Below are 57671 nucleotides of genomic sequence, written 5' to 3'. Positions count from 1 at the left end.
CTTTGACCAGCGGGCCGCCGCCACCGCCTGGGCCCGCACCCTGGAACTCTTCCGGGCCAAGCTTGGCTGAGTCGCGTACCCCCGCCGAGGTGGTCGCCCGCGCCGCGCGGGCGACCGACCTGGCCGACCTCGACGCGGCGATCGGCGACTGCTTCGCCTGCCCGCGTCTGGTCGACTGGCGGGAGGAGGTCGCCCGGACGAAACGGGCCGCCTTCCGCGACCAGGATTACTGGGGGCGGCCGGTGCCCGGCTTCGGCTCCCCGGACAACCGCACCGGGCGCGGCGGCGCAGGCCCACCGGCCACCGCCCCGGCGCCGACGCGGATCGGGATTCTCGGGTTGGCCCCGGCCGCGCACGGGGGCAACCGGACCGGCCGGGTCTTCACCGGGGACCGCTCCGGCGACGTGCTCTTCGCCGCCCTGCACCGGGCCGGGCTGGCCAACCAGCCGACCAGTGTGGCCGCCGACGACGGGCTCGCCCTCGTCGGCACCCGGATCTTCGCCGCCGTACGCTGCGCGCCGCCGGACAACAAGCCCACCCCGGCCGAGCGGGACACCTGCGCCCCCTGGGTGCACCGGGAGGTGGAGTTGATCCGGCCCACCCTGCGGGTGGTCGTCGCGCTGGGTGGCTTCGCCTGGGCCGCGTGGTGGCCGGTGCTGCGCCAGGTGTACGGCGTCCGGCCGCCCAGCCCGCGACCGGTCTTCGGCCATGGGGCACACTGGTCCGGGTCGGCCGCTCCCGATCTGCTCGGTTGCTACCACGTCAGCCAGCAGAACACCTTCACCGGGCGGTTGACCGCACAGATGCTTGACGATGTGTTCGCCCGGGCGAAACAGCTCGCGGGGGTGGACTGAGCAGCGTGGGACGGTGGCGATGGACCTCGGCGTACTGCGCAGGTGGTGGCCCGTCGCCGTGGTTTCGCTGCTGCTGCTCGCCGCCGCACTCGCCGCCGGCCACTCGTCGATCGGTGCCAGCCGCATCCCACCCGCCGCCGAGAGCCTCCCGTACGTGCCGGAGTATCCGACGGCCGAGCCGGCCCGGTCCATCCCGATCGAACCGCGCACCGACGCCGAGCAGACCCGGGCGAGCGTCCCGCAGTGGATCGCCACGGTGGCGATCGTCCTGCTCGGACTGGCCATCCTGACCGCCCTCGGCTACCTGGCCTTCACCCTGCTGCGCGGCGCGCTGCGGCGGACCAGCCGGGCGATCCCCGCCACCCGGGCCCGGCGTACCGCCGAGGGCACCGCGCGGGAGGTGGTGGCCGCGCTCGACGCCGGCCTGGAGGAGTTGGACGACGCCGACACCGACCCGCGTACCGCAGTCATCGCCTGCTGGGTGCGGCTGGAGGAGGCCGCCACCGAGGCCGGCGTGCCGAGGCGTACCGGGGACACCCCGACCGACCTGGTCAGCCGGCTGCTGCGCGGCGACCCGGCGGCCGGCGTGCCCGCCATCGCCAGCGCCGACGTGCTGGACGGCTTCGCGCACGTCTACCGCGAGGCCCGTTACGCCACCCGCACCGTCGACGCCGGGATGCGCGACCAGGCCCGGGGGGCGCTACGACGACTGCGCGGCGAACTCACCGCGCTCGCCGACGCGCAGGAGCCGGCGTGACCGCCCGTACCGCACCCGGTGAGGTGCCGGGATGAGCGAGTCGACAGGCCTGGACGACCTCTTCCGCTTCGAGGAGGAGGCACCGGCCCGGTCGGGCCGGGCCCGGGGCGGACGTGCCCGCTGGGTCTTCCGGCTGCTCCTGACCGCCGCCGGGGTCACCGCCGTGATCCTGGTCGGCCTGCGCGCGGTCGGCCTGCAACTGTCGATCGGGATCGTGGTGGCCGGGGTGCTGGCGGTGCTCGCCGTCCGCCGGGTCACCGCACTGCTCGCCCCGCCGCCGCCACCCCGCAGCGGTGCCCGGACCCCGGCCGGTGAGGAACCGGGCGCCTACAACTGGGCGGCCCGGGACGCGTTGCGGGCCGCCATCAACGGTTGGGAACGCCCGCTGGACTGGTCCTCGGAGAACCCGGACCGGTTCGCCGAGCGGATCCTGCCCCGCCTCGGCGAGTTGGCCGACGAGCGGCTGCGCCAACGCCACGGGCTGACCCGGGAGTCCGACCCGACCCGGGCCCGCGCCCTGCTCGGGGAGCCGCTCTGGAGCTTCCTCGACACCCCCTCCCGCCGTCCCCCGTCGCCGCGCGACCTTGCGGCGATCGTCGCCGAACTGGAGAAGATCTGATGAACGACGTGGACCGCAGCATTCCCGCCACGGAGGTCGGCCACCTGGCCCGGGCGGTGCTGGACGCGGTCGGCACGGTCGTGGTCGGCAAGCGGGAGTCCCTGGAACTGGTCCTCGCCGGCATCCTGGCCGGCGGGCACGTGCTGCTGGAGGACCTGCCCGGCCTGGGCAAGACGCTCACCGCGCGTTCCTTCGCCCAGGCCCTCGGGCTGGACTTCCGTCGGCTCCAGTTCACCCCCGACCTGCTGCCCGCCGACGTCACCGGCTCGTTCCTCTACGACCAGCGCAGCGGCGACTTCTCCTTCCGGGCCGGCCCACTCTTCACCAACCTGCTGCTGGCCGACGAGATCAACCGGACACCGCCGAAGACCCAGTCGGCGCTGCTGGAGGCGATGCAGGAGAAGCAGGTCTCCGTCGAGGGCGTCACCTACCGGCTGGACGCGCCGTTCCACGTCCTCGCCACCGCCAACCCGATCGAGTACGAGGGGACGTACCCGCTGCCCGAGGCGCAGCTCGACCGGTTCCTGCTGCGGGTGTCGTTCGGGTACCCGCAGCGCGAGGAGGAGTGGGAGGTGCTGCGTCGGCGGATGGACCGTCGCCGCGAGGAGGCCCAGATCGAGCCGGTGGTCGACGCCGGCACCCTGCGGGCCATGCAGGCCGCGTTGGAGGACGTGGTGGTGGAGGACTCCGTCGGCAAGTACATCGTGGACCTCACCGCGGCCACCCGGGAGCACCCGTCGGTGCTGGTCGGCGCGTCCCCGCGGGGATCGCTGGCGCTGCTGCTGCTGGCCCGGGTCCGGGCGGTGTTCGCCGGCCGGGACTACGTGGTTCCGGAGGACGTGAAGGAGGTGGCGGCCCCCGCGCTGGCCCACCGGATCACCCTGCGCCCGGAGATGTGGCTGCGCCGGGTCGACCCCTCCTTCGTGGTCGGCGAGGTGCTGGAGCAGACCCCGGCGCCGGCCAGTGGCGCGCTGCCCAGCTACGCGGCCGGCCAGGCCGGGCGCTGATCGTCGTGCCTGACCGTCAGGAGCCGACGGCGGGCTGGTCGCCCACCTGGGCGCTCGGCCGGGCGGTGTTGCTCACCGGGTTGCTGCTGATCGCCGCCGTGCTGCTCGGCCGGGTCGACCTGGTCGTGCTGGCCACGCCGTTCGCGCTCGGCACCGCGTACGCGCTGCGCCGCCGGCCCGTCGCCGCACCGCAGTTGGAGATCACCGCCTCGGACGCCCAACTGGTCGAGGGCGGCGAGCTGGCCGGTGCCGTAGTGGTGGGCAACCCGGACGTCGTGCCGTACGACGTGGTGGTGGTCCGGACCCGGATCTCACCGTGGCTGCGGGTACGGCGGGCCGGCTTCGGCGGGCTCGGGCTGGACGTCAGCCGCACCGGTGGCGCGGACCGGCCCTTCGTCACCTCGCTGTCCACCGGCACCGCCGTCGACCTGGAGCTGGCCGGTACCGCGCTGCGCTGGGGCCGGCACCCGATCGGCCCGGCCGGTGCCCGCGCCGCCGCCGCCGACGGGCTGCTGGTCTCCCGGGCGGTGCTCACCGAGCCGGTGCGGATGCGGGTCTACCCGAAGACCGAGCCGTTCGAGGCGGTGGAGGCGATGCCCCGGGCCGCCGGGCTGGTCGGCGCGCACCACTCCCGACGACCGGGGGAGGGCGGCGAGCTGGCCGGGGTACGGGTCTTCGGGCCGGGGGACCGGCTGCGCCGGATCGACTGGCGGGTGTCGCTGCGGACCCGGCAGTTGCACGTGGCGTCCACCCTGTCCGACCGGGACGCCGAGGTGGTCGTCCTGCTCGACGTGCTGGCCGAGGCGGGCCGCTCCGGCGGGGTGGCCGGTGCGGCGTCCGTGCTGGACACCACGGTCCGGGCCGCCGCCGCGATCGCCGAGCACTACCTGCACCGGGGTGACCGGGTGGCCCTGCTGGAGTACGGTCCGGCGGCCCGTCGACTGCGTCCGGCCACCGGTCGCCGGCAGTACCTGACCGTGCTGGAATGGCTGCTCGACGTGCACGCCGAGTCCTCCCCGCACGAGCCGTACGACCAGGTCTTCGGCCCGCAGGTGCTCTCCGCCGACGCCCTTGTGGTGGTGCTCACCCCGCTGCTCGACGAGCGGTCCGCGCAGATGCTGGCCCGGCTGGCCCGGGGCGGACGTTTCGTGGTGGCGGTGGACACCCTGCCGACCGACCTCGCCCCGCCCGGCAACCGGGGCTGGGCGCCGGTGGCGTACCGGCTGTGGCGGCTGGACCGGGACACGATGATCGGTCAGCTCCGGGAGCACGGCGTGCCGGTGGTGGGTTGGGCCGGTGCCGGCAGCCTCGACCAGGTGCTGCGGGACGTCGCCCGACTGGCGACCGCTCCCCGGGTCGGTGGCCGGTGAGCGCGGTGGACGCCGTCGGGGAGCGGCTCAGGGTGGTGCGGACGGTCGTCCGCCGGGTGACGCTGTTGCCGCTGCTGGTGCGCGGTGCCGTCTTCCTGGTGGTGCTGGCCGGTCTGCTGCTGGCGTACCCGGTGGAGCTGTTCGACGCCCGGTCGTTGCTCGCGCTGACGGTGGTGGCGGTGTTGCCGGCGGTGGCGCCGCGCCGGTTCTGGCCGACCTTCGCCGCGCTGGTCACGGTGGCCGGTTGGGTGTTCGCCTCGGCCGGTTACGACCGTCCGATCGCGCTGTGGCGGTTGTTGGCGGTGGCGGCCCTGCTCTACCTCGGACACACCCTCTGCGCGCTTTCGGCCGTGCTGCCCTACGACGGGGCGATCGACCCGGACGTGGTGCTGCGCTGGCTCACCCGGGCCGGTGCGGTGGTGCTGGCCTCGGCGGTGATCGGCGTGCTGCTGACCGGGGCGGGGCAGCTCGGCCCGGATGACGGTTCCCAGGCCGTGACGGTGGTCGGTCTGCTGGTGGCGGTGGGTCTGAGCGGGTTGCTGGGCTGGCTGCTGCGGCGCAGATAGCGGGACGTTGCGCAGCTCACAGGTGTTGTGCTCCGTCACAGAAGGGGGTCTCGAGCGGGATTATCGCAGCCGCCCGGGGAAAGATGGACTACGTGAATCCGAAGCGGATCCTTGTCGTGGGTGCCGGGCACGTAGGCCTGTACGCCGCTCTGCGCCTGTCCAAGAAGCTGAGCTCCCGTGAGGCCGAGGTCGTCGTCGTCGACCCGCAGCCGCACATGACGTACCAGCCGTTCCTCCCCGAGGCGGCGGCCGGCAACATCTCGCCCCGGCACTCCGTGGTGCCGCTGCGGCGTGAGTTGCGCAAGTGCAAGGTCGTCGCGGGCGCGGTGACCCGGATCGACCACAGCCGCAGGACCGCGGTGGTGCAGCCGATCTCCGGCCCGACCCGGGAGATCCCGTACGACCACGTGATCGTGGCCCCCGGCTCGGTGTCCCGCACCCTGCCGATCCCGGGCCTGCACGAGCACGGGATCGGGTTCAAGACCATCGGTGAGGCCATCTACCTGCGCAACCACGTGCTGGACCGGCTCGACGTGGCGGCCGCCACGCAGGACGCCGACGTCCGCCGGTCCGCGTTGACGTTCACCTTCGTCGGTGGCGGCTACGCCGGCATCGAGGCGTTGGCCGAGATGGAGGACATGGCCCGGGACGCGCTGCGCTACTACCCGGAGCTGAAGCCGGACGACATGCGCTGGGTGCTGGTCGAGGCGACCCAGCGGGTGCTGCCGGAGGTCGACCGGGACATGGGCGCCTACACGGTGCAGCAGCTGCTCAAGCGGAACATGGACATCCGGCTGGACACCCGGCTGGAATCCTGCGTCGACGGGGTGGTGAAGCTCTCCGACGGGGACAGCTTCCGCTCCGACACCATCGTCTGGACGGCCGGCGTCAAGCCGTCGCCGATGCTGGACCGCACCGACTTCCCCCGCGACGAGCGGCGGCGGGTCACCTGCCTGCCCACCCTCCAGGTCGTCGACGGCGACCGGGTGGTCGAGGGGGCGTGGAGCGCCGGCGACTGTGCCGCCGTACCGGACCTGACCAAGGAGCCGGGCAACTACTGTTCGCCCAGCGCCCAGCACGCGGTACGGCAGGCCGCCCGGATGGCCGACAACATCGCGCTTGTGGTGCGGGGCCGGGAGCCTGTCGACTACAAGCACAAGCACGCCGGCAGCGTGGCCAGCCTCGGCCTGCACAAGGGCGTGGCCCAGGTGTACGGCATCAAGATGAAGGGCTGGCCGGCCTGGTTCATGCACCGGACGTACCACATGAGCCGGATCCCGTCGTTCAACCGCAAGGTCCGGGTCGTGGTCGACTGGTCGCTTGCCTTCTTCCTCAAGCGCGAGGTGGTCGCCCTCGGCCAGCTGCACGACCCGCGTGAGGAGTTCGCGGAGGCGTCGCAGCCGATCCCGATCACCAGCAAGGCGGCCTGACCGCCGGTGCGCCACCGATCGCCCCTTCCCGGTCGCGGGGAGGGGCGGTCGTCGTCCGGCCGGAACGCCACCCCGGGGGTACGCCGGGTCGGCGCGGAACGGTTACCGTGACACTGCACCGTCGCGCGTCGACGCGCTCCCGCCCGGGTGGTGGAACGGCAGACACGGCCGCCTTAAAAGCGGCTGCCGCAAGGCGTGCGGGTTCGAGACCCGCCCCGGGCACCACACTCTCAGCTTTCCCACAGCGTCCCGGTCGTCGCCTGTGGCACCCGGCCGTTTACCCTGGGAGTGCACGTTTGCGTGCGACTGACCCCCTGAGGGAGGCCTGAGACAGTGAAGACCTCGAACCCGGTGCTCGCCCGGCTCGGCCAGGCGGCCGAGCGGGAGCGGTCCGCCGGGTACGCCCAGCCCGGGCCGTACGGTTACGGACAGCCCGGCATTCCCCAGCAGTATCCGGGTCAGCCGGGTTCCCCGGTCGCCCCGACGGTGTCCGGCACGATGACCCTCGACGACGTCGTCGTCAAGACCGTCACCCTCCTGGCCATCCTCGGCGTCTCCGCCGCCGCGGCCTGGATCGTGGTGCCGGATTCGGTGCTCGGCGTCGCCTGGATCGGGGCGGCGATGGTCGGCCTGGTCCTCGGCCTGATCATCTCGTTCTCCCGGGTCGCCAACCCGGCGCTGGTCGTCGCGTACGCGATCGTCGAGGGCGCGTTCGTCGGCCTGGTCAGCAAGGTCTACGAGACGGCCTACCAGGGCATCGTGCTCCAGGCCGTGGTCGCCACCTTCGGCGTCTTCTTCGTGATGACCATGCTCTACAAGGCGCGGGTCATCCGGGCCACCCCCAAGTTCGTCAAGGGCATGATCGCCGTGATGGCGGGCCTCTTCGCCGTCATGCTGATCAACTTCGTGCTGGCCCTGTTCGGGGTCAACACCGGCCTGCGCGACGGCAGCCCGCTGGCCATCGGGTTCAGCCTGGTCTGCATCGTGGTCGCCTCGCTGAGCTTCGTGCTCAGCTTCAAGGAGGTCGAGGACGGCGTCCGGATGGGGCTGCCGGCCCGCTACTCCTGGACGGCCGCGTTCGGCATCGTGGTCAGCCTGGTCTGGCTCTACCTGGAGATGCTCCGCCTGATCAGCTACTTCCAGGGCGACGACTGACGATCTCGCACCCGACGCCCGCCACCGCGATCCCTGCGGCGGCGGGCGTCGTCGTCTGTCCGGACGCCGCCCCGGTGCCCGGGTCGGGGGGCGTCCGGCGTCGGTTCCGCACCGCCTGTCGGCCCGGTGGTGCGTAGACTCGCCGACGATGAGCGCAGCGGAGTTGGACCGGGCGGTGGCGTTGCTGGTCCGTCAGGTGGGCCACTGGCAGCAGCCGCGCTGGGCGGCGGTCGCCGAGGGCGGCAACGTGTCCCGCGCCGACCTGGTGCACCGGCTGGTGCAGGAGATCGCCGACCTGGCCGCCGACGCGGAGGGTGAGCCACGGCGGGACGTACCCCGGCTGGCGCATCCGATGGCGCTGCCCGACCAGCTCCGGGTGGTCGCGGCGGATCTGGTCGCCGCCGGCCCGCCGGCGGCGGTGCTGGCCGGGGCCGCCGCCACGGTGACCGCGACCCGCAGCGTGCTGTAGACACCCGGCGGGAGCGGGCGGTGAACGGGGGCGATCCGCGTGACATCCCACCCCGTGGGCGGGGGCGTCACGGCTCCAGCCAGCGTCGTACCCTGCCGCGTCGGGACCGGTCCCGGGCCTGGTCGAGCCCGTCCAGTTCCCGGTCGGCGGTGGTCGCCTGCCGGGCGTACAGCAGCCCGTAGCTGAAGGTGTTCTCCCCGTCGGCGTACGCCCGCAGCGCCACCCGGCGCAGCGCCTCACGGGTCGGCACCGAGTCCTGGTGCGCGCCGAGCAGGTTCTGCAACCGCTTGAACCGGCGTACCAGGTCGGCCGCCGGATCCCCCACCGTCGGCTCGACCACCTCGACGGCGTACCGGGCCCGCTTGTACGCCTTGCGGGCCTCGTGCAACGCCGGGTCGTCCGCTGTGCCACCCCGGCCGTTCCCCATCGCCCGGTCCAGCCGGTCGTCGGCCCGTCGTACTGCCCGGTGCACCCGGCGGAGGACCCAGCGTCGGCCGGCCCGCCGGACGGGTTGCTCCTCGACCAGTGCGTCGAGCCGGACCAACAGACCGGTCCAGTGTTCCCCGTCGAGGGCGGCGCGTAGCTCGGCCACGGCTGCCGCCTCCTCGGCAGCGAAGTGCGCCGTGATCCGCGCGGCGACCGGGCCGGGCACGAGTTCGGCCGGCTCGGCGTGTACCGCGTCGGTCAGCCGGGCCGCCATCACCTGCACGTCCCGCACCGCCCCGAGCTTCCGGCCCAGCCCGCCCAACTCGGCGCGTACCTGCTCGCTCTCCCGCCGCTCCCAGAGGCCCCGGAAGGTACGCAGGGTCGACCGTAGCCGCCGGATGGCCACCCGCATGTCGTGCACCGCGTCGTAGTCGCCCTCCCGGGCGGCGGGGTGGTGGGCGACGACGGTGTCCCGCTGTGCGGCCAGGTACCCGAGGACGGCGGTCCCGCCGGCACCGGCCCCCCGGCGGTCGCGCCGTCGTCGCGGCCCGGCGTCCCCCGTACCGGGGGCGGCTGCGGTCCGGGCGGCGGCGAGGCGGGCGGCCAGGGCCCGGTGCGACTTGGACCCGGGCACCGGACGGGCCCCCGCCCGGCGGAGCCGTCGCGCGACCGCGTCGAGCAGGGCGTCGTCACCGTCGACCAGTTCCACCTCGATCTCCTGCCAGCGCTGCCGTTCCCCGGTGACCAGATCCCGCGCCTCGACGGTGTCCTCGGCGACCTCGGCGAGCACCCGCCCAGCGGCGTCGAGTAGCCGGCGCTCGTGTCGGACGGTGCTGACCCGCGCGGCCGGCGCTACCGGCCGACCCCGGGCCGCAGCCCGGTACCGGGCCACCAGTTCGGCCGGCGGCCCGTCGTCCGGCGTGCCGGCCGGCACCTGGTATTCGGTGCGGTCACCGCCGGCCGCGCCGACCTTCAGGTGCCAGCCCGCGTCGTGCCCCCCGGAACGCCGGCGCAGCGCGAAGCCGCTACGCGCCAACCGCAGGTCGTCGGTGTCGAGGTAGGTCGCGTCCAGTTCGAGGACGGTGACGTCGGACACCGTCACCACGTCACCGCATCCGGTCAGGTCGGGCAGCCGGAATCCCTCGGTCCCGGAGAACTTGCGCTCGCGTTCCACCGTGGTCACCATGAGGGTCCGATACCCGGGTGCCCGGTCGACGAACCAGCCGTGCGTGGTGTGGTCGGGGCCGCCGGGCGGGAGCGGTGGTGGTCGGGGACCGCCCGGGCGGAAGCGGACGGGCTCAGCTCAGCCGTTCGAGCACCATCGCCATGCCCTGACCGCCGCCGACGCACATGGTCTCCAGGCCGACGGTCCGGTCGTGCCACTGCAGGGCGTTGAGCAGGGTGCCGGTGATCCGGGCGCCGGTCATGCCGAACGGGTGGCCGACGGCGATCGCCCCGCCCATCACGTTGACCTTCTCCTCCGGGATGCCGAGCTGCCGGTACGACGGGATCACCTGGGCGGCGAACGCCTCGTTGATCTCGACCAGGTCGACGTCGTCCACCGTCATCCCGGCCCGGCGCAGCGCCTGCCGGGACGCCTCGACCGGGCCGAGGCCCATGATCTCCGGCGACAGGGCGGTGACGCCTGTGGAGACGATCCGGGCCAACGGGGTGAGCCCCAACTCGTCGGCCCGCTGGGCGCTCATCACCACCACGGCCGCGGCACCGTCGTTGAGCGGGCAGCAGTTGCCGGCGGTGATCCGCCCGTCCGGGCGGAAGACCGGCTTCAGCCCGGCCACCGCCTCCGGGGTGACCCCGGCACGGGGGCCGTCGTCGGTGGCCACCACCGTGCCGTCCGGCGTGTCGACCGGGGTGATCTCGCGGGCCCAGAAGCCGTCGGCGATGGCCTTCTCGGCGAGGTTCTGGCTGCGGACGCCGAACGCGTCCATCTCCTCCCGGGTGACGTCGTACACCTGGGCCAGGTTCTCCGCGGTCTGCCCCATGGCCAGGTAGACGTCGGGGAGTTGACCGGCCTCGCGCGGGTCGGTCCACACCTCGGCACCTGCCTGCGCGCGGGCCGTGGAACGCTGCCGGGCCTCGGCGAAGCGCGGATTCTCCCAGCCGCCGCCGACCAGCGCCTGCGCCTCGGGCGGCAGGGTGTCGGAGTTGCCCCGGGCGTACCGGGAGACCATCTCGACACCGGCGGAGACGAAGACGTCGCCCTCACCGGCCCGGATCGCGTGCATCGCCATCCGGGTGGTCTGCAACGACGACGCGCAGTAGCGGGTCAGCGTGGCACCGGGCAGGCCGTCCAGGCCCATCAGGGTGGCGACCACCCGGGCCAGGTTGAAGCCCTGCTCGCCGCCGGGCAGCCCGCACCCGAGGTAGAGGTCGTCGATCGTGGTGGGGTCGAGCCCGGGAACCTTGTCCAGCGCGGCCTGGACGATGGTGGCGGCGAGATCGTCCGGGCGGACCTCGCGCAGCGAACCCTTGAACGCGCGGCCGATGGGGGACCGGGCGGTGGCGACGATGACGGCGTCGCGGGACGACTCAATCGGCATGAACCAACGTTAACTTGACGGTAACTTGGCGCGGAAGCAGGCCGACCAGCGGGAAATGTCACCCGGGTGACCCGCCGGCCGGACCGGTGGGGTGGACCGGCGGGGTGGACCGGGGCCGGTCAGTGCCGGGAGGCGACGTTGGCGGCGGCGGCGACCGCCGGCAGCAGGGCGTGCGCCCACACCCGGTAACCGTCGGCCGAGGGGTGGAAGCCGTCGTGGCACAGCGTCCCGGCGTCGGCCCGGAACACCGGCCCGGTCTCCGTGCCCAGGTCGACGACGGTGCCGCCGGCGTCGAGCACGGCGGCGGTCTGGGCCCGGGCGACCCGCCGGCCCGACCAGCCGATCAGCTGCCGCAACGGCGGGGCCACCGCGCGTACCGCACCCAGGTCCGGGCAGGTGCCGACGACGACCTCGGCCCCGGCCTCCCGCAGCCGGCGTACCGCCGAGGCGAGGTGCGCCCCCGACTCGCCGGGGCTGCGCATGGCCGTGGCGTCGTTCGCCCCGATCAGCACCACCGCGACGTCCGGCCGGTCACCGAGCAGCGCCCGGGCCACCTGGGTCGCCAGGTCGGTGGAGCGGGAACCGGAGACGCCCACGCTGGACAGGTGCACCCGACGGCCGGTCGGCCCCTCGGCCAGCAGGTGGGCGAGCTGCCCCCCGACCGTCTCGTCGAAGCGGGCCACCCCGACGCCGAGCGCCGAGGAGTCGCCGAGCAGCACCAGCCGCAGCGGTGGGGCGCCGACCCGGCCGACCGTGGCCCGTAGCGCCAGGCCCAGCTCGGGCTGGGCGTACTCCCGGTTGCGGGCCGCCACCGCCTGGCCGGCGAGCACCGCCGCGCCGCCGATCGTCCCGGCGACCAGGGAGACCGCCGCGGCCCTGCCGAGTCGTACGGCCAGCTCGGCACCGACCGATCGGCCGGTCACGATGTCACCGCCCGGAAGCCCGGGTCGGCCGGGACCGGCCCGGTGTGGCATTCGTGGCACCCGGTGGTTCGCTCGCTGTGCTCGCTCATGCCAGTCCCTCCAGTTGGGGTGAGTCGGCGGTGCCATCGGGCTGCGGCACCGGGCCGACGCCGAAGAAGGCCCGCCGCCGTAGCTGCGCCCAGCGGCCGGCCGGGCCGTGCTCCCGGCCCCGGACCTGGGCGCCACTGACCTCCGTGCCGGCGTGCCGGGCCGCCTCCTGGGCGGCCCGGGGCAGCGACCGTACGCCCTCGCCCCCGGCCAGCACCGGCCGGCGTTCCCCGCCCCCGAGCGCCGACAGCACGGTCGGCAGGAGCGCGGCGGCGGCCATCGCGTAGCCCTCGGCGGAGGGGTGGAACCGGTCCCAGGCGAACATCCGGGTCGGCTCGGCGGAGAACCGGGGGCCGAGCAGGTCACCGAGGGAGACCGTCCAGCCGCCCGCCTCGACCACCGCCACCGTCTGGGCGGTGGCGAGCTGCCGGCTCCACCGCCGGGCCAACCAGCGCAGCGGAGGCTGGATCGGCTGGATCGCGCCCAGGTCGGGGCAGGTCCCGACGACCACCTCGCAGCCGGCGGCGCGCAACGTGCGGACCGCGTCGACCAGGTGACGGACCGCCACGGAGTACGGCGTGCGGTTGGTGACGTCGTTGCCGCCGACCATGATCACAGCGACGTCCGGTGCGCACTCCAACGCCGCCTCGACCTGCGGTTGGAGCCCGGTCGAGAGCGCGCCGACCACGGCGAAGCGGTGCACCCGGACGGCCCGGTGCAGTCGCCGGGACAGCCCGGTGGCCAGCAGCGCCCCCAGGGTCTCCCGCCGCCGCAGCACCCCGTAGCTGGCGGCGGAGGAGTCGCCGAGGATCACCAGGGTCAGCGGCGGGCCGGGAATCTTGGCGCCGTACACACCGTCGCAGCGTGGTGGTGGGGCCTCCGCCATCGGGATGGTGCGCCGGGCCTGCCGGGCCTGGCCGAGCAGCACCCCGCCGGTCGCGGCGACGGCAGCCGCGGTGGCACCCGTGCCGATCACCGCCAGCCGGGCCACCTGCCGGGCGCAGTGCCAGCGCGGACCCACCGGTACGACGGAACCAGCCACCCCCATACAGCGACATTATCGCGCCGGAACGACACTCCGCTTCCGTCGCGACGGCCGGTTTCAGGGCTGGGCGACGTCGGTTCTGGGTACCTGATCCGGTGGCGGGGTCCACCTGTGGCCGCCCCGCCGCAGGTGGCGACGGCTTGCGCCGGGCAGTCACGCTTGTCGGTGGAGAGGGGCTGGATGAGATGGGTAGGACATTGAAGCGGACCGCGGCCTTCACGGCGCTGGCCCGGTCGCTGGCGGCGGGCGCCCGGGGTGGCCCGTCGCTGGGCACCCGGCTGGCGGCGCTGCCCCGGATGATCCGGGCCACCGCCCGGGGCGAGTACGACGGCGGGCTCCGGCTGGCGATGATGACGGCGGCGACGGTCTACGTCGTCTCGCCGATCGACGTGGTGCCGGAGCTGTTCCTGACCGTCCTCGGTCTGGTCGACGACGCCGTGATGGTCACCTGGCTGGCCGGTAGCGTGCTGTCCGAGACCGAGCGCTTCCTGGAGTGGGAGGCCCGTCGCGGCTCCGTCATCCCCGGTCATGTGGCGCTCTGACAGCACGTACCCTGAGCGACGAAGGACCGTCTGCCAGGCCGCCGTCCCCGGCGCCGCAACGAAGGGCACAACGAGGTGCAGTACTACGACAACGTCGTCGACCTGATCGGCAACACCCCACTGGTACGGCTACGCAACGTCACCGAGGGTATCCGGGCGACAGTGCTGGCGAAGGTGGAGTACCTCAACCCGGGCGGCTCGGTGAAGGACCGGATCGCGCTGCGGATGGTGGAGGACGCCGAGGCCGCCGGGATCCTCCGGCCCGGTGGCACCATCGTCGAGCCGACAAGCGGCAACACCGGTGTCGGGCTGGCCCTGGTGGCCCAGCTCAAGGGCTACCACTGCGTCTTCGTCTGCCCGGACAAGGTCAGCCAGGACAAGCAGGACGTGCTGCGCGCGTACGGGGCCGAGGTGGTGGTCTGCCCGACCGCCGTCGCCCCGGAGGATCCGCGTTCCTACTACAACGTCTCCGACCGGCTGGCCCGGGAGATCCCCGGCGCGTGGAAGCCCGACCAGTACAGCAACCCGGCCAACCCGCGCTCGCACTACGAGACCACCGGCCCGGAGCTCTGGAAGCAGACCGGGGGCGGGCTCACCCACTTCGTCACCGGGGTCGGCACCGGCGGCACCATCTCCGGCATCGGGCGCTACCTCAAGGAGGCCTCCGAGGGGCGGGTGAAGGTGATCGGGGCCGACCCGGAGGGTTCGGTCTACTCCGGCGGCACCGGTCGGCCCTACCTGGTCGAGGGCGTCGGTGAGGACTTCTGGCCCGAGACGTACGACCGGGGGATCGCCGACCAGATCGTCGAGGTCTCCGACAAGGCGTCGTTCGAGATGACCCGGCGGCTGGCCCGCGAGGAGGGTCTGCTGGTCGGCGGCTCCTGCGGGATGGCCGTGGTGGCGGCGCTGGAGGTGGCCCGTGCCGCCGGCCCGGACGACGTGATCGTGGTGCTGCTGCCGGACAGCGGCAAGGGCTACCTGTCCAAGATCTTCAACGACCGGTGGATGGCCCGGTACGGCTTCCTGGACCACGCCGGCACCGAGCCGACCGTCGCCGACGCGCTGGCGGGCAAGCCGGGCGGCCTGCCCGAGCTGGTGCACGTCCACCCGACCGAGACGGTCCGCGACGCCATCGACTACATGCGCGAGTACGGCGTCTCCCAGCTCCCGGTGCTCAAGGCCGAGCCGCCGGTGGTGACCGGCGAGGTGGCCGGCTCGATCGCCGAGCGGGACCTGCTGGACGCCCTGTTCACCGGTCAGGCGCACCTGCACGACACCATCGAGCGGCACATGGGCGACCCGCTGCCGATGATCGGTGGCGGTCAGCCGGTGAGCGAGGCGGTGGGCCTGCTGGAGAAGTCCGACGCGGCGCTGGTGCTGGTCGACGGCAAGCCCAAGGGCGTACTGACCCGGCAGGACCTGCTCGCCCACCTCGGCGCGCACTGACCCGACGCACCTCGGCGAGGGCTCCTTCCACCGGAAGGGGCCCTCGCCGTGTCGGGCGGGCGGGGCGCGGTCACACCCCTACAACGGGCGGGCGTAACGGAGCTGAGGGACGGGGGCGGGGCCGATCCGCTCCTTCCGGGTCTGGCCGGTCCAGGTCCAGCCGCCGTGTTCGTAGAAGCCCCGGGCACCGGTGTTGCGCTCCAGCACCCAGAGCACCGCCCGACGCCAGCCCCGGGCGCGCATCACGTCCAGCGCGTCGGCCATCAGCGCCCGGCCGGTGCCCCGGCCCCGCTCGGCCGGATCGAGGTGGATGGCGTTGAGCAGGCCGGTCGCTGGGTCGCCGGCGTCGTCCGGGCCGAGGTAGCTGAACCCGACCAGCAGGCCGTCCCGCTCGGCGACGGTCATCAGGTGCTCGTCGCGCTCCCACGTCCACCGTTCGACCCAGTACGCCCCCATCGCCTCGGGCGTCGGGTCGACCAACGCCTCGGGTGGCAGGAACGACGAGTACGTCGCGACCCGGGACCGCTGGTGCATGGCGCCCACCGGCATCAGGTCGTCGGCGACGGCGGGACGCAGCGTGACGGTCACCCGGCCGAGGCTACCCGCCTGGGCGGTACCGGCACGGTGGTCAGGTCCTCGGCGACCACCAGTTCCCCGGTGAAGTGCTCGCGGGCCTCGTCGTGGAAGCGACGCGGGTCGGCGTACCGCTGGGAGAAGTGGGTGAGCACCAGCGTGCGTACCCCCGACTCGGTGGCGACCCGGGCGGCCTGGCCGGCGGTGAGGTGGCCGACCTCGGCGGCGAGCGCGGCCTCCGACGCCAGGAACGTCGACTCGATGACCAGCAGGTCGGCGTGCTCGGCGAGGGCGTACACCCCGTCGCAGAGGCCGGTGTCCATCACTAAGGCGAACCGCTGCCCAGGCCGGACCACGCTCACCTCGTCCCGGGTGACGCGGCGTCCGCCGACGTCCAGGTGGCCGACGCGCAGCAGCTCACCGACCGCCGGCCCGCCGATGCCGTACGCGGACAGCCGCTCCGGCAGCATCCGGCACCCGTCCGGCTCGACCAGCCGGTACCCGTACGTCTCGATCGGATGCCGCAGCCGGCGGGCCTCCAGCGTGCCGACGCCCAGGGTGATCCGCTGCCCGTCGGCGGTGATCGGCTCGACTGCCAGCTCGGCGGTCTCGTGGAAGCTGCTGGCGTGCCGCAGCCGGGCGAAGTACTCCGCGCCACCGGCCGGGAAGTGCACCGCCACCGGGTGCGGCACCCGGTCCAGGGAGAGCCGCTGGATGGTGCCGGGCAGGCCGAGGCAGTGGTCGCCGTGGAAGTGGGTGACGCAGATCCGGGTCAGGTCGGTGGCGGTGACCCCGGTGTGCAGGAGTTGCCGCTGGCTGCCCTCGCCCGGGTCGAAGAGGATGACCTCGTCGTCCCAGCGCAGCACGTAGCCGTTGTGGTTGCGCAGCCGGGTGGGGGTCTGGCTGGCCGTGCCGAGCACCACCAGCTCGCGCATGGACAAGGCCAGCCTCCTGCGGGAACGAAGCGACCCCCGGGGCTTCCGCGCGTGCGCGGGCCGACTGGACTGGGTCGGCACCCCGGGGGTCGGGTGGCTGTCGTGGTTTCGCCGCACCGCTGCCACACGGTCTCGACGATCATTCTTGGTCTTTCACTGTCGAGGACAGCGGCTAGCGGACAGCCACCTCACGAGTCCGATTGCTATACAAGTCTGGACCACCTCCTTTCCCGTGTACCGCCACGCTACCCATTGCACCCCGGCTGCCGGTAGTGATTTTTCGCGAGATCCCGCAGACGACGTCACGTCGGCGGGGAGGGCCGCCAGCCGGTGACTTTTGTTCAACGAAGCGAAAGTTCGTGCCCATCCGGCCTATCTTTCGCCTGAAGTGAGCATTACTCTCTGCCCCACAGTGGCCACCTCCCGCCGCTGCCCGCCCGAGCCGTCCCCTCGGTCGCTCCCCCGTGAGGTGAACCGTGACCTTTTCGTCCACCACCCGCAGGAACACCCGACGATCCTTCACCCTCGGCCTGGTCGGTGCGCTGGCCGTCGCCGCCGGCCCGGTCCCCCCGGCCGGCGCCGCCCCACCGGCCACGCCGCGGCCGTCCACCGCCACCGGCGCGACAGTGGCGAACCCGGTGGTCGCCGGGCCGGTCGCCCGGACCACCCCGGTCGGCGACCCCGGCCACGGTTACCCGTTCCTCGCCACCGACGTCGACCTGGCCGCCGCCGGCTACGTCGAGGAGGAGTTCTTCCTCTTCGGCACCGCCACCCGGTACGCGGTGCAGGGCACCCAGAGCGCGACGACCATCGGCACCGACCAGCCGTTCGGCACCCGGCTGGTGGTCCGTCGACCCGCCGCCGCCAAGAAGTTCAACGGCGTCGTCATCGCCGAGTGGAACAACGTCAGCAACCAGTGGGACCAGGAGGTCGACTGGTTCCAGTCGCACGAGCATCTGATCCGCTCGGGGTACGCCTGGGTCGGGGTCTCCGCCCAGCGGGCCGGGCTGCACTCGGCCACCGGGCTCAAGGCGTGGAGCCCGAGCCGGTACGGCCCGCTGGACGTCACGGTGGGCGGCACGGTCACCGACGACAGCCTCTCGTACGACATCTTCAGCCAGGCGGTGAAGGCGGTCCGCAACCCGACCGGCGTCGATCCGCTCGGCAAGCTGCCGGCCCCGCAGTACGTGATCGCCACCGGCCACTCGCAGTCGGCCGGCCGGCTCGCGAGCTACTACAACGGCGTCCAGCAGTCGGCGAACGTCCTCGACGCGGTCGTCCTGCACGGCGGTGGCGGGGCGCTGCGGACCGACCTGACGACGCCGGTGTTCCGGATCAACTCCGAGGGGGACGTGGCCAGCGGCATCCTCCCCGCAGCGGCCCGGGCCCAGGCCGACTCGCCGGTCCTGCGCTCCTGGGAGGTCGCCGGCGCCTCGCACGGCGACTGGAAGCTGATCACCGACTACGGGCCGCTGCGCAAACGGGACATCGGCAGCTACCCGGGTGGCTACCCGGGCGAACCGCAGACCTGCACGCTGCCCTCGCTGTCGCGGATCCCGCAGCACATGGTGCAGAACGCGGTATACGACCACACCGTCGACTGGGTCGCCCACGGCGTGGCCCCGCCGACCGCCCCGCAGATCCAGACGACCACGACGACTCCGCCGGCCATCGCCCGGGACGACCTCGGGCTCGCGCTCGGCGGCATCCGGCTCGCCCAGCACCAGGTGCCGCTGCGGGTCAACAGCGGCAGCAACAGCGGACCCGGTTTCTGCTTCCTCGACGGCAGTTCGGTGCCGCTGACCGACGCGCAACTCGCCACCCGATACCCGACCGTCGGGTCGTACGTGGACGCCAGCGTCGCGGCGACGCTCGCCGCCGCCGAGGCCGGTCACCTTCCCGCGTCGTTCACCCGCGACCCCGCCTGGTACTCCGACCTGCGCGACCTCATCGCGGAGTACGTCACCGCCGGCCGGATCACCGAGTACGTGGCGGCCCGGCTGGAGGACCGGCTCCAGCGGGCCGAGCAGGCCGGCACCGCCGGCAACGCGGCTCGGGCCGGCGAGCTGCTGGAGCAGTTGGCCGACCGGGCGGAGCAGCGGATCACCCGGGATCCGGCGGCCCGGGACGCGGTGCTGCGGGTGACCGAGGCGTTGATCGCACTCCTCGACGCGGCGGAGCACCGCAACCGGTGACCCGGGCGGACAGTCCGACGCCACGGTGAGGGGCCGAGGCGCCCGGTGCGCGGCGGGTACGACGGAAGACGTCGTGCCCGCCGCGCACCGGTGGAACGGTCACGACGACGTGCACCCGGCCGGTGGGACGCGCCGGTCGGCGGTGACGGCGGTCAGTCGATGCCGATCGGGCCCTCGCGCGGGCCGTCCCCGCCCGCCGGCTGCACCGCCAGGGACGGGAAGTCGGCCAGGTCGCCCTCCGGCTCGGCGTCCCACTCGGGGAAGACCAGGTCGCTCTGGAGATAGAGGCAGAGCAACTGGGTCAGGTGTGCCAGCCCGTCCAGGTGGGTGCGCTCGTGGCCGTGGGTGGCGTCCACCCCGAAGCCGAGCAGGGCGACCCGGGCGTGCGCGCCCGCCTCGACCGCCGCCGCCACGTCCGAGCGGTAGTAGTCGAAGACGTCGCGGACCAGGTCCACCCCGTGTTCCCGGGCGATGGCGGCGAGGTTGCGGGTCAGGTGGTAGTCGAACGGGCCCACCCCGTCACCCATCGCCAGGGTGGCCGCGTCCTCCCGGGACTGCTGGCCGGGCGCGACCACCGCCGCGTCCACCGAGACGATCTCGGCGACGTCCGGGTCGAGACCGTGGCTGGCCCCGTGGCCGATCTCCTCGGTGACGGTGACCAGCAGGTGGGCGGTGACCGTCGGGGTGATGCCCGCGTCCACCACCGCCTTCAACGCGGTCAGCACCGCCGCCACCCCGGCCTTGTCGTCCAGGTGCCGGGACTTCACGTAACCGGACGGGGTGATCATCGGATTCGGCAGGAACGCCACGAAGTCGCCCGCGTCGATGCCCAGCGCCCGCAGCCCGGCGATGTCCTCGACCGGCTCGTCGACCCGTACCTCGACGTGCTGCCAGCCGACGCCCTGGAGGTCGACGTCGTCGTTGTAGCGGTGCCCGCTGGCCTTCAACGGCAGCACCTGGCCGGTGACCACCCGGTCCAGGTCGTCGGTGAAGATCCGTACGTGCGCGCCCTCGGCGAACCGGGCCGAGTGGGTGCCGATGGTCTTCAGCTCCAGCCGACCGTTCTCCTTGAGCCGTTTGACCATCCCGCCGATGGTGTCGGTGTGCACCACGATCGCCCGGTCGGCCCCGGTCTGCCGGGGGCCGGGCAGGCAGGCGCTGAGCGCCCCCCGCCGGGTCAGCGTGGACGGGATGCCGAGCGCGGAGAGCCGTTCCCCCACGTACTGCTGCACGTGGTCGGTACGCCCCGACGGGCTCGGGATGTCGAGCAGTTCCAGCAGCACCTGGCGCAGGTAGTCCAGGTCGATCTCCAGGGGCTTGAGGCTCACGCGACCCCTCCGGGCCCGGCCGGGCTCCAGAGGCGCTGCGGGGCGCGGGTGCCCGGGAAGAGCAGGTCCACGAAGCGCTCGGCGGTGGGCTGGGGCTCGTGGTTGGCCAGCCCCGGCCGCTCGTTGGCCTCGATGAACACGTGCTCGGGCTGGTCGGGGGCGGGGACCAGCAGGTCCAGCCCGGTCACCGGGATGTCCAGGGCCCGACTCGCCGCCACGCAGGCGGTGGCGATCGTCGGGTGCAGTTCGGCCGTCACGTCGTGGATTGTGCCACCGGTGTGGAGGTTCGCCGTCCGACGCACCGCCAACACCTGCCCCTCGGGAAGCACGTCGTGCATCCGGTGCCCGGCCTCGGCCACCACCTCGCGGGTCATCTCGTCGATCGGGATCCGGGACTCGCCACCGGTGGCGGCGGCCCGCCGCCGGCTCTGCCGCGCGATCAGCTCGGTGACGTCGTGCACGCCGTCCCCGGTGATCTGCGCCGGTCGGCGCACCGCGGCGGCCACCACCTCGTGGTCGATGACGATGACCCGCAGATCCTCGCCCGCGCGCAGCTCCTCGATCAGCACGTCGGGGCAGAACCGGCGGGCCAGCTCGACGGCGGCGGTCAACGCCTCGGCGGTACGCACCCCGACGGTGATGCCGTTGCCCTGTTCACCCCGGGCCGGCTTGACCACCACCTGGCCGATGTCGGTGAGGAAGGCCAGGTCGTCGGCGTCACCGGTGGCGGTCCGGCCACGCGGCACCGACAGGCCCGCCTCGGTGAGGATCCGCCGGGTGACCCGCTTGTCGTCGCAGCGGCTCATCGCCACCGCCGAGGTCAGCTCGGACAGCGACTCGCGGGTGACGATCGTCCGGCCGCCGTTGGTCAGCCGCAGCTCACCCCAGTGGGCGTCGGTGACCTCCACCCGGATGCCGCGCCGCATCGCCTCGTCGGCGACGATCTTCGCGTACGGGTTCAGCTCGTCGTAGCCCGCCGGGGTGGCCGGCAGGAACAGCCGCTCGTTGATCGGGTTCTTCCGCTTGACGCAGAGCGTGCCGGTGCGGTGGAAGCCCAGCCGCTCGTAGAGCCGGATCGCGCCGGAGTTCTCGGCCAGCACCGACAGGTCGACGAAGGCGCGTCCCCGCGCGTCCAGCCGGTCGGCAAGCTCGGTGAGCAGGGCCTGACCGGTGCCGGGCGGCGCGGTGTTGAAGTCCACGGTCAGACACCAGAGGCTGGCACCGTTCTCCCGGTCGCCGAAGACCGCGACGTGGTCGACACCGGTGATGGTGCCGACGATCTCCCCGGTGCTCGCCTCGGCCACCAGGTGCAGGAACCGCTCGGTGCGGGCGTTGTCGACGAGCACCTCGACCGGCGCGGTGACCATGCCGTTGCGGGCGTAGATCCGGTTGACCGCGTCCGCGTCGTCGGCGTCCCGCAGCGGCCGGACGACCAGCCCCGGGATCTCCATCCGGTCGGTGGCGGCGGGCCGGCGCTCACCCAGCGGCAGCCGGTAGGTCAGCGACGGGTCGATGAACAGCTCGTCGGGCAGCCGGGACACCAGCACGTGCGGATCCCGCAGGTAGATGCAGATGTCCCGGGCGCCGGCCGCCTCGGAGCGCAGCACGTGGGCCACCGCGACCTGCTCGTGGAAGGTCTGGCCGAAGACCAGTCGCCCCCAGCCGCAGTCCAGCACCACGTCGGACGGGCCGGCGGGTTCCCGGCGGGGCTCCGGGGCGGCTCCGGGCGCGACCGGATCGCCGCCGGGGCCGATCCGTTCCCGGCGACGGCCGAGCACCCGCTCCCGGTCGGTACGGGCCGTGCCGGTCGCGAGGGTCTCGTTCACGGTCAGTCGATTCCGTGGCTCTGGAGCCACATTTCCAGGAGTCCCAGTTGCCACAGTTTGTTTCCGTTCAACGGGGTGAGTTCGGCGTTCGGATCGGCGAGCAGCGCATCGACGTAGTCGGCGCGGAACAGGCCACGGCGGCGGGCCTGCGGTGCGTCGAGCGCGTCGCGGACCCGGTCGAGGAGCTTGCCCTCCAGGTGGGTCAGGCCGGGGACCGGGAAGTAGCCCTTGGGGCGGTCGATCACCTCGTGCGGCAGGACCCGGCGGCCGATCTCCTTGAGCACGCCCTTGCCGCCCTGTGCCAGCTTCAGCTCGGGCGGGCAGCTCGCCGCCAGCTCCACGAACTCGTGGTCGAGGAACGGCACCCGGGCCTCCAGGCCGTGCGCCATGGTCATGTTGTCGACCCGCTTCACCGGGTCGTCGGTGAGCATGATCTGGGTGTCGATCCGCAGGCCGGCGTCGACGGCGGTCTGCGCCCCGGCCCGGCCCAGGTGGGCGGCCACGAACTCGCGCGCCGGGTCGCCGTCGGCCAGCCACACCGGGTCGAGCACCCGGGCCAGCCCGGCCGCGTCCCGGTCGAAGAACGCCTTGGCGTACGTGTCGAGCGCCTGCTCCCGGTCGATGCCGGCCAGCGGCGGGTACCAGTGGTAGCCGCCGAGGATCTCGTCCGCGCCCTGGCCGGACTGGACCACCTTGACGTGCTTCGACACCTCCTGGCTGAGCAGATAGAAGGCGACGCAGTCGTGGCTGACCATCGGCTCGCTCATCGCGGCCACGGCCGCCTCCAGCGGCGGCACCAGATCACCGGCGGCCACCTTGAGCTGGTGGTGGTCGGTGCCGAAGGTCTTCGCCACCAGGTCGGAGTAGACGAACTCGTCGCCCTCCCGGCCGCCGACCGCGTCGAAGCCGATGGAGAAGGTGGACAGCCCGGAACGGGTCTGCCCCTCGCCGGCCAGCAGCGCCACCACCAGGCTGGAGTCCAGGCCACCGGAGAGCAGCACGCCCACCGGGACGTCGGCGACCATCCGGCGGCGGACCGCGGTGGTCAACGACTCCAGCAGGGCGTCCTGCCAGTCCCGCTCCGACCAGTCGGCGCGGGACGCGTCCCGGGTGAACGACGGGTCCCAGTAGACGTGCTCGTGGGTGCGGCCGTCCGGCTCGTAGACCCGTACGGTGGCCGGGGGCAGCTTGGCGACGCCGCGCAGGATGGTGCGCGGCGGCGGCACGATGCTGTGGAAGCTGAGGTAGTGGGCCAGCGCCACCGGGTCGATCGTGGTGTCGATCCCGCCACCGGCCAGCAGGGCGGGCAGGGTGCTGGCGAAGCGCACCACGCCCGGCGTCTCGGCCAGGTAGAGCGGCTTGATGCCGAGCCGGTCCCGGGCCAGCACGAGGCGGCCGGTGTCCCGCTCGGTGATCGCGACGGCGAACATGCCGATCAGGTGGTCGACGAAGTCGAGCCCCCACTCGGCGTACGCCTTGAGCACCACCTCGCTGTCGCCGGAGGAGAAGAAGCGGTGCCCCCTGGCCTGTAACTCCTGGCGCAGCTCGCGGTAGTTGTAGATGCAGCCGTTGAACACGCCGGTGAGCCCGGCGGCCGGGTCGACGAGCGGTTGTCCGCTGGCGGCGGAGAGGTCGATGATCTTCAAGCGGCGGTGCCCGAGGGCGACCACCCCCTGGGACCAGACCCCACTGTCGTCGGGCCCCCGGTCACTCATCGTGGCCGCCATGCGTTCCACCGCCGACACATCGGCACGGGAACCGTCACGGCGGAACTCTCCCGCAAGTCCGCACATGCCAGCCAATGCTGCCAGAGCTTGTTGCAGTTCGCCTGTTGAGACGATGACGAACGTGTGACAGCTTGCTACGATGCGCCGTCACGGACGGTGGTTGGCTGTCACGGGCTCGGTTCCTGCCCGCCCGGTGACGGATGCCGCGAATGCGCCGGGCCCACGGTGTGACGAACACCGCAGACCCGGCCGTGGCGCTCCGGGTCAGCCGGCCGTACGCGCCACCCCGACCGGGCAGCTCAGCCCGTTCGGTCCGTGGTTGCAGTAGCCGTTCGGGTTCTTCGATCCTGGCGAACGGTGCACTACTGATTTCCGCCTTGAATCAACGCGACCGGTAAGCGTCGGCGCGGTGTTCGATTGCCGTCACGGTCACGACGCGGTCGTCCTCGTCGATCTGGTAGAGGACGCGGTACGTGCCGCGCCTGGCCGACCAGGTGCCTTCGAACGGCGGCAGAAGAAGTCGTTTGCCCACGCGATGCGGGTTGTCGAGGAGAGCGGTGGTGATGAACTCGTAGACGGCCGTGGAGATCTTCGCTGGTAGTCGTCCGGCCAAGGCGCGAGCGGCCGGGCCGGTGACCTGAAGTCGGTAGCGGCCGGGGCTCGGACCGGTCACCTTGCCTGCTTCGATCGCTTTGCCATCAGCGCTGCGAGCTCGTCGGCGTCGAGGACGTCGCCGGCTTCGACGGCGGCCTTGGATTCACCAAGTTGCCGCATGGCCTCGGCGCTGGAGAGAACCTCCAGGGTCTCTTCCAACGCGGCGAGGTCGTCGGCGGAAATGAGCACAGCGGCGGCGTGGCCGTGCCTGGTGATCTCTATCCGCTCATGGGTCGAGGCCACCTCGTCGATGAGTTCCGAAAGGCGGTTGCGGGCATCGGTGAACGGCACGACAGTCATGCTCGAAGTATAGGTAGTTTCTGGCGTGAAGTCTGTACCAAATTTCGGCCGAGGCCACCGGGCCGTGAGGCCCGGCGGCCTGTGGTGGCTAGTTGGTCTTGGCTACACCAATCGGGCAAGTCATGCCATTGGGGCCATGGTTGCAATAACCACCTGGGTTCTTCGTCGGGGCGAGGTACTGCTGGTGGTAGTCCTCGGCGAAGAAGTAGTCGCCCAGCGGGGCGATCTCGGTGGTGATCTCACCCTTGCCGGCCCGCGCCACGATCGGTGCGAACGCGTCCCGGGACGCCTGCGCGGTGGCCAGTTGTCCGTCGGTGGTGGTGTAGATCGTCGAGCGGTACTGGCTGCCGACGTCGTTGCCCTGGCGCAGCCCCTGGGTCGGGTCGTGGTTCTCCCAGAACACCTTGAGCAGGTCCTCGTAGCCGATCAACGCCGGGTCGTAGACCACCTGGACCACCTCGGCGTGCCCGGTCATCCCCGAGCAGACCTCCTCGTACGTCGGGTTGGCGGTGTAGCCGCCCGCGTAACCGGCCGACGTGGTGAGCACCCCCGGCAGCGTCCAGAACAGTCGCTCGGCACCCCAGAAGCAACCCATGCCGAAGACGGCGACCTGGGCACCCTCCGGGAACGGGCCCTTCAGCGACGACGGCAGGACCTCGTGCCGGTCACCGATCGGCAACGCGATCGGGCGGCCGGGCAGGGCCTGGTCGGGGCTGATCATCTCGGCCTTCATGCGGCGAAGGAACACGGTGGAACTCCTCTCGTACCTCTCCCCGCCTGCAACACCGGCGGGCCCGGCTTCCTTACCCGCTGGACTGCGTCGCTCGCCCGCTGCGGCCCCCGGATGTCGGCGTGGCTCAGGACAGGGCGGTGGCGACCCGGCCGGCGTAGGAATCCGCCTCCGCGTCGTCGGCGTAGCGGGTACGCGGCCAGAAGAAGCCGCGCAGGCCGTCGCCCCTGGTCCTCGGCACCACGTGGGTGTGCAGGTGGGCCACCGACTGGGACACCCGGTTGTTCATCGCCACGAACGTTCCACCGGCCCCCAGACCGGATTCCACGGCGACCGCCAGGCGTTGCACCAGGCCGAAGTAGCCGGGCAGGTCCGCCGCCGGCAGGTCGGTCAGGGTGACCAGGTGGGCGCGCGGCACCACCAGGACGTGCCCCTTGAAGACCGGCCGGGTGTCCAGGAACGCCACCCCGTCCGGCTCGTCGGCCACCCGGAACGCCGGCACCTCCCCGGCCACGATCCCGCAGAACACACACCCGCTCACCCGCGCAGCGTAATGCCGCCCCGCGCGGGGCGGTCCCGTCCGGGTTGCCGGCGACGGGACGGCGCGGCCGACTAACGTCTCGGGGATGAGTCACGGCTTCGAGACGCTCGCCATCCACGCCGGCCAGGACCCGGAGGCCCGGACCGGCGCGGTGATCCCACCGATCTACCAGACCAGCACGTACGCCCAGGACGCCGTCGGTGCGCCCCGGCAGGGCTACGAGTACAGCCGCTCCGGCAACCCCACCCGGGACGCGCTCCAGGAGTGCCTGGCCGCGCTGGAGGGTGGCCGGGTCGGGCTCGCCTTCGCCAGCGGCCTGGCCGCCGAGGACACCCTGCTGCGGGCGGTGTGCAAGCCGGGCGACCACGTGGTGATCCCGGACGACGCGTACGGCGGCACGTACCGACTCTTCGCCCGGGTCGCCGAGCGCTGGGGCCTGGACTACAGCCCGGCGAAGGTCTCCGACGTCGACGCGGTCCGGGCGGCGATCCGCCCCAACACGAAGATCGTCTGGATCGAGACGCCGACGAACCCGCTGCTCGGCATCGCCGACATCGCCACCCTGGCGGCGGTCGCGCACGACGCCGGGGCGCTGCTGGCGGTCGACAACACCTTCGCCTCGCCGTACCTCCAGCAGCCGCTCGCGCACGGCGCGGACGTGGTGGTGCACTCCACCACCAAGTACGTCGGCGGCCACTCCGACGTGGTCGGTGGTGCGCTGGTCGTCGCCGACCAGGCGCTCGGCGACGAGCTGCGCTACCACCAGAACGCGATGGGCGCGATCAACGGGCCGTTCGACGCCTGGCTCACCCTGCGCGGCATCAAGACCCTCGGGGTACGGATGGACAGGCACTGCGACAACGCCGAGCGGATCGCCGCCTTCCTCGACGGGCATGCCAAGGTCGCCCAGGTGATCTACCCGGGCCTGCCGTCGCACCCCGGGCACGAGGTGGCCGCCAAGCAGATGCGCCGGTTCGGCGGCATGATCTCCTTCCGGGCCGCCGGTGGCGAGGAGCACGCCGTGCAGATCTGCAACCGGGCCCGGTTGTTCGTCCTCGCCGAGTCCCTCGGCGGGGTGGAGTCCCTGATCGAGCACCCGGGCCGGATGACACACGCAAGTGCTGCCGGCTCGCCGCTTGAAGTTCCCGGCGATCTCGTGCGACTGTCTGTCGGCATCGAGACGGTCGACGACCTGCTCGCCGATCTGGAGCAGGCGCTGGGCTGACCGCGGGCTGGGAAGAGGTGGCCGTGCAGGACATCATGCCGACCTGGGTGGGGGCGACCGCCAAGCAGATCGCCCGGGGCGTACGCCGGGGCGACGTCTCCGCCACCCAGGTCGTCGCCGACCACCTCGACCACATCGGTCGGGTCGACGCCGCCCTCGCCGCGTTCCGGGTGGTCCGCGCCGGTGAGGCGATCACCGAGGCGGAGAAGGTCGACGAGCAGGAGGAACTGGCGAACCTGCCGCTCGCCGGGGTGCCGGTCGCGGTCAAGGAGAACACCCCGGTCGCCGGGCTGCCCACCTGGAACGGTTCGGTCGCCGCCCGGACCGCCGTGGCGGAGGCCGACCACGAGGTGGTGCGCCGGTTGCGCGGTGCGGGGGCGGTGATCCTCGGGGTGAGCCGGATGCCGGAGCTGGGGCTCTGGGCGATCACCGACGACGCGACCGCCGTCACCCGCAACCCGTGGGACACCCGGTACACCCCCGGGGGGTCCTCCGGCGGGGCCGCCGCCGCGGTCGCGGCCGGCCTGGTGCCGATCGCGCACGGCAACGACGGGCTCGGGTCGATCCGCATCCCGGCGGCCTGCTGCGGCCTGGTAGGGCTCAAGCCCGGTCGGGGCGTGGTCCCTTGCCAGCTCGGTGCGGAGGACTGGTTCGGGCTTACCGAGCACGGCGTGCTGACCACCACGGTCGCCGACGCCGCCGTCGGCTTCCAGGTGCTCGCCGGGCGTCGCCCCGACAAGCTGGTCCCGCCGCAGCGGCTCCGCGTCGGCGTGTCACTCCGTTCGCCGGTGCGCGGCGTGTCCCCGGACGCGCCCAACCGGGACGCGGTGGCCGCCGCCGGCCGGTTGCTCGCCGCCGCCGGGCACGACACCGTACCCGCCGATCCGGTCTATCCGACCGCGCTCGGCCTCCAGGGCATCGCCACCTGGTTCGCCGCCGCCGCGTCCGACGTGCGGGCCGCCGGCATCGACCGGCGCAGCCTGCAACGACGTAGCCGCCGGCACGTCGCGCTGGGGGAGTGGGCGCAACGCCGGGGGTACGTGCGGGAGGCCGACCGGGCCGCCTGGCGGGAGCGGTCCATCGGCTTCTTCGCCGACCACGGGGTCGACCTGCTGCTCACCCCGGCGCTGGCCGGGCCGCCGCCGGAGGCCACCGCCTGGTCCGGCCGGTCCTGGCTGGCGAACATGAAGACCAACATCCGGTACGCCCCGTTCGCCGCGCCGTGGAACGTCGCCGGCCTGCCGTCGATCGTGGTGCCGGTGGGTCGCCGGCCGGACGGCCTGCCGGTCGCCGCGCAGCTGATCGGCCCGCCCGGCTCGGAGCTGCTGCTGCTCGGCGTCGCCGGCCAGTTCGAGATGCAGGCCCCGTGGACCCGGCACGCCCCCGGCTATCCCCGGGTCGACACGGCCTCTCCGGCCGTCACCTGACCACACTGTGAGCGAGCCGTCGCCGCTGGTGGCGGGCGGTGTCGCCGCCGTCGGGGCCGAGGTCGGGTGGCACGATCGGGGCATGACGGAACTGGTCGACCTCGCCGACGTACGGGCCGCGCGGGAGTTGCTCGCCGGGGTCACCCGGACCACCCCGCTGGAGCCCTGCCGGCCGTTGAGCGCGGCGCTCGCCGGGCCGGTGTGGCTCAAGTGCGAGAACCTGCAACGCGCCGGGTCGTACAAGGTGCGCGGCGCGTACGTGCGGATCTCCCGGCTGTCGGCGCAGGAGCGGGACCGGGGGGTGGTCGCGGCCAGCGCCGGCAACCACGCCCAGGGGGTGGCGCTCGCCGCCGGCCTGGTCGGCACCCACGCCACCGTCTTCATGCCGGTCAACGCGCCGCTGCCGAAGGTGGCCGCCACCAAGGGGTACGGTGCCCGGATCGAACTGGTCGGCAACACCGTGGACGAGTCGCTGGTGGCCGCGCAGACCTTCGCCGAACGCACCGGAGCGGTGTTCATCCACCCGTTCGACCACCCGGACGTGATCGCCGGCCAGGGCACTGTCGCGCTGGAGATCCTCGAACAGTGCCCCGAGGTGCGGACGATCATCACCGGGGTCGGCGGCGGCGGTCTGATCTCCGGAATGGCGGTGGCCGCGAAGGCGCTGCGGCCCGACGTCCGGATCATCGGCGTCCAGGCGGCCAGCGCCGCCGCGTTCCCGCCCTCGCTGGCGGCAGGTGAGCCGATCCGGCTACCGGCGTTCGCCACCATCGCCGACGGCATCGCGGTAGGCCGGCCGGGGGAGATCACCTTCAGTCACGTCCGCAAGCTGGTCGACGATATGGTGACCGTCACCGAGGAGGACATCTCCCGAGCGCTGCTGATGCTGCTGGAACGGGGCAAACAGGTGGTCGAGCCGGCCGGCGCGGTAGGGGTGGCGGCGCTGCTCGCCGGTGCCGTGGAGGTGCGGACCCCGACGGTGGCGGTGCTCTCCGGCGGCAACATCGACCCGCTGCTGATGATGCGGGTGATCGAACACGGTCTCGCCGCCGCCGGCCGTTACCTGCGGGTCACCGTACGCTGCACGGACCGGCCCGGTCAGCTCGCGTCGCTGCTCACCGAGATCGCGGGGCACCGGGCGAACGTGGTCGACGTGGAGCACCAGCGGGCCAACCCGCACCTGCGCCTCGGCGAGGTGGAGGTGGCGCTGTCGGTGGAGACCCGGGGCGTGGAGCATTCCGACACCCTGATCAGCGCCCTGCGGGCCAGCGGCTACCAGGTGGTCTTCACCGCCGAGGCGTGACACCCGCGCCCGGCTCCGGCCGGCACCTCGGTGGGTCTCCCGGGTCCGCCCGGCCCTGGCCGGCACCTCGCTGGTTCCCGGGTCCGCCCGGCCCCGGTCGTCCGCGCCGGTCGCCGCCGGGTCGCGTGGACCCGGCGGCGTCGCGGCTCAGCCGGAGAAGGGCTCGAAGCTGACGATGGTCACCTTGATGTCCGCGCCGCTGGGCGCGGTGTAGGTGCAGGCCTGACCGGGACGACCGCCCAGGATGGCCTGGCCGAGCGCCGCCTCCGGGCTGTAGACCGTCAATTCGGTGGTGGCGGCGATCTCCCGCGACCCGAGCAGGAACGTCTCGGTGTCGTCCTCGTCGTCGTCGAAGTAGATCGTCACGACCATGCCCGGCGACACCACGTCGGCGGTCGGCGCCTCGCCGACCTGGGCGGTACGCAGCAGCTCCTTGAGGTAGAGAATCCGGCCCTCGGCCTTGCCCTGCTCCTCGCGGGCCGCGTGGTAGCCACCGTTCTCCCGCAGGTCGCCCTCTTCCCGCCGGGCGTTGATCTCGGCGGCGATGACCACGCGGTTGGCGATCAACTCGTCGAGCTCGGCCTGGAGGCGGTCGTGCGCGTCCTGGGACAGCCAGGTGGCGGGCGCCTTGTTGTCATTGATGGACACAGGCGTACTCCTCGGATGTGCGGACTGGCTGACAGGTGACTTACCAACCTACCAGTGGCCCGCACTTGCGGGCGTCGTCGATCACCCGGTCGGGGGACGGCAGCGGCTTCCGCTGCCCGCCCGGCGACTCAACCCAGCCGGCTCCCGCTGCCAGCCCGCTCCCGCTGCCGCGGCCGGCGACTCAGCCTGCGGGGCGGCAGCGGACCACCTCGCCGATGAACGGGCGTTCGGTGGTGGTGACCCGGTGCCGGGTGGTGACGTGCCGCTGGCCGGGGGCCGCGGTCACGGTGACCTCCTCGTGGCCCACCTCGGCCCCGTCGTGCGAGCGGGCCCGCGCCAGACACACCGCCGAACCGCCCGCGGGCACGGTCACCCGGAACTCGACGAGTACGCCGGTGTCGCTGACGTCGGTGTAGGTGATCACCTCGGGCTTGTATTCCGGGTCGCCGTAGCGCTGGTAGAGCTGCGTCGCGGCGAGGACCAGCCCGGCGACCAGCACGGCCCCCAGCAGCCAGCGCAGCACCGGTCGCCGGCGCTCGGGCTCCCGTCGGCGACCGTACCGGCCGGGCGGGAAGACCGGCGCGGCCGAGGGAACTGTGGCGTGCGTCTCGGTCACCGGCGGGCATCTCCTGGCGTTGTTGTCGGCGGCATCGGCAAGAATGACAGGGTCCATCTTCCCAGCCCGGGGCCGAGCGTGGTTCGGCAGGTCGGCAGCCGCGCCGACAGGTCACCGTGGCAGGTCAGGCGAGCGGCCCGGACCGGGTCGCCGGCGGGCACAGACGAGGAGCGCCCACGTTGGCAGAGAAGCTGCGGCTCATGGCCGTGCACGCACACCCGGACGACGAGTCCAGCAAGGGCGCCGCCACCATGGCGAAGTACGTCGCCGAGGGGGTGGACGTGCTGGTCGTGACGTGCACCGGGGGTGAACGGGGCAGCGTGCTCAATCCCAAGTTGGACCGCCCCGACGTGTGGGCCAACATCGGCGAGATCCGCCGGGCCGAGATGGACGCCGCGCGGGCGATCCTCGGCGTCGAGCAGGCCTGGTTGGGCTTCGTCGACTCCGGCCTGCCCGAGGGCGACCCGCTACCGCCGCTGCCCGAGGGGTGCTTCGCCCTGCAGGACGTCGAGGTGGCGGCCGGGCCGCTGGTGAAGCTGATGCGGGAGTTCCGCCCGCACGTGGTCACCACCTACGACGAGGAGGGTGGCTACCCGCACCCCGACCACATCATGTGCCACAAGATCAGCATGGCCGCCTTCGAGGCGGCGGGCGACCCGACCCGCCACCCGGAGTTGGGCGCCCCCTGGCAGCCGTTGAAGCTCTACTACGACATCGGCTTCTCCAAGGGCAAGCTCCTGGCCCTGCACGAGGGCGCGCTGGCGGCCGGTATCCCCTCGCCGTACGAGGACTGGCTCAAGCGCTGGGACGAGCGGCCGGACAAGGGTTCGCGGATCACCACCCGGGTGGAGTGCGCGGAATACTTCCCGGTCCGCGACGACGCGCTGCGCGCCCACGCCACCCAGGTCGACCCGGACGGCTTCTGGTTCCAGATGCCGATGGAGCTCCAGCAGCACTCCTGGCCCACCGAGGATTTCCAGTTGGCCCGCTCGATGGTCGAGTCCCCGCTGCCGGAATCCGACCTCTTCGCCGGGGTACGGGAAGCAGCCCATGCCGGATGACCGGCGGCCGGGGCTACGCTGAGATTCCACCGCACATCGGAGAAACACCATGCTGAACGCTGTCCAGGTGCTCGCGGAGAACAACTTCGGGGACACCCGCACGGGCGGTCTGGCCGGGCCGATGGGCCTCTTCCTCATCGTGCTCCTCGGCACCGCCACCGTCCTGCTGATCCGCAACATGAACTCCCGGCTGCGCCGGCTGCCTGAGCGGTTCCCCGAGCAGGGTGGCCCGGCCGGGACCGATCGGACCGATTCGTCGGCCACCGGTCCGTCGGACGGGACGCCCGGGCAGGAATCACGTACGAACCTGCCCAGCGGCCACCAGCAGCCCTGAACGGGTAGCCGGCGCGTGAATCACGCCGATCCAGGGCGTCGCCCCCTGTTGCGGCCAACCGGATTGGCTTAGCCTTCCGCCGGGGGGACGAAAGTCCCTGAGCCGTGCGCGGGAGGGGGTGCCATGACCGTCGCAGCCGCGTTCGTCCGTCGCGCCGCCGACGGCCCCGCGGACGGAGCCGGGCGGTGACCTCCGGCCGGACCGGCGCATCCGACGACGGGCCGACGCCTTCGCACGCCCCGCCGCGGGTGCGCGTCCTCACCGCCGCCGTGACGTTGACCGCGTTGATGGCGGTGGTGATCGGCCTGCGCCTGCCGACCGCCCTGCCGCCCGACGACCCGCTCCCGCCGGCCGGCCGGTTCGGCATCGCCGTCGCGGTGTTCGCGGTGTCCCAACTCGCCCGGCTGAGGTTCCGCACCGCCACCGGCATGGTGAGCATCACCTGGGGCGAGGCCGCGCTGATCGTCTGCCTCTACCTGGCCCCGGCCGGCTGGTTACCGGCGGCCGCGCTGCTCGGCACCGGCGCAGCCTGGACGGCCATGTCGCTGGCCGCCGACCGGCGTACCCCGGTGGAGCTGTTGCGGATCGCCACCTCGTTGACGGCGGCCACCGCGCTCGCCGTCGCCGTCGCCACCGCGTTCGGTGCGCCGCTGTTGGCCGGTCCCACCCCGACGCTCGTACCCGCCCTCGTCGTCGGTGCGGTCACCTACCTGTTCACCACCGCCGGGCTGGGCGGGGTCACCCTGGCCCTGCGGCACGGCGCGGCGGTCGGCCCGCCGCTGCTCGTCGCGCTGCGCGGCAAGGTGTTGATGTTCGTCGGCAACGTGGTGGTCGGCCTGGTCGTGGTGGCGCTGCTGGAGATCGACCCACGCTGGCTTTTGCTGCTGCCACCGCTGCTCTGGTTGCTCCAGCAGACCTACCGGCACCGGCTCCGCGCCGACCAGGAACAGCGCACCTGGCGGGCGTTCGCCGAGGCGACCGCCGCCCTCAACCAGCTCGACGAGCGGGGGGTGGCCACCGCCGCGGTGACCGGCGCGCTGACCCTGTTCGGCGCCGAGCTGGTGGACGTCGACGTGGCCCGGGGCGACGGCCGCTGGCGGCGTTACCGGGGGGACTCCTCGGGTCAGGTGCGGGACCGGGAGGCCGGGCCGCCCGGCGGGGCGACCCCGGACGCCTGCGAACTGGCCCGGCCGCTCGTCGTCGGCGACGTCCAGGTCGGACAGTTGCGGGTCCGGTTCCCCGCCTCCGGGCCGCCGAACGACCGGGAACGGGACGCGCTGGCGGCCTACTCCGACGCGTTGGCCGCGGCCCTGCACGACGCGGCGACCCACCGGGAGCTGCGGCTGGTCAGCGCCCGCTCGTCGTACGACGCGGTGCACGACGCGCTGACCGGGCTGGTCAACCGGACGGCCATGCTGACCAAGGGCGACCAGGCGCTGCGGCAGCTCGCCCACGACCACCCGGTGGCCCTGCTGCTGCTCGACATCGACCAGTTCAAAGAGGTCAACGACACGCTCGGGCACGCCGCCGGCGACCAGTTGCTGCGGCTCACCGGCAACCGGCTGGGCACCCTGGCCCGCCCCGGTGACCTGCTCGCCCGGCTCGGCGGCGACGAGTTCGCCCTGCTGCTGACGTCGGTCCCGGTGATCGGCGACCGGACCGCCCCGATGGCGTACGCGCTGCGGCAGGCCCGGGAGATCGCCGAGCGGCTGGCCGCACCGACCGAGGTGGCCGGGGTGCGGATGTCGGTCGAGGTCTCGGTGGGGGTGGTGGTGGCCGGGGCGGGCACCGCCGACCTGACCGAGCTGCTGCGCCGGGCCGACATCGCCATGTACCAGGCAAAGGAGGGCGGCGGCAGCGTCGCCGCGTACGACAGCACCCGGGACGCCGCCAGCACCGACCAGTTGGCCCTGCTGGCCGAGCTGCGGGAGGCGTTGCAGGCCGACGACCAGCTGGTGCTGGCCCTGCAACCCGCGGTCGACCTGGCCACCGGTGCCCCGACCGGGGTGGAGGCGCTGATCCGCTGGCAGCATCCCCGGCGGGGCTGGCTCGGCCCGGCCGACTTCATCCGCCCGGTGGAGCACAGCGAGCAGCTCGGCACCTTCACCCGGTACGTGCTGGACAAGGCGCTTTCGGTGGCCGCCGCGTGGGCCCGGGACGGGCTGGACGTGCCGATCTCGGTGAACCTCTCGGCGCGCAGCCTGCTCGACCCCCGACTGCCGGCGGAGATCGCCGACGCGCTGCGCCGGCACCAGGTGCCGCCGCACAAGCTGGTCCTGGAGATCACCGAGACGGTGATGATGAGCGAGCTGGAGGTGATCGACGAGGTGCTGGCCACCCTGCGCACGATGGGCGTCCAGTTGGCTGTCGACGACTTCGGCACCGGGTTCTCGTCGCTGTCGTTCGTGACCCGGATCGCGGTGGACGAGCTGAAGGTGGACCGCTCCTTCGTGATCCGGATGGCCGACTCGCCGGAGGCGGCGGCGATCGTCCGGGCGACTGTCGGTCTCGCCCACGAGTTGGGGCTGCGGGTGGTCGCCGAGGGGGTGGAGACGGCCGAACAGCGGGCCGCCCTGGCCGAGCTGGGCTGCACCGCCGCCCAGGGCTACCACTTCTTCAAGCCGATGCCGGCCGACAAGATCGGCGCGGTGCTCGGCTCGCTGCGCGACTCCGCCGAGTCGAACGTCTTCCCCCTCCGCGCCGACGGCGCCTCCTGAACCACCGCCCCGCCCCAGGCGTGCGGCGACGTCAGGAGCGAGGCGAGATCGTGCTGGATCCACGATGTAGTGGTGCCGGAGGGCCCCGAGGCCACTACATCGTGGATCCGGCACGATCCAGCGGTGAGCGCGGTGAGCGCGGTGAGCGCGGTGAGCGCGGTGAGCGCGGTGAGCGCGGTGAGCGCGGTGAGCGCGGGGGCCGGCGCGGTGGTGCGGCACGACGTGGTCCGCGTCCCGGGGGGCGATGTAGCGGTATCCGGCCGACCGGATACCGCTACATCGGCGACATTGCGAGCAGGGTCCGCCGGGGTGGGCGAGGGTGCGAAGGTGCGAGGGGTGGGGGTGGGGTCAGCCGCGGGGGAGGACCTCGGCGACGACCGCCGGCATCGCGGCCCAGTCGGCGGAGGCGACGCTGGCGTGGGCGGCGGCGAGTTGGGCGAGGCGGGCGCGGGCGGCAGCCTGGTCGGTGTTGCCGACCGCCGGGGGGACGTTCTGCGCGTCGGTCATCACCAGCAGGTAGTGGTTGGTGTCGTACCAGGAGGTGTCGATCCCGCCGGTGACGTACGCGCTGGCGTCGCCGTCGAAGAGGACGAACCACGGGCGCAGGCCGGTGTCGGCGTACCGGCTGCGCGGGTCGCCGGACTGGGCCCGGTGCACCGCGGGGAACGCCTGCGCCTGGCCGAGGGTGCCGGCCGCCGCCAGGCCGACCAGGTGCTGGGCGTACTCGATGTCGGTCCACAGGGTGTCGGTGGGGTTGCCCTCCTCGACGGTGCCGGGGATCAGCTCGACGATCACCTTCCCGGCGAGCTGCCCCCGGGTCGGCCAGGCGTTCGCGCGGGCGGCGGCGTCCAGGGTGGCGTACCCGCCGCGCAGGTCGGCGGGGCGGAACACCCGGCTGCCGAGCCGGGCGGCGAGCACGGCGTCGAGCTGCACCGGCCCCTGCCCGGTACGGCTGCTGAAGCCGGTCTTCAGCTCCAGTTTGAGTTGGAGCGGGCCGGCGTCGGGGTGGGCGTCGAACCAGAGCCGGATGTCGTCCAGGCAGTTCTCCAGGTTCTTGTTGCGGGTGCCGGTGTAGAGCTGCGCGGGGGTGGTGGCGGCGACGCAGTTGTTGTCGTTGCCCAGCGGGTTGGAGTGGCTGACCCGCCACTGCTTGGTGATGATGTCCGGCCAGACGTCCAGCTCGATCAGGCCGGGGCGGGCGTCGAGCGCCTGCGCCAGGTAGCTGTACGTCCCGCGTTCGTACGCGTTGTGCGTGCCGACCACGGTGGTCGCCGACACCCGGGTGCCGGGGTCCACCGCGGCCGAGGCGGGTGCGGCGGTGCTGAACACCGCCGCGACCACCGCGACCGACGTGAGCGCCGACAGGAGACGGGAACCGCGCATGGGGGTACCTCCTCGCGGGCCGGTGCCGTTCACCGCACCCGCACAGATCAAAGTCGATGAATGTGAACGGGGGAAGACCCGATTTCGGCGGGACGGTTGCCCCGGCGGGTGCGACCGGGGCTGGGTAGGGTCGTCGGGTGAACCGACTCGCCCAGGCCACCTCGCCGTACCTGCTCCAGCACGCCGACAACCCGGTCGACTGGTGGCCGTGGTGCGACGAGGCGTTCGCCGAGGCCCGACGGCGGGACGTCCCGGTGCTCATCTCGGTCGGCTACTCCGCCTGCCACTGGTGCCACGTGATGGCCCACGAGTCGTTCGAGGACGAAACGGTCGGCGCACTGGTCAACGCCGGCTTCGTGGCGATCAAGGTGGACCGCGAGGAACGGCCCGACGTCGACGCCGTCTACATGACCGCCACCCAGGCGATGACCGGCCAGGGCGGTTGGCCGATGACGGTCTTCGCCACGCCCGACGGCACCCCGTTCTTCTGTGGCACGTACTTCCCGAAGCCCAACTTCGTCCGGCTGCTGGAATCGGTCGGCACCGCGTGGCGGGAGCAGCGGGAGGCCGTACTGCGGCAGGGCGCCGCCGTGGTCGAGGCGATCGGCGGCGCCCAGGCCGTCGGCGGACCCACCGCCCCGCTCACCGCCGAACTGCTCGACGTCGCCGCCGACCAACTGGCGAGCGAGTACGACGAGACCCACGGTGGCTTCGGCGGCGCGCCGAAGTTCCCGCCGCACATGAACCTGCTCTTCCTGCTCCGGCACCACCGGCGCACCGGTTCGGCGCAAAGCCTGGAGATCGTCCGGCACACCGCCGAGGCGATGGCCCGGGGCGGCCTGTACGACCAGCTCGCCGGCGGGTTCGCCAGGTACTCGGTGGACGCCCACTGGACGGTGCCGCACTTCGAGAAGATGCTCTACGACAACGCCCTGCTGCTGCGGGTCTACACCCACCTGTGGCGGCTCACCGGCGACCGGCTGGCCCGTCGGGTGGCCCGCGACACCGCCCGGTTCCTCGCCGACGAGCTCCACCGCCCCGGGGACGGGTTCGCCTCCGCGCTCGACGCCGACACCGACGGGGTGGAGGGCCTCACCTACGCCTGGACCCCGGCCCAGCTCGTCGAGGCGCTCGGCGAGGAGGACGGCCGGTGGGCCGCCGACCTGTTCGACGTCACCGAGGAGGGCACCTTCGAGCCGCGTTCCGCCGCCGCTCAGGACGGCGCGGCGGACGCAGCGGGGTCCGGCACGAGCGTGCTGCGGCTGGCCCGGGACGTCGACGACGCCGACCCGGCGATCCGGGACCGCTGGCGCAGCGTGGTGGGCCGGCTGCTGGCCGCCCGGGACACCCGTCCCCAACCGGCCCGCGACGACAAGGTGGTGGCCGCCTGGAACGGCCTGGCGATCACCGCGCTCGTCGAGTTCGTCCAGGTCGCCGCGATCCGGGTGGCCCCCGACGACGAGGACGCCAACCTGATGGACGGGGTCGCCATCGTCGCCGACGGGGCGCTGCGGGACGCCGCCGAACACCTGGCAGGCGTACACCTGGTCGACGGCCGGCTGCGGCGGGCCTCCCGCGACAAGACGGTCGGCGAGCCGGCCGGCGTGCTGGAGGACTACGGCTGCGTGGCCGAGGCGTTCTGCGCGCTGCACCAGCTCACCGGCGAGGGCCGCTGGCTGGAGCTGGCCGGGGGCCTGCTGGACGTCGCACTGGCCCGGTTCGCCGCCCCGGACGGAGGCTTCTACGACACCGCCGACGACGCCGAACGACTGGTCGCCCGACCGGCCGACCCGACCGACAACGCCACCCCGTCGGGCCGGTCGGCGATCGTGGCGGCGCTGACCGCGTACGCGGCGTTGAGCGGGGAGACCCGCTACCGGGAGGTGGCCGAGGCGGCCCTGTCGACCGTCGCGCCGATCGTCGGCCGGCACGCCCGGTTCACCGGGTACGCGGCGGCCACCGGCGAGGCGCTGCTCTCCGGGCCGTACGAGATCGCGGTGGTCACCGACGACCCGGCCGGGGACCCGCTGGTCGCCGCCGCGCACCGGCACGCCCCGCCCGGCGCGGTGGTGGTCGCCGGCCGGCCCGACCAGCCCGGTGTGCCGCTGCTCGCCGACCGGCCGTTGGTCGACGGGCGGCCCACCGCGTACGTCTGCCGGGGTTTCGTCTGCCAGCGGCCGGTGACCTCGGTCGACGACCTGATCGCCCAGCTCACCTGAGCCGGTCCGTCTGGCGTGGGTGGCCCTCGGGTGGGTCGGCGGGTCGGCCCGGTTAGGCTGGCGGCGCTATGGATTCCCGTACCGGTCTGCCCGTCGTCGGCATGGTGGGTGGCGGCCAACTGGCCCGGATGACCCACCAGGCCGCCATCGCCATCGGCCAGTCACTGCGCGTGCTGGCACTCGCCCCCGACGACGGCGCCGCGCTCGTCGCCGCCGACGTGCAGTACGGCGACCATACCGACCTCGCCGCGCTGCGTACCTTCGCCAAGGGCTGCGACGTGGTCACCTTCGACCATGAGCACGTCCCGACCGAGCACATCCGGGCCCTCGCCGCCGAGGGGGTGAAGCTCTTCCCGCCGGCCGACGCGCTGCTGCACGCTCAGGACAAGCGGGTCATGCGGGAACGGCTCGGTGCGCTCGGTGCCCCCAACCCCGCGTGGCGGCCGGTGGACGACCCGGCGGACCTGCTCGCCTTCGGCGCGGAGCAGGGCTGGCCGGTGGTGCTCAAGGCGGCCCGGGGTGGTTACGACGGGCGTGGTGTGTGGCTGGTCGACGATGCCGGGCAGGCCGCCGAGCTGGCCGCCACCCTGCTCGCCGGCGGCACCTCGCTGATCGTCGAGGAGCGGGTCGCGCTGCGCCGGGAGCTGGCCGTGCAGGTGGCCCGTTCGCCGTTCGGGCAGGTCGCCGCCTACCCGGTGGTGGAGACGGTGCAGCGGGACGGGATCTGCATCGAGGTGCTGGCCCCCGCGCCGGGTCTGCCGGAGGAATTGGCCGTCGCCGCCCAGCAGCTCGCCATCGACCTGGCCACCGCGCTCGGTGTGGTCGGCCTGCTGGCGGTGGAGCTGTTCCAGACCGATGCCGGGCTGGTCGTCAACGAGCTGGCGATGCGCCCGCACAACTCCGGGCACTGGACCATCGAGGGGGCCCGTACCTCGCAGTTCGAGCAGCACCTGCGGGCGGTGCTCGACTACCCGATGGGGGACACCTCGTTGACCGCCCCGGTGGTGGTGATGGCGAACGTGCTCGGTGGTGAGCCGGGTGGGATCTCCATCGACGAGCGGTTGCACCACCTCTTCGCCGCCGAACCGGGCGCCCGGGTCCACCTGTACGGCAAGCAGGTCCGACCGGGCCGCAAGATCGGGCACGTCACGGTGCTCGGGAACGACCTGGACGACGTACGGGAGCGGGCTGCACGGGCCGCCCGTTGGCTGCGGGAGGGGCACGCGTGAGCACCGTCGGGCTGATCATGGGCAGCGACTCGGACTGGCCGGTGATGAAGGCCGCCGCCGAGACGCTCGACGAGTTCGAGGTGCCCTACGAGGTGGCGGTGATCTCCGCACACCGCACCCCGGTCAAGATGATCGAGTACGGCCGGGACGCCGTCGACCGGGGGCTCAAGGTGATCATCGCCGGGGCGGGTGGTGCCGCCGCGCTGCCCGGCATGGTCGCCTCGGTCACCCCGTTGCCGGTGATCGGTGTACCTGTCCCGCTGAAGCACCTGGACGGGATGGACTCGTTGCTGTCCATCGTGCAGATGCCGGCCGGTATTCCGGTGGCCACCGTGTCGATCGGCAACGCCCGCAACGCCGGCCTGCTCGCGGTCCGCATCCTGGGCGCTGCCGACCCGGCGCTGCTCAAGCGGATGACCGCCTTCCAGAACGCCCTCGAGGCCCTGGTCGCCGAGAAGGACGCCGCCCTCCGCGCCTCCCTCGGCTGACCGCCACCCCGCCCGCTACTCCCCCTCGTGCCGTCGTACCCCCCTGCACCGCCCTCATCAAGCGCAGGAACCCGGGCCACCCGATCCGCTCAATCCACCCCGCGACCACCCGGCCCAGGGCGTCAACGCCCGCGTCCACCCGGCGGACTCGGCCCGACCCGGTCCGACCCCGCCGTGACCCTCCGATCTATCTCATCGCGCGCAGCGCCATCTGCAACCTGTCCTGGGTACGGCGGCGACGTTCGTTGCTCGCCCCGAGCACCAGCAGCACCAGGCCGACCGGAATGAGCATCAGCCACGGCCCGAGGCTGAACAGGGCGTGCACCGCTGCGATCGCTGTCACCGCCGCGCCGACGATGACCGGGGCCTGCTGCCGGCTGGTCGAGCCGAACACCAGCACCGCCACCGCGCCGAGCAGCAGCAGCACCTGGCGCAGCATGCTGGAGTCGGTGGCCAGCACGATCGCCAGGGTCGGCACGAACGCCGCGACCAGCGCCGGGCCGTACGCCACCCAGCTGGAAAGGTCGGGGCGCTGGCGCAGCTCCAGGAGGCCGACCAGCAGGGCGAGCGCCGCGAACGGCAACGTGTACGCCTCCGGCAGCGCCACGTCGGCGACCCGCATCAGGATCCACCAGGCGACGATCTCGCAGCCGACCACCGCCCAGAAGAGGATCCGCCGCTCCACCGGTCGCCGTCCCGGCCGGGCGGCGGCGACTCCGAGTACGGCACCCCAGGCGGCGAGCAGGGCGGCGATGTGGCGGGGGGAGTCGAACGCCAGGGCCAGTGCGATGAGTGCGGCGGCGTACCCGCTCCACTCGACCGTGGCGGCCTCCCGTTGCGCCTCGGGGCGGCGCAGCCGGGGCAGCGTCGCGGCGAGGACCTGCAACACCGCACCTACGGCGAGCACCCCGAACGCCGACCAGACGGCGGCGAACCCGGCCACCAGACCGACGGTGAGCACGAAGAGTTGCGCCGTCAGCGAGGCGAACAGCCAACCGAGGATGCGGGCCCGTGCGGTGGTGCCGAAGAGTGCGGCGATCACCCCGACGGCGACCGCGCCGCCCAGGGTGAACAGGGTCAGTCCCCGGCTGGCCAGGCTGCCGGCCAGCCCGGCACCGCCGCCGGCCAGCCCGATGGCGAAGACCAGCACCCGGGCCAGCCGCAGCGACCGGGCCCGCTCGGCGAGCGGCGGCGGCGGGGTCAACGCGAGCCCCAGCATCGAGATGGTGAACACGGCGAGGGCGGCCAACGCGTTCTCCGGCCAGGCCATACCCAGGGCGATCGGCGTGATCAGCAGCGTCACCGCCAGGCCGGGCAGCACCACCGGCACCGCCCGGGACCGACGTCCACCACTGAGACCGGTGGCGGCCAGCGCGGCGGTGCCGGTGAGCAGCAGAGCGGTGAGCACGTGCGTCGGGTCGACCAGCTCCGGCGGTGCGGTACGCAGCTGCGGCGGTGGGCCCTGCCAGACGTGGGCGAGCATCCGGTACGGCTCGACCAGCGCCACGAAGAGCAGCGGCGCGAGGGAGACCAGGGCCAGCACGGTGGGCACGGCCGCTGCGGCCAGCGCCCCGGCGGCGGGACTGATCCGCCAGCGCCGTTGTGTGCCGTCGTCAGGCAGCCGGCGCAGTGCCCCGTCCAGCAGTACCTCCCAGCGGCGCATCGGTTGGGCGGAGCCGACCGGCGGTACGGTCGCCGCCCGGACCAGTTCGGCGAGGACACCGAGTAGCGCCGCTGCGGCGGCGAACACCCCGGACGGGAGGTCGACGAAGATGGCGGCCACCGCGCTGACGGTGGCGCCGCCGGTGATCGCCGCGCTCGCGTACGGCAGATACTGCGGGACCTGGCGGCGGACGGCGGCCACGGCGGCCAGCCCGAAGCTGGACGCGGCCAACGCGGCGGTCAGCAACACCTGCGCGGAGTGGCCGAACTCGGCGGCCAGGGCGGCCACCGCACCGGGGAGCGCGAGCAGCGCGGCAGCCGTCGCCGCCCCGCCGATCTGCACCAGGTGCGGCGGCATCCCCTCGGTCTCGACGTCCTCCACCAGCGAGGGGGCGAGGGAACGGGCCACCGCCGCCACGGTCAGGCCGATCAGCGCGATACCGCCCAGGGCGAGCGCGGTGGTCCACGGGCGCACCAGCCCGGCCCCGGCGGCGTGCAGCGCGACCACCCCGGCCACGGCGGCCCGGGACAGCCCGGCACGCGGGTCGGCGGAGGCCACGGCGGCCATCCCGAAGCCGGTGGCGACGGTCAGCCCCACCAGGACGGGCGACCACCAGGGCAGGTCGAAGGCGGCCGGCACGCCGATGGTGGCCAGCACCACCCCGACGCCCGCCACGTCGTACTTCCAGGGGGGTGGGAGCAGGATCGCGGCGGCCAGCGCGAGCAGCGCCAACGCGACGGGGGCCTGCCAGGTGGAGCCGCCGGTCGGCGCGGCCGGCCAACCGGTGAGGTCACCGGCCCAGAGCGGTCCCGGGGTGGCCAGCACACCCACCCCGCCGCGCAGCGCCGACCAGCCGGCCAGCACCCCGATCAGGGCGGCGCCGACGGCGATGCCGAGCACCGGCCCCCGCCGCCACTCCTCGGGCATCGCCCGGGCGGCGACGGCGACCACCAGCACCAGCACGGCGGCGACCGCGAGCTGCCCGCCGGGGGAGATCACCGCCGTGATCCGGACCAGGGTGGCGATCAGTGCCGTGGTGACGGCGGCGGCGGCCAGGTCGGCGCCGTCCAGCGCGAGGTCGGAGCGCCGGCCGGCGTCGATCCGGCCGGCGAAGAGCAGCAGCAGGGTGGCGATCAGCACGAGCACACCGAGCCAGAGGTCGGCGGCGGTCCGGCCCGGGGCGAAGAAGGCGGCCCCGATCACCGCCAACGCGCCAAGCCCGGTGCCGACGGCGTGCGGCAGGGTCAGGTGTCGCTGCGACACCTGCATCATCGCCGCGTAGCCGAGGGTGACGCAGACGGCGAGGAAGCTCGCCGCCAGGATCGGCACCGTCAGCTCCCGCAGCACCGCCGGGGTGAGCACCGGCCCGGACGGCTCGGTGGCCGCGACGAATGCGGCGACCGCGCCCGGCAGCGCGAACGCCGCCCCACCGGCCGCCCACCCGGAGACGACGTCGGCGGCGGCCGGGGCGATCCGCACCCGGGGCGCGAGCGCCACCAGCACGCCCGCCAGCATCAGTACGGCCAGGGCGGCGGCGGTCACCGCCGGTCGGCTCAGCGCGGCGCCGGCCCCGACGAACCCGACGGCGGTGGCGGTGCCGGCGTGCACCAGGGCCGCCCGCGTCGTACCGGCGGAGATCCCGGCGACGCCGATCGCGACCGCCGACAGCACCATCGGCCAGGGTGCCGCCACCCAGCCCAGGCCCAACGAAGCGGGTACGGCCAGCGCGGTCAGCCCCGCGCCGACCACCGCGAACTCGCGGCGGATCTCGGGCGGCAGGGCCAGCACCGCCGCGATGGTGAGCAGCAGGGCGCTGGCGGCGAGCTGCCCGGCGGACGGCCCGGCCGCGGCCGTCACCTCGGCGGGGAACCGGGCCAGGTCGGCCCGCCAGGCCGGCAGCGCCGCCTGCACCGGTGCCAGCCCGGCCCGCAGCGCACCGCCGGCCACCACCAGGCCGCTGACGGTCAGCGCCGCGGCCGAGGCGAGCTGCGGCCCGCGTCGGGCGGCTTCCGGTACGGCCCGCACGGCCAGCCCGGTCAGCGTGATGACCACGGCGATCAACAGCAGCGCCCGGCCGGGGAAGGCCACCGCGGCGATCCGCCCCAGCGCGCCGATCGCGGCCAGGGTGAGGATGCCGGCGCCCACGTCCGGCAGCGGTGGGCGGCGCAGCAGCAGGGTGCCGGCCAGGGCCACCACCGCGGCCAGCAGCAGCGCCGCACCCGCCCCGGTGGCCGCCGGTACGGTCTGCACCCGCAGCAGGGCGGTGACCGCGTACGCCAGGGCGAGCGCCACCGCCACCCCGTGCAGCAGCCAGGTCGTCTCGGGTAGCCCGGGCACCGCCCGGTGCGCGCCGCTCGGGGTGGCCGCCGTGCCGTCGAGCACCTCGGCCGACTCCTCGGGATCCCCCTCCGGCCGGCCGTCCGGGGCGACCCGCTGCCGGGGCGGCGTGGCGGGACCGGGGGCGGCGGGTTCCGGTCGGGCCTGTCGTTCCCGCATGATGCCGGAGCGGACCAGCCCGAGGTCGAGCACGGCCACGAGGGTGAACACCACCGCCCAGCCGGTCGGGCCGCTGATCCAGCCGTGGGCGAGCAACGGCACCACGGGCTGGGCGGCCAGCACCGCCGCGAACCGGGGGGACCGCAGACCGGTGCCGACCGCGTAGGCGAGGGCGACCCCGGTGGTCAACGCGAAGATCATCCCGGAGAAGACCGCCCCGGAGGCGCCGATCCGGTCCACCGCCCACAGCGCGTACCCGGCCAGCGGCACCAGCAGCAGACCGACCGTGGCGATCGTCTCGGCGGTGGAGGTCAGCCCCCGCTTGGCGAGCACCGGTGGGGCGAGCAGCAGCAGGACGGTGGCGATGAGCAGGATGCCGAGCCGGGCCAGGGCGTCCATCGAGCTGGTCGCGACGGCGGCGAAGACCACCGCGGCCACCGCCAGCACCAGCGCGCCCAACCCGAGCGGGATGTTCTGCACCTCCCGGGAGGAGGCCTCCGCCGGATGCTCCGGGTTGTCTGCGCCGAGCCAGGTGGCCGTCCGGTAGGGCGGTGGGAGCGGCGGCTCGTCCGGGCCGGCGGCGGTGCCCTGCCGGGGCACCTTGGGTGGCGCTCCGGTGGCGGCGGTCGGTGGTCGGCGGCCCGCCTTGCGGCGGAGCACCCGGCGTGGCCGGGTGGCCTGCTTGATGCGTTCCTCGCCGGCGTGGGCGAGGGTGTCCCGCTGGAAGAGGGCGGCCTGCATCTTGGCGGCGATCTGTCGCTGCTCCCGGGCGATCTCGGCCTCGCGGGCCTTCATCTCGGCGATGGAGCGTTCGATCCCGGCCAGGTGCTCGCGCCACTGCGGCTGCTCGGCCCCACAGTTGGGGCAGCGGGCCGCCGGCTTGATCTGCCGCCCGCACGAGGAGCACTGGAAGCTCTCCACGACATCCCTCCACCCCGGCCGGCCGCACTGTGGACGCCGTCCCCACGCAGCATGCCCTGAGCGGGCGTGGATTTCGACACCTACCGTTGCGTTGCGGGTAACAAAAACGCGCCGGTGCGGGGATCGTCAATCCCCGCACCGGCGCGTCGCGGCAGGCGTCAGGGGCGGCCCATGCCCCGGTACTCCCAGCCGGCCTGGGTCCACAGTGCGGCGTCGAGGCAGTTGCGCCCGTCGACGACCTTGCGGCCGGCGACCAGCTCACCGAGGACGACCGGGTCGGCGTTGCGGAAGTCGGCCCACTCGGTGAGTACGCAGACCAGGTCGGCACCGGAGACCGCGTCGTTCACGCTGGCCTCGTAGACCAGCTCGGGGGCGACCCGGCGGGCGTTCTCGGTGCCCTGTGGGTCGTACACGTGCACGTCGGCGCCGGCCTTGGCGAGCAGTGCGGCGACCGCGAGCGCGGGGGCGTCGCGGACGTCGTCGGTGTTGGGCTTGAAGGTCGCGCCGAGCACCGCGACCCGGGTGCCGGAGAAGTCCGGGCCGGCCGGGCCGGAGCGACGGCCGAGCAGGTCGGCGGCGAGTTGGAGGACCCTGGTCCGGCGGCGCAGGTTGATCAGGTCCACCTCGTGCAGGAAGCGCAGCGCCTCGCCGGCGCCGAGCTCCTGGGCGCGGGCCTGGAAGGCGCGGATGTCCTTGGGCAGGCAGGCGCCGCCGAAGCCGAGGCCGGCCTGGAGGAACCGGTTGCCGATCCGCGGGTCGTAGCCGATGGCGCGGGCGAGCTGGGTGACGTCGCCGCCGCTTGCCTCGCAGACCTCGGCCATCGCGTTGATGAAGGAGATCTTGGTGGCCAGGAAGGCGTTCGCGGCGACCTTGACCAGCTCGGCGGTGGCGAAGTCGGTGACCACCAGCGGGACCTCCCGGTCCTCGGTGGCGGCCAGGTCGAAGACGCCCTTGTGGGCGGCGTAGAGCATGGCGTTGGCCCACTCGCTCTTGACGCCGACCACGATCCGGTTGGGGCGCAGCACGTCGTCGACGGCGAAGCCCTCCTGGAGGAACTCGGGGCTCCAGGCCACCTCGACGGCCAGGTCGGCCGGGGTGTGCTTGCCGACGAGCTGCTCCACCCACTCGGCGGTGCCCACCGGCACGGTGGACTTGCCGACGATAAGCGCCTTGCGGGTCAGGTGCTGGGCCAGGGCGGTCACCGACGCCTCGACGTACGACAGGTCGGCGCCCATGCCGTCGGCCCGCTGCGGGGTGCCGACGCAGATGAAGTGCACGTCGCCGAACTCGGCGGTCTCGGCGATGTCGGTCGAGAACCGCAGCCGGCCGGCGGCCAGGTTGCGCCGCAGCAGCTCGTCGAGGCCCGGCTCGTGGATCGGCACCTCGCCCGCGTTCAGCTTGGCGATCTTGTCGGCGTCGACGTCGAAGCCGAGGACCTCGTAGCCCAGCTCGGCGTAGCAGATGGCGTACGTCGCGCCGAGGTAGCCGGTGCCCAGGAAGGTCACCCGGGGACGCGGCGCACCCGAGGGGGGCGTCACCGGGGAGATGGTCGGCGCCGGCTGGATGTTCGGGTACGGGATCGTCACGCCTGTCTTCTCCGCTCGCGCTGGCGGCGCTTCACTGCGTCGCAATCGGCTGCGGCGCCTGGCCCGGCACCGATGGAAAACCTGTCGTCCTGTCAGCGTAGTTGTGCGCTTCCGGGGGCCGTGCGGCGTGATCCTACCTGTCGGTAACATGGCAGGGGTCGCGATGGCTATTCTTCATTCTGCGGCAGTCGGCGGCCGGCAGGACGTCACAGACTGCGCATGATAGCGGTGAAATGGGAGGGTCGACATGGCCGCAGAGCAGACGTTCGACGTCTACCGGTTGCCCGAGGAGCACGACGCGATCCGCGAGGCGGTCCGCGCGGTCTGTGCCGCGAAGGTCGCACCGTACGCGGCGGAGGCCGACGAGACCGGTGAGTTCCCCCGGTCGTCGTACGACGCGTTGCGGGCCGCCGACTTCCACGCCCCGCACGTCCCGGTCGAGTACGGCGGGGCCGGTGCGGATGCCCTGGCCACCGCGATCGTGATCGAGGAGGTGGCGCGGGCCTGCGCGTCGTCGTCGTTGATCCCGGCGGTGAACAAGCTGGGCACGATGCCGCTGATCCTGGCCGGCTCCGAGGAGTTGAAGCGGCGTTACCTGACCCCGGTGGCCGCCGGTGAGGGGATGTTCTCGTACTGCCTGTCGGAGCCGGAGGCGGGCAGTGACGCGGCGTCGATGAGCACCCGGGCGGTGCGTGACGGTGATCACTGGGTGCTCAACGGGGTGAAGCGGTGGATCACCAACGCCGGTGTCTCGGAGTTCTACACGGTGTTCGCGGTGACCGACCCGGCCGCCCGGTCCCGGGGGATCTCGGCGTTCGTGGTGGAGAAGTCCGACCCGGGGGTCAGCTTCGGCGCGCCGGAGAAGAAGCTCGGTATCAAGGGCTCCCCGACCCGGGAGGTCTACCTCGACAACGTGCGGATTCCGGCCGACCGGATCATCGGTGAGCCGGGGACCGGGTTCGGCACCGCGATGCGGACCCTGGACCACACCCGGGTGACGATCGCCGCCCAGGCCGTCGGGATCGCCCAGGGCGCACTCGACTACGCCAAGGGTTACGTGCGGGAGCGTAAGCAGTTCGGCAAGGCGGTCGCGGAGTTCCAGGGCGTGCAGTTCATGCTCGCCGACATGGGCATGAAGCTGGAGGCGGCCCGCCAACTCACCTACACCGCCGCCGGGAAGTCCGAGCGCGGCGACGCCGACCTGACCTACTTCGGTGCGGCGGCCAAGTGTTTCGCGTCGGACGCGGCGATGGAGATCACCACCGACGCGGTGCAGTTGCTGGGCGGGTACGGCTACACCCGCGACTACCCCGTCGAGCGGATGATGCGCGACGCCAAGATCACCCAGATCTACGAAGGCACCAACCAGGTCCAACGCATCGTCATGGCCCGCCAACTTCTCAAGGACTGACCGTCCGTTTCCGCAGTTTCCTCTGCGGCCACCGGGACGGCAGCAGAACCTCGCACCTGACCAGGAACGTGTGAAGTAGGTGTGCGGCGATCATGGCGCGGTGCGGCGCACGTTTTGAGTACGCACCACTCAGGCCGTTCCTGCGACGGTTCCTTAGGTTCGCCCTCATGATGTCCTCTCAGCCTGTTCTCACCTCCAGTACGTGGTTCCGCCGCGCACTGACGACCTTGACCTTTGGTGCCCTTCTGCTCCCTACGATCCTCGTCTCGTCGGCCGACGCCGACGCCGGTCGAGGCGGCGACAAGCTCTCCGACCTGCGGGTGTGCGACCTGTCCGCCTGCTATCTGGCGGTGGGGGTGGTGGACTCCGACGGCGACGGTGTGGCCGACGCCGACGAGACCGCCCTCGGCTACGACCCGCTCGACCCGGCCAGCACCCCGCCGCTGTCCCTTGTCCTGGACAAGACGATCGACGGGAAGCTGCCGACCTATGCGCTCGGGTACGGCACCTGGGCCGTGTTCCCGGAGGACATCGTCAAGGGCCTCGAAAAGAAGTGGCTCCACCTGCAGGACCTGCCCGGGGGTGGCGAGCCGAGCCTTCCGCCGCAGGTCTTCGGGATTCCCACCCGTAGGGGCAGCCTCGCGCTCGCCGGGATCGACGACGGGCTACTCAAGGGCCTCGGCGTCGAAGCGCCGTGGAAGACCGGCCTGACCTTCGGCCTGACCCTCGACAGCGCAGGCAAGGATCTGGGGATCGACCTCGGCCGGTTCAACGGCAGCTGGTACGGCGCGTACGACGGCGTGACCGCCTGGTGGGCGGCCGGCCACGGCGGCGAGAAGAACACGAGCACCGACAAGGAGACGAGGGTCACGGAGTACGGCGACGGGTCCTCGTCGAGGACCTTTCCCGGCACGCCGGGGTGCGAGGAGCTGTGCACGTCGAGCAGCCGGACCGAGTACTACGACCCGGAGCTGAACAAGGCAGGGGAGTCGACCGACGAGGCGTACTACGACCTGAGCGGCAGATACCACACCGAGCGGACGCAGCGCGACCAGAACGGGAACGTCGTCAAGGAGACGGACACCGTCCACAAGGGAAACAAGGACGGCAGCACGACGATCACGAAGGACACCACCGACTACGAGCGCGACAAGGACGGCAAGACCACCGGGACGACGAAGACCCACACCGAGCGGACGGTCGACAAGAACGGCAAGGAGACCTCCTCGACCACCAAAACCCAGAAGTGCGACGCCAAGGGTGAGAACTGCACCGATGCGATGACCACCGGCGACGAGGGGACCGGCCCGGCCCTGCCCGGCACGGCCTGGCTCTCGCACAAGGAGGCGGCCGCCGCGCTCAAGAAGCTGCTCACGATGAAGGGCACGACGGTCACCCCGGTCCAGGACGCACCCTCCGTGATCGGCGTCCTGACCGACGACGACGTCAAGGCGGCCCTGCGCCACCGGGACCTGATCTCCCTGTTCTCGGGTGACGACATCAGCACCCACGTCGGGGCGATGGTCGTCGGGGCCGGCTGGAACACCGCCATGCCGGAGACCCGCCCCGATCTGCCCAATCCGCTCGAGGGGGCGACCGGCGGCGGGGCCCCCGGCAGCGGAGGCTGCGGCGCCGGCGGCGGTACCTGCTGAGACCGCTGTCCGGTGGCGGTGCGGCCGTCGTCGCAGACGTCCGCCGCACCGCCACCGGACGATCGCACCGCCACCGGACAGGGTGACTACCGGTTCGCAATCCCGTACCGGGCGAGGTCACCCCGGGAGGTGATCCCGAGCTTCGCATAGGCACGGGACAGGTGGTTCTCCACCGTCCGCACCGACAGGACCAGGCGCTCGGCGATCTCGGCGTTCGTCGCCCCGCCCGCAGCCAGCTCGGCGACGAGGCGCTCACGGGAGGTCAGCGGGTCGACGGGCACGGGTGACCGGCCCAGCAGGGGGGTGGGCGGGTCACCCACCTCGTGCGCAAGCTCGTCGGCCCGTCGTCGGGCCGCAGCCGCGGCCCGACCGGACGCGCACCGGGCCGCCGCCGCTGCGGCCTCTGCCGCGTACAGGGGCGAACCGACGGCCTCGAAGGCCGCCGCGGCCTCCAGCAGGGTCTCGGGGCGGGCGCGTTCCAGCCCGGTGGCCAGGGCCAGCCGCGCCGCGCCGACCGGGGACCCGACGGCGAGCGCAGTCAGCCGGGCGCGTACCCCGGTGTCGTCGTGCATCCGGAGGCGCTCGTGCAGGATCCAGGACTCGGCTGCCACCGCCCTTTCCTGCGCGGCTCTGGCCTGGCCCCGCCGCAGCAGGTCGCAGGCCAGGGCGTGCTGACCCTCGGCGTACGCAGCCCAGCCCAGCGCGATCGGGACGGTGTGGCGCAGGAACCCCAGGCCCGCCTCTGGCGAGCGCAGGTGGGTCACCCACGCCGGATCCGGGGTCAGGCCGCGTGAGCCGTGGGCCACGGTCAGCACGGACAGGCAGACCCGGGTGCAGTCGGTCATCCCGGCGGCCACCGAGGTCACGAGGCTCCGCCGCGCCCAGAGCGTCGCATCGTCCAGGTACCCCGCCTGCAGCCGGGCCGCGCCGACGCACACGGCGGCCCAGGCGCGCTCGAAGACCACACCGTCGGCCAGCGCGCTGTGGTACGCCCGCTCGGCGGTCTGTGCCGCGTCGTCGAGTCGACCGTGCTCGCGCAGCGCGTGGCTCGCGTACACGAGCAGTTTGTCGCGGGTCCCGGCGGTCGCCTCCGGCCCGGCGGCCGTGACCTGGTCGAGCAGCTCCTCGACGACGGCGACCGCCTCGCCTGTCCGTCCGATGTGGGCCAGGGCGTTGCTGCGGCTCGTCGCCAGCATGGTCCGGACCGGCAGCGGCAGCGTGGCGTCGTCCCCGATGACGGACGCGAGGGCCAGCGCCTCGTCCGGGAAACCGGCGTATGCCAGGGCGTCGGCCTCGGCGACCGCGAACAGGGCGGCGACCGGCGCACCGGCGGGATACCGGGCGGACTGCTGCCGCAGCACCTCCCGGGCAGCGGGCAGGTCGTAGCGGCCCCAGAGGATCACCTTGTGCAGGGTCACGGCGAGCAGGGCGGCGTCCCTGCCGGGTGGGCTGTGGTCCAGCGCGTCGCGCAGGACGGCCACGGCCTCGTCGGCACGCCCGGTCTCCCAGAGGTTGACCGCGAGGACGAGGGCGGCACCGACGGCGACCTCAGGGTGGGTGGTCCAGACCTCGGGGACCCGGTCGAGGCACGCCCGGGCCAGCCGTACCGCGACGTCTGTCGCGCCGCCCACGGCGGCGAGCCGCGCTGCGGCCAGCAGCGGCCCCGGCTCCGCGGCCTCTCCGGCGTCCAGGCTCAGCACGGTGCACCGCACGTGGTCGTGCGGCGCGAGGGTCCGGGCGACCGCGAGGTGCTCGCGGAGCACCGCCCGCCGACGGGCCGGCGACAGCCCGTCCCACAGCACCTCGGCGAACAACGGGTGGACGAACCGCGCGGTCTCCGCCGTCCAGACCGCGATCCCGTGGGTGACCAGGTGCTCGGTTCCGGCGAGGTGCCCGGCCTGTGCGACCTCGTCGTCGTGCGCCCGGCCGGTGGCGGCCAGGAAGCGGGCGGCGGCGACGGCGTCGTCGGGCAGGCCCGCCAGGCGGGTCGGCAGGAGGCTGCGCAGCCCGGTGGGGACCGGCAGCGGCCCGACGGCGTGCCAGCCGACCGCCGAACGGTGCAACGCGCCGGAGCGCCGCGCGCCGTCGAGCAACTGGGTGACGAACAGGGCGTTCCCGCCGGTCCGGCGCCACACGTCGTCGACCACCCCGGCGTCCACCGGGCCGTCGAGCAGCGCGTCGACGAGCTGCTCCGTCGCTGTCCGGTCGAACGGCGCGATCGGCAGCAGCACGATGCTCGACGACGCCGCGAGTTCGGCCACGGCGGGCGGCACCCGACCGTCGGCGGTCCGCACCGTACCGACCAGGGTGCGACCGGCGTCGCGGGCGACCCGCACCGCGACAGCCAGGGAGACCTCGTCGCAGCCATCCAGGTCGTCGACCGCGAGCACAGCTCCGGCCGGGACCGCCCGGAGCACCTGGGCGACCATCTCCGCGAGTGACGTCGTCGCCGGGTCGACCAGGTGCGCCAGAGCCGCCAGCGGGACGTGCGACAGCCCTCGCGTGCCCCAGGCGCGGACGGCAGGGAGAGCCGTGGACACGGCGTCGAGCAGCCGGGACTTGCCCACGCCGGCCTCGCCGGTCACCAGGACCACATCCGTCTGCGGATCGTGCACCGCGGCGAGGACGTCGCTGAACTCCCGGGCCCGGCCGACCATCGTCATGCCGGGATCATCTCCCACCCCCCGGTGGTACTGACACCTTGTCGAGGGGCGGCTGATTCACTCGTAGTGGTAGCGGCACTGCGCTATCTGCACTGTGTCGTCAACGATCCGATACACCAAGCGGTGTTCCTGATCGATGCGCCTCGACCAGAATCCCGACCAGCTGCCCCGGAGCTGCTCCGGCTTGCCGATGCCCTGGTGGCCGTTGCGTCGAATGTCCTCGATCAGGGTGTTCACCCGCTTGAGCATCGGGCGGTCCCGCTGCCAGGCCAGGTAGTCCTCCCACCCTCGGCTGGCTAACTGGACCTTCACGCTGCCGACGCCTCGCCCGGACCGGCGTCGGGGTCGATCAGGTCGTGCATCTCCCCGCCCCCGTTGCGCAGCTCCTCGACGGCTTCGTTCAGGCGGCGCGCATTGGCGGGGCTGGCCATCAGGTACGCAGTCTCCTTCAGTGACTCGTACTCACGCAGCGAGATGATCACGGCGGCCTCACGGCCGGAGCGGGTGACCACCACTTCCTCTGCGTCGTCCACAACGTGGTCGAGCATCTTGGCCAGGTTCTGCCGGACTTCTGAGTAAGGGACGGTGCGCATGAGGCCTCCCGAGCATGGCGTACAAGAAATTGTACAACCGGGCGTTGTCGGTGTCAGCCGTCTACCCGGCGGCAGGAGGCTGCTGGCGGGTCAGCGGGTGAGGCCGACGAGGGTGGCGAGGCGGGCCACGCCGGCGGCTGGCGGGCCGCTGCGGGCGATCTCGGCGACGAGGGTACGCGCGGCGGGGCGGTAGCGGACCTCGGCGGGCGCGATGGCGTCGGCGTCGACCAGCGTACGACCGGCGGCGGTGGGGTCACCGGCGTCGAGGTAGGCGCGGGCGGCGTCGACGAGGTGCGCGGCCCGATGCTCGACGGGGAGCCGACGCCAGTCGTCGCGGCCGATGGCCTTCTCGTGGCGGTAGACGGCCTCGGCCGTGTCACCGAGACGTTGGGCGGTGAGGAATCGGGCCAGCAGCACGGCGACGGGGCCGAATGCGGTGTGGTGCGGGTCGTCGTCGCTCGTACACCGGTCGGCGAGAACGGTGGCGTGGTCGATCAGGTGGTCGGCGCGGCGGCCGTCGCCGCAGCCGGCGGCGGCCAGCGCGGCCTGGAGGAACAGCGTTCCCCGTACCGCGTCGTCGGCGGCGGTGCCGATGGCGGCGACGGCGGCGGTGAGGGCGAGCCGGTCGCGGCCGAGCGCGCGCAGTGCCTGGGCTACGGCGATGGTGGCGGTGCCGGCGCGGACGGGGTCGCCCACGGCGGCAGCGACGGCCCGGTCGGCGGCGAGCCAACCGAGGTCGGCCTCCCCGAGCTTGACCAGCACCGAGGCGGTGATCCGGTACGCGGACACCAGCAGTCCCGGCGTGGCGTGGGCGGCGTCGAGCAGGGTGGGCAGGGCCCGGAGAAGCTGGGTGTAGTGGGCATGCTGGTAGGTGAGCCAGGCATGCGCGACGTGCCGTTGCACCTCGTCGGGCGACACCGTCCGGGCGGGCCGGTGGTGGTAGCGGGCCAGGGCGGCGCGGACCGCGTCGACCCCGTCGAGGCCGACTGTCACGGCCGGTAGCGGCCTGCGGGGGTCGAGCAGGGCGGCCGGGTCGAGGCGCAGCACCTCGGCGATCTCCTGGACGGTCGAGTACCGGTCGAGGCTGCGCACGCCGCGTTCGACCTTGTCCACCCAGCTCTTGGACTTGCCGAGGCGGTCGGCGAGCATCTGCTGGGTCATCCGGCGGCGCACCCGCCAGCGGGCCACCCGCCGGCCGATCGGCAACTCGTCGGCGTCGGACAGGATCGGGCGGGTCACCGGTTCCGCCCTATCGGCGGGTGGACGGCGGTGGTGGTGGACTCCCCGCAGCGCGGACACCACCTCGACTTGACCCGGAACGCCAGCAACCCGACCAGAAAGCCCGGCACCAGGCCACCGAACACCAACATCACCACTCCGGAAACCACAGCATCCTCACTTTCTGGCATGCCAAGGGCGGGACGCTGGCGTGCTCCCGTCACGCACTTGACTGTGGACGTTGCGGAGCGTGTTCAGCGCGTAACTAGAGTCCCCCATCAAGTGATGCCGCGCAAGCCTAAGTTCCCTGTCGGGTTGATGCTCCTCAGGTTAGGGGTGACAATCTGGTGATGCTGGGTGACGATGTGTGCATGTCTCGATTCACTCCCGCAACGCCACGATCTCGCCGACTCGGCCGGGAGCTGCGTAAGCTCCGCGAGGCAAAGGGGCTGACCGGCGATCGGGCGGCAGAGATCGTCTGCTGCTCGTCGTCCCGGATCAGCCGGATCGAGTCCGGCGAGATCAAGCTTCGTGCCGGGGACGTCATGGAGCTACTGGTCACCTACGGCGTCAAGATTGACAGTGAAGCCGGCATCTCCCTGTTGGAGCAGGCCCGTGGCCTGCGTGAGGAGGGCTGGTGGCAGCGGCTCGGCGGCAAGTACGCCACCTACATCGCGTACGAGACCGAAGCCGTCGAGCTCAAGAACTTCGAGCCGATGCTGGTGCCCGGTCTACTGCAGACCGAGGCGTACGCCCGCGAGGTCAACGTCATCGGCCGGGAGACCGACCCGGAGGGGATCAAACAGCGGGTCGCCGCCCGGATGACCCGCCAAGAGGTCCTGCACCGCAAGCCGACACCGCTGCGGATGCACGCGATCCTCTCCGAGGCTTCGGTGCGGACCGAGGTGGGCGGCCCGGATGTGCTGCGCGAGCAACTCCACCACCTGGTCACGCTGAGCCGGCTGCAGAACGTCACGATCCAGGTATTGCGCTTCGAGGCCGGCGCTCATCTGGCCATCAGCAGCGGCTTCGCCCTGCTCGCCTTCGAGCCGGACGACCCGCCGTTGGGCTACATCGAAACCCTTGCCGGTGAACTGTTCCTGGAGTCGAGCCGCGACCTGGCGCGACTGTCGGCGGCGTACGACAATCTGAAGACACTGGCGAGGTCGCCCGCCGAGTCGATCAAGTTCATCAGGGAGTTGAGCGAGCATGGAACGTAACGCCTGGCGCACGTCGAGCCGGTCCGGCAACAACGGCCAGTGTGTCGAGGTGCGGGATCGGGGCGCGCAGGTCGACGTCCGCGACTCCAAGGCCCCCGACGCCGGCACGCTGAGCTTCGAGCCTGCCGTCTGGGATGCGTTCATCAGCGGCTTCAAGGTGTCGCACTGACTGCTCTGGCCTGCCATCCGGCGACGGCAGGACGGCGGTTGACCTGCCGCCCGTCGCTGCACCTCGTTGCAGTGGCCGCCCTCAACCTTGGCGAGTAGATGGGTCGGCTCGGGTGGGCCGGTCCTGCCGGCCCACCCGACGGCGGTCAACGGTTCTCGGTGCTGTTCTCCGGCTTCGCGCCGTAGCGCGGCGGCGCGGACCACGGCGACTCGGTGCCGGTCCGCCGGGGCAGTGGCTCGGTGGGGGTGTCCAGTTCCGGGTAGCCGAGGGTGAGCGGCGCGGTGTCCGGCTCGCTGCGGGCGGGCGGACCGGCCGGCGGCCAGTCGCTCGTGGCGTAGCTGGGCGGCGGCAGGTTGTCGTAGTCGGCCGGGGCCGATTCCGTCCCCATCACCGGTTGCGGCCAGCGCCGCCACCGCTGGGCGCTGAACACGGCCATCAGCAGCAGCAGACCGATCAGGAACAGGGTGCCGTTCTGCACCGGCTGGCGCAGCGGCAGCGGGTCGCCGAGCACCTTCCAGCCGGTCGGGATCCGGTCGAGCACGGTGAACGGTGCGATGAACATCCCGACGTACGGGGTGATCAGCAGCAGCCCGGCGACGAGCGGGCCGGCCGGTGAGGTGCGCAGCGTGCCGACCAGGCCGAGCAGGATGCCGGCGACGCCGAGGTAGACGGCCGGCTCGATCAGGTTGGCCGTGCTGTACGTGCCGATCTCCACCCAGCGGTCCACGGTCCGGCCCGACCCGTCCTGCCCGAGAGTGATCAGCACCCACGTGACGGGTGCCACCACCAACCCGGCGAGGAAGCTCCAGAGATGTCGCATTGGCGCACCGTACCGTTTCTGCCATGACCGAGCACCCCACCACCCCTGCCGGCAAGCCGACGTCGTACTCCCGGGTCACGCTGAGTCGCATCATGACCGCTGTCGATGTCAATCTGTACGGAACCGTGCACGGTGGGGTGTTGATGAAGTTCGTCGACGACGTGGCCGGCGCGGCGGCGGCCCGGCACAGCGGCGGCACGGCGGTGACCGCCTCGATCGACGAGATCGTGTTCTCCGAACCCGTCCGGGTGGGTGACCTGGTGCACGCCCACGCCCAGGTCAACTGGACCGGCAACACCTCGATGGAGGTGGGTGTGAAGGTGGTCGCCGAGCGCTGGGACTCGGCCGAGGACGAACCCGTCCGGGTGGCCACGGCCTACCTCGTCTTCGTCGGCGTGGACGTAGCCGGCGCCCCCCGCCCGGTCCGCCCAGTCCTCCCGGAAACCCCCGACGACCACCGCCGCTACAAGGAGGCGGAAATCCGCCGCGCCCACCGCCTGGCCAAACGCCGCGCCATCCAAGCCCACCGCGCCTCCTGACCCC

The 57671-nt window shown here is 73.0% G+C and carries 50 protein-coding genes, 1 tRNA gene and 1 pseudogene (1 of these 52 running past the window's edge); 28 read left to right on the top strand and 24 right to left on the bottom strand.

The features are described 5' to 3' along the window. From AC0AIB_RS20510 to AC0AIB_RS20460, 11 genes are all read left to right on the top strand, one after another. Positions 1-70, top strand: the 3' end of a protein-coding gene (locus AC0AIB_RS20510) for a dienelactone hydrolase family protein (RefSeq protein WP_328348924.1). 617 nt of this gene lie to the left of the window's left edge; the window shows 70 of its 687 coding nt (coding positions 618-687); its start codon lies beyond the left edge, outside the window; it ends in the stop codon at positions 68-70. Beyond that, a complete protein-coding gene (locus AC0AIB_RS20505) occupies positions 63-854 on the top strand; it encodes a uracil-DNA glycosylase (RefSeq protein ID WP_328340045.1) in 792 nt (263 codons plus the stop codon). Before AC0AIB_RS20510 ends, AC0AIB_RS20505 begins: the two co-directional genes overlap by 8 nt. Positions 855-873: 19 nt before the next feature. After that, a complete protein-coding gene (locus AC0AIB_RS20500) occupies positions 874-1611 on the top strand; it encodes a DUF4129 domain-containing protein (protein WP_328348923.1) in 738 nt (245 codons plus the stop codon). Positions 1612-1642: 31 nt separating this feature from the next. Beyond that, complete coding sequence (locus tag AC0AIB_RS20495; protein WP_328340043.1) at positions 1643-2230, top strand: hypothetical protein; 588 nt, start codon at positions 1643-1645, stop codon at positions 2228-2230. Next, the gene (locus AC0AIB_RS20490) at positions 2230-3237 is read left to right on the top strand and encodes an AAA family ATPase (RefSeq protein ID WP_328340041.1); all 1008 of its coding nucleotides are present in this window, start codon (positions 2230-2232) and stop codon (positions 3235-3237) included. The genes AC0AIB_RS20495 and AC0AIB_RS20490 overlap by 1 nt, the downstream gene beginning before the upstream one ends. 5 nt (positions 3238-3242) lie before the next feature. Next, the gene (locus AC0AIB_RS20485) at positions 3243-4607 is read left to right on the top strand and encodes a DUF58 domain-containing protein (protein ID WP_442930565.1); all 1365 of its coding nucleotides are present in this window, start codon (positions 3243-3245) and stop codon (positions 4605-4607) included. A gap of 5 nt (positions 4608-4612) precedes the next feature. Then, positions 4613-5173: a hypothetical protein gene (locus AC0AIB_RS20480; protein ID WP_328348921.1), complete on the top strand. Its 561-nt coding sequence runs from the start codon at positions 4613-4615 to the stop codon at positions 5171-5173. Positions 5174-5265: 92 nt separating this feature from the next. Continuing rightward, entirely contained in the window at positions 5266-6603 is a 1338-nt protein-coding gene (locus AC0AIB_RS20475) for an NAD(P)/FAD-dependent oxidoreductase (RefSeq protein ID WP_328340039.1), read from the top strand. A 141-nt stretch (positions 6604-6744) separates the two neighbouring features. Beyond that, positions 6745-6828 (top strand) — tRNA-Leu (locus tag AC0AIB_RS20470). Positions 6829-6936: 108 nt separating this feature from the next. Next, entirely contained in the window at positions 6937-7758 is an 822-nt protein-coding gene (locus tag AC0AIB_RS20465) for a Bax inhibitor-1/YccA family protein (RefSeq protein ID WP_328340037.1), read from the top strand. Positions 7759-7906: 148 nt separating this feature from the next. Then, positions 7907-8227: a hypothetical protein gene (locus AC0AIB_RS20460; protein WP_465097263.1), complete on the top strand. Its 321-nt coding sequence runs from the start codon at positions 7907-7909 to the stop codon at positions 8225-8227. Positions 8228-8294: 67 nt separating this feature from the next. Here AC0AIB_RS20460 and AC0AIB_RS20455 read toward each other — a convergent pair whose 3' ends face one another. The 4 genes from AC0AIB_RS20455 to AC0AIB_RS20440 form a co-directional block, all read right to left on the bottom strand. Continuing rightward, positions 8295-9827 carry a CYTH and CHAD domain-containing protein gene (locus tag AC0AIB_RS20455; protein WP_465097262.1) on the bottom strand — a complete coding sequence of 511 codons (1533 nt, stop codon included), beginning with the start codon at positions 9825-9827 and terminating at the stop codon, positions 8295-8297. Between the two features lie 124 nt (positions 9828-9951). Further along, positions 9952-11214 carry an acetyl-CoA C-acetyltransferase gene (locus tag AC0AIB_RS20450; protein ID WP_328340031.1) on the bottom strand — a complete coding sequence of 421 codons (1263 nt, stop codon included), beginning with the start codon at positions 11212-11214 and terminating at the stop codon, positions 9952-9954. A 119-nt stretch (positions 11215-11333) separates the two neighbouring features. Next, a complete protein-coding gene (locus tag AC0AIB_RS20445) occupies positions 11334-12137 on the bottom strand; it encodes an SGNH/GDSL hydrolase family protein (RefSeq protein WP_328340030.1) in 804 nt (267 codons plus the stop codon). Between the two features lie 85 nt (positions 12138-12222). Continuing rightward, complete coding sequence (locus tag AC0AIB_RS20440; protein ID WP_465097261.1) at positions 12223-13272, bottom strand: SGNH/GDSL hydrolase family protein; 1050 nt, start codon at positions 13270-13272, stop codon at positions 12223-12225. A gap of 182 nt (positions 13273-13454) precedes the next feature. Here AC0AIB_RS20440 and AC0AIB_RS20435 point away from each other — a divergent pair, with 182 nt between their 5' ends. Together AC0AIB_RS20435 and AC0AIB_RS20430 are read left to right on the top strand one after the other, a co-directional pair. Further along, positions 13455-13811, top strand: a complete 357-nt coding sequence (locus AC0AIB_RS20435) for a YkvA family protein (RefSeq protein ID WP_328340026.1) — start codon at positions 13455-13457, stop codon at positions 13809-13811. Between the two features lie 75 nt (positions 13812-13886). Continuing rightward, a complete protein-coding gene (locus AC0AIB_RS20430; RefSeq protein ID WP_328340024.1) occupies positions 13887-15257 on the top strand; it encodes a cystathionine beta-synthase in 1371 nt (456 codons plus the stop codon). A 78-nt stretch (positions 15258-15335) separates the two neighbouring features. On the opposite strand, the gene AC0AIB_RS20425 is transcribed toward AC0AIB_RS20430, so the two are convergent. Continuing rightward, complete coding sequence (locus tag AC0AIB_RS20425; RefSeq protein ID WP_328340022.1) at positions 15336-15845, bottom strand: GNAT family N-acetyltransferase; 510 nt, start codon at positions 15843-15845, stop codon at positions 15336-15338. Further along, a complete protein-coding gene (locus tag AC0AIB_RS20420) occupies positions 15842-16771 on the bottom strand; it encodes a ribonuclease Z (RefSeq protein ID WP_328340020.1) in 930 nt (309 codons plus the stop codon). The genes AC0AIB_RS20425 and AC0AIB_RS20420 overlap by 4 nt, the downstream gene beginning before the upstream one ends. Positions 16772-17241: 470 nt before the next feature. Between AC0AIB_RS20420 and AC0AIB_RS20415 the strand changes: the two genes are divergently transcribed. Then, positions 17242-18960 (top strand): alpha/beta hydrolase domain-containing protein, encoded by a 1719-nt coding sequence (locus AC0AIB_RS20415; RefSeq protein ID WP_465097260.1) that lies wholly within the window; start codon positions 17242-17244, stop codon positions 18958-18960. Between the two features lie 152 nt (positions 18961-19112). Here the strand turns inward: AC0AIB_RS20415 and AC0AIB_RS20410 are convergent, their stop codons facing one another. The 8 genes and pseudogenes from AC0AIB_RS20410 to AC0AIB_RS20375 form a co-directional block, all read right to left on the bottom strand. Next, positions 19113-20288, bottom strand: coding sequence for an osmoprotectant NAGGN system M42 family peptidase (locus AC0AIB_RS20410; protein ID WP_328340016.1), 1176 nt, complete (start codon positions 20286-20288; stop codon positions 19113-19115). Beyond that, entirely contained in the window at positions 20285-22114 is a 1830-nt protein-coding gene (gene ngg / locus AC0AIB_RS20405; RefSeq protein ID WP_328340014.1) for an N-acetylglutaminylglutamine synthetase, read from the bottom strand. Before ngg ends, AC0AIB_RS20410 begins: the two co-directional genes overlap by 4 nt. 2 nt (positions 22115-22116) lie before the next feature. Continuing rightward, positions 22117-23907 carry an N-acetylglutaminylglutamine amidotransferase gene (locus AC0AIB_RS20400; RefSeq protein ID WP_465097259.1) on the bottom strand — a complete coding sequence of 597 codons (1791 nt, stop codon included), beginning with the start codon at positions 23905-23907 and terminating at the stop codon, positions 22117-22119. Positions 23908-24105: 198 nt separating this feature from the next. Continuing rightward, a pseudogene (locus tag AC0AIB_RS20395) lies at positions 24106-24186 on the bottom strand (peptide-methionine (S)-S-oxide reductase MsrA); the annotation flags it as partial. A gap of 37 nt (positions 24187-24223) precedes the next feature. Next, on the bottom strand, positions 24224-24514 hold the full coding sequence (locus tag AC0AIB_RS20390) for a type II toxin-antitoxin system RelE family toxin (RefSeq protein ID WP_328340010.1): 291 nt from the start codon (positions 24512-24514) through the stop codon (positions 24224-24226). Continuing rightward, positions 24511-24795: a type II toxin-antitoxin system Phd/YefM family antitoxin gene (locus AC0AIB_RS20385; protein ID WP_328340008.1), complete on the bottom strand. Its 285-nt coding sequence runs from the start codon at positions 24793-24795 to the stop codon at positions 24511-24513. The genes AC0AIB_RS20390 and AC0AIB_RS20385 overlap by 4 nt, the downstream gene beginning before the upstream one ends. An 88-nt stretch (positions 24796-24883) precedes the next feature. Beyond that, on the bottom strand, positions 24884-25543 hold the full coding sequence (gene msrA / locus AC0AIB_RS20380; RefSeq protein ID WP_328340006.1) for a peptide-methionine (S)-S-oxide reductase MsrA: 660 nt from the start codon (positions 25541-25543) through the stop codon (positions 24884-24886). A 109-nt stretch (positions 25544-25652) separates the two neighbouring features. Further along, complete coding sequence (locus tag AC0AIB_RS20375; RefSeq protein ID WP_328340004.1) at positions 25653-26066, bottom strand: HIT family protein; 414 nt, start codon at positions 26064-26066, stop codon at positions 25653-25655. An 85-nt stretch (positions 26067-26151) separates the two neighbouring features. Here AC0AIB_RS20375 and AC0AIB_RS20370 point away from each other — a divergent pair, with 85 nt between their 5' ends. The 3 genes from AC0AIB_RS20370 (at position 26152) to ilvA (ending at position 30021) form a co-directional block, all read left to right on the top strand. Then, on the top strand, positions 26152-27291 hold the full coding sequence (locus AC0AIB_RS20370; protein WP_465097258.1) for a cystathionine gamma-synthase: 1140 nt from the start codon (positions 26152-26154) through the stop codon (positions 27289-27291). A gap of 17 nt (positions 27292-27308) precedes the next feature. After that, entirely contained in the window at positions 27309-28718 is a 1410-nt protein-coding gene (locus AC0AIB_RS20365; RefSeq protein WP_328340000.1) for an amidase, read from the top strand. An 82-nt stretch (positions 28719-28800) separates the two neighbouring features. Further along, positions 28801-30021 carry a threonine ammonia-lyase gene (gene ilvA / locus AC0AIB_RS20360; protein WP_328339998.1) on the top strand — a complete coding sequence of 407 codons (1221 nt, stop codon included), beginning with the start codon at positions 28801-28803 and terminating at the stop codon, positions 30019-30021. Between the two features lie 147 nt (positions 30022-30168). On the opposite strand, the gene greA is transcribed toward ilvA, so the two are convergent. Further along, entirely contained in the window at positions 30169-30669 is a 501-nt protein-coding gene (greA, locus tag AC0AIB_RS20355; RefSeq protein WP_328339996.1) for a transcription elongation factor GreA, read from the bottom strand. A 181-nt stretch (positions 30670-30850) separates the two neighbouring features. After that, positions 30851-31285: a DUF4307 domain-containing protein gene (locus tag AC0AIB_RS20350; RefSeq protein WP_328339994.1), complete on the bottom strand. Its 435-nt coding sequence runs from the start codon at positions 31283-31285 to the stop codon at positions 30851-30853. A 179-nt stretch (positions 31286-31464) separates the two neighbouring features. Between AC0AIB_RS20350 and mca the strand changes: the two genes are divergently transcribed. The 3 genes from mca to AC0AIB_RS20335 all read left to right on the top strand — a co-directional run bounded on the left by mca (position 31465) and on the right by AC0AIB_RS20335 (position 35397). After that, positions 31465-32346 carry a mycothiol conjugate amidase Mca gene (gene mca, locus AC0AIB_RS20345; RefSeq protein WP_328339992.1) on the top strand — a complete coding sequence of 294 codons (882 nt, stop codon included), beginning with the start codon at positions 31465-31467 and terminating at the stop codon, positions 32344-32346. Positions 32347-32395: 49 nt separating this feature from the next. Continuing rightward, positions 32396-32680 (top strand): hypothetical protein, encoded by a 285-nt coding sequence (locus tag AC0AIB_RS20340; RefSeq protein WP_328339990.1) that lies wholly within the window; start codon positions 32396-32398, stop codon positions 32678-32680. 287 nt (positions 32681-32967) lie between these two features. Then, on the top strand, positions 32968-35397 hold the full coding sequence (locus AC0AIB_RS20335; protein WP_328348920.1) for a putative bifunctional diguanylate cyclase/phosphodiesterase: 2430 nt from the start codon (positions 32968-32970) through the stop codon (positions 35395-35397). A gap of 348 nt (positions 35398-35745) precedes the next feature. On the opposite strand, the gene AC0AIB_RS20330 is transcribed toward AC0AIB_RS20335, so the two are convergent. Further along, entirely contained in the window at positions 35746-36780 is a 1035-nt protein-coding gene (locus AC0AIB_RS20330; protein ID WP_328339988.1) for a phosphatidylinositol-specific phospholipase C domain-containing protein, read from the bottom strand. A gap of 137 nt (positions 36781-36917) precedes the next feature. On the opposite strand from AC0AIB_RS20330, the gene AC0AIB_RS20325 reads away from it, so the two are divergent. From AC0AIB_RS20325 to purE, 3 genes are all read left to right on the top strand, one after another. Beyond that, a complete protein-coding gene (locus AC0AIB_RS20325; RefSeq protein WP_465097257.1) occupies positions 36918-38999 on the top strand; it encodes a thioredoxin domain-containing protein in 2082 nt (693 codons plus the stop codon). Positions 39000-39067: 68 nt separating this feature from the next. Continuing rightward, positions 39068-40228: a 5-(carboxyamino)imidazole ribonucleotide synthase gene (locus tag AC0AIB_RS20320; protein ID WP_328339984.1), complete on the top strand. Its 1161-nt coding sequence runs from the start codon at positions 39068-39070 to the stop codon at positions 40226-40228. Beyond that, on the top strand, positions 40225-40716 hold the full coding sequence (purE, locus tag AC0AIB_RS20315; protein WP_328339982.1) for a 5-(carboxyamino)imidazole ribonucleotide mutase: 492 nt from the start codon (positions 40225-40227) through the stop codon (positions 40714-40716). Before AC0AIB_RS20320 ends, purE begins: the two co-directional genes overlap by 4 nt. Positions 40717-40903: 187 nt before the next feature. Here the strand turns inward: purE and AC0AIB_RS20310 are convergent, their stop codons facing one another. Next, on the bottom strand, positions 40904-45796 hold the full coding sequence (locus tag AC0AIB_RS20310) for an SCO7613 C-terminal domain-containing membrane protein (protein WP_465097256.1): 4893 nt from the start codon (positions 45794-45796) through the stop codon (positions 40904-40906). Between the two features lie 158 nt (positions 45797-45954). Then, complete coding sequence (locus tag AC0AIB_RS20305; protein ID WP_328339978.1) at positions 45955-47382, bottom strand: UDP-glucose dehydrogenase family protein; 1428 nt, start codon at positions 47380-47382, stop codon at positions 45955-45957. A 247-nt stretch (positions 47383-47629) separates the two neighbouring features. Here AC0AIB_RS20305 and AC0AIB_RS20300 point away from each other — a divergent pair, with 247 nt between their 5' ends. After that, positions 47630-48793, top strand: coding sequence for an acyl-CoA dehydrogenase family protein (locus AC0AIB_RS20300; RefSeq protein WP_465097255.1), 1164 nt, complete (start codon positions 47630-47632; stop codon positions 48791-48793). Positions 48794-49020: 227 nt separating this feature from the next. Continuing rightward, positions 49021-50445 (top strand): thrombospondin type 3 repeat-containing protein, encoded by a 1425-nt coding sequence (locus tag AC0AIB_RS20295; protein WP_465097254.1) that lies wholly within the window; start codon positions 49021-49023, stop codon positions 50443-50445. Between the two features lie 86 nt (positions 50446-50531). Here AC0AIB_RS20295 and AC0AIB_RS20290 read toward each other — a convergent pair whose 3' ends face one another. The 4 genes from AC0AIB_RS20290 to AC0AIB_RS20275 form a co-directional block, all read right to left on the bottom strand. Further along, positions 50532-53108 (bottom strand): helix-turn-helix transcriptional regulator, encoded by a 2577-nt coding sequence (locus tag AC0AIB_RS20290; protein ID WP_465097253.1) that lies wholly within the window; start codon positions 53106-53108, stop codon positions 50532-50534. A gap of 57 nt (positions 53109-53165) precedes the next feature. After that, positions 53166-53420 carry a Txe/YoeB family addiction module toxin gene (locus tag AC0AIB_RS20285; RefSeq protein WP_465097252.1) on the bottom strand — a complete coding sequence of 85 codons (255 nt, stop codon included), beginning with the start codon at positions 53418-53420 and terminating at the stop codon, positions 53166-53168. After that, complete coding sequence (locus AC0AIB_RS20280) at positions 53417-53701, bottom strand: type II toxin-antitoxin system Phd/YefM family antitoxin (RefSeq protein ID WP_396851559.1); 285 nt, start codon at positions 53699-53701, stop codon at positions 53417-53419. Before AC0AIB_RS20280 ends, AC0AIB_RS20285 begins: the two co-directional genes overlap by 4 nt. A gap of 90 nt (positions 53702-53791) precedes the next feature. Then, a complete protein-coding gene (locus tag AC0AIB_RS20275; protein ID WP_465097251.1) occupies positions 53792-54940 on the bottom strand; it encodes a helix-turn-helix domain-containing protein in 1149 nt (382 codons plus the stop codon). 350 nt (positions 54941-55290) lie between these two features. On the opposite strand from AC0AIB_RS20275, the gene AC0AIB_RS20270 reads away from it, so the two are divergent. Beyond that, positions 55291-56139, top strand: coding sequence for a DUF5753 domain-containing protein (locus AC0AIB_RS20270; protein ID WP_465097250.1), 849 nt, complete (start codon positions 55291-55293; stop codon positions 56137-56139). Beyond that, positions 56129-56308: a DUF397 domain-containing protein gene (locus AC0AIB_RS20265; RefSeq protein ID WP_465097249.1), complete on the top strand. Its 180-nt coding sequence runs from the start codon at positions 56129-56131 to the stop codon at positions 56306-56308. Before AC0AIB_RS20270 ends, AC0AIB_RS20265 begins: the two co-directional genes overlap by 11 nt. 145 nt (positions 56309-56453) lie before the next feature. Here AC0AIB_RS20265 and AC0AIB_RS20260 read toward each other — a convergent pair whose 3' ends face one another. Further along, entirely contained in the window at positions 56454-57128 is a 675-nt protein-coding gene (locus AC0AIB_RS20260; protein WP_465097248.1) for a hypothetical protein, read from the bottom strand. 23 nt (positions 57129-57151) lie between these two features. On the opposite strand from AC0AIB_RS20260, the gene AC0AIB_RS20255 reads away from it, so the two are divergent. Continuing rightward, on the top strand, positions 57152-57667 hold the full coding sequence (locus AC0AIB_RS20255; RefSeq protein WP_328339967.1) for an acyl-CoA thioesterase: 516 nt from the start codon (positions 57152-57154) through the stop codon (positions 57665-57667). Positions 57668-57671 lie beyond the last annotated feature (4 nt).

It is taken from the genome of Micromonospora sp. DSM 43699 (assembly GCF_055517075.1).
The sequence above is the reverse complement of the archived record's forward strand: the minus strand, read 5'-3'. Positions and strand labels throughout refer to the sequence as shown.

Coding starts and splice junctions, on each gene's coding strand:
- AC0AIB_RS20495 (WP_328340043.1), top strand. CDS start 1,643: ATGAGCGAGTCGACAGGCCTGGACGACCTCTTCCGCTTCGAGGAGGAG.
- AC0AIB_RS20265 (WP_465097249.1), top strand. CDS start 56,129: ATGGAACGTAACGCCTGGCGCACGTCGAGCCGGTCCGGCAACAACGGC.
- AC0AIB_RS20370 (WP_465097258.1), top strand. CDS start 26,152: ATGAGTCACGGCTTCGAGACGCTCGCCATCCACGCCGGCCAGGACCCG.
- AC0AIB_RS20400 (WP_465097259.1), bottom strand. CDS start 23,907: ATGTGCGGACTTGCGGGAGAGTTCCGCCGTGACGGTTCCCGTGCCGAT.
- AC0AIB_RS20335 (WP_328348920.1), top strand. CDS start 32,968: ATGGCGGTGGTGATCGGCCTGCGCCTGCCGACCGCCCTGCCGCCCGAC.
- AC0AIB_RS20385 (WP_328340008.1), bottom strand. CDS start 24,795: ATGACTGTCGTGCCGTTCACCGATGCCCGCAACCGCCTTTCGGAACTC.
- AC0AIB_RS20440 (WP_465097261.1), bottom strand. CDS start 13,272: ATGGGGGTGGCTGGTTCCGTCGTACCGGTGGGTCCGCGCTGGCACTGC.
- AC0AIB_RS20300 (WP_465097255.1), top strand. CDS start 47,630: ATGGCCGCAGAGCAGACGTTCGACGTCTACCGGTTGCCCGAGGAGCAC.
- AC0AIB_RS20435 (WP_328340026.1), top strand. CDS start 13,455: ATGGGTAGGACATTGAAGCGGACCGCGGCCTTCACGGCGCTGGCCCGG.
- AC0AIB_RS20260 (WP_465097248.1), bottom strand. CDS start 57,128: ATGCGACATCTCTGGAGCTTCCTCGCCGGGTTGGTGGTGGCACCCGTC.
- AC0AIB_RS20460 (WP_465097263.1), top strand. CDS start 7,907: ATGAGCGCAGCGGAGTTGGACCGGGCGGTGGCGTTGCTGGTCCGTCAG.
- AC0AIB_RS20320 (WP_328339984.1), top strand. CDS start 39,068: ATGGATTCCCGTACCGGTCTGCCCGTCGTCGGCATGGTGGGTGGCGGC.
- AC0AIB_RS20450 (WP_328340031.1), bottom strand. CDS start 11,214: ATGCCGATTGAGTCGTCCCGCGACGCCGTCATCGTCGCCACCGCCCGG.
- AC0AIB_RS20280 (WP_396851559.1), bottom strand. CDS start 53,701: ATGCGCACCGTCCCTTACTCAGAAGTCCGGCAGAACCTGGCCAAGATG.
- ilvA (WP_328339998.1), top strand. CDS start 28,801: ATGACGGAACTGGTCGACCTCGCCGACGTACGGGCCGCGCGGGAGTTG.
- AC0AIB_RS20330 (WP_328339988.1), bottom strand. CDS start 36,780: ATGCGCGGTTCCCGTCTCCTGTCGGCGCTCACGTCGGTCGCGGTGGTC.
- AC0AIB_RS20500 (WP_328348923.1), top strand. CDS start 874: ATGGACCTCGGCGTACTGCGCAGGTGGTGGCCCGTCGCCGTGGTTTCG.
- AC0AIB_RS20255 (WP_328339967.1), top strand. CDS start 57,152: ATGACCGAGCACCCCACCACCCCTGCCGGCAAGCCGACGTCGTACTCC.
- AC0AIB_RS20290 (WP_465097253.1), bottom strand. CDS start 53,108: ATGACGATGGTCGGCCGGGCCCGGGAGTTCAGCGACGTCCTCGCCGCG.
- AC0AIB_RS20490 (WP_328340041.1), top strand. CDS start 2,230: ATGAACGACGTGGACCGCAGCATTCCCGCCACGGAGGTCGGCCACCTG.
- AC0AIB_RS20270 (WP_465097250.1), top strand. CDS start 55,291: ATGTCTCGATTCACTCCCGCAACGCCACGATCTCGCCGACTCGGCCGG.
- AC0AIB_RS20340 (WP_328339990.1), top strand. CDS start 32,396: ATGCTGAACGCTGTCCAGGTGCTCGCGGAGAACAACTTCGGGGACACC.